Genomic DNA, 55,358 nt, shown 5'->3' with positions numbered 1-55,358 from the left:
GATATCTTCGGTGCCGAGGTGAGCGACGAAGACCAGCTGCAGTTCCTCACCGGCATCGCCAATCGCATCAGCCGCCAGGAGGATGTAATGGCCCAGGTGAACAACCACTCGGTGGAGCAAGTGATGCACGGCCTGTTCCCCAAGCGGGTGCTGGACACCGTGCTGGACGCCATGACCGACCACGAGAAGCTATCGCTGGAAGTGCTGGATAACGAGACCAAGAGCCGGGCGTTTGCGTTGGTGATTTTGAAGATGCTGACGGCGGCGGGAGGCTTGGGGCAAAGTAACAGCGGTGGTGATTTCAGTCCTTCTTGAGGGGCGATGTCGATCAGGTGGGTTGCAGCTCTGACATCTGAGGTAGAAGACAGGTCGGGTCGCAGGCGAGTTCGGCTGCGATCCGATAGAGCTTCTCGACGGTGATGTTTACTTCACCACGCTCGATCCGCCCCATGTAGCTACGGTCGATACTGCAGGCCAGCGCCAGTGCATCCTGAGAAAGCCGGCAGGTCTTCCTCTGTGTTCGGATGCGTTCCCCTAACGCTTTCGCCAACTTCTCCATGACCGTCTCAATTCCACTTGAGGCGGCACTATCCTGCGTTTGCGGACGCACGGGCCACGGATTATAATCCGCATTTTTCGCGATGACTCTTCTGGTGCCTCAATGAAATCGGCCTCGTTTATCTTCGACAGGCGTCTGTATGAGCTGCTTCAGGAGGAAGGGCACACAAGGTTCACGACCGGTGAGCTGCGCGATGCCTATGCCAAGCGCCTGGAAGGCATAACTTTTCGCATCGGTGATGTGCGCCGCTACGTGTATGAGCAGATCCGCCGAATGGTTCGCAAGGGCTGGCTTGTACATGATGAAGAGCGCCGTGCGCGGGGACAGGTCTACCACCTGCAGCCCATCCCGGCGCATCTGCAGCTGGAGCTGATCGACAACGGGTTCGAGAACAGCCTCAAGACTGCTTTTGAGCCAGAGCAGGAGCCGTCAGTAATTGATACTGCGGCTGTACCGCTGAAACCTTCACCCGATGCAGATGAACACTTGGAAGCGCTCCACAAAGAGATCCGGTTGGACTTCCTGTCTTCGATGGGCGAGGCGGAGCGATACAAGCTGCTCCTGGATGATATGCCGCATCTCCGGGACAAGGTCGAAGGCGAGTATCTGGAAGCTAGAGACCGCAGCTCGCGCCTGCTGGGTCATCTCCGCGCCATCGAGAAGACACTCAAGACGCTTGCCGCCGCACGATGACTCTATCGCTGCGAGACTGGCAACTCAGCTGCATCAACACGGCGTTGGAGCACTTTACCGCCACGCCGCACTTCTTCTGCCAGGCAACGCCGGGGGCCGGCAAGACGCGCATGGCGGCAGAGCTGGCCAGCAGACTGCTTGAGCAGGACAGAATCGATCTGGTGCTCTGCTTCGCGCCATCCTGCCAGGTTGTCGAGGGCTTTCGCTCGACCTTTGCTACGGTGCTTGGCAGGCGTCTGGACGGTCAGATCGGCGCAGTGGGGGCGGCGTTCACCTACCAGGCCATGGAATACCGAGATGAGGGGTTCTGGCAGCTTCTTGATGACTACCGCGTATTCGTGGTCTTCGATGAAATCCATCACTGCGCTGGTCATGATCCAGTGCTAAGCAACGCTTGGGGGCAGCAGATACTGCACCGGATACAAGACCGCGCCGCCTTCACCTTGGCACTTTCCGGTACGCCCTGGCGTTCGGACGACAGGGCCATTGCCCTGGCGCGCTACTCGACACCCGAGGGACGCCTGATCTGCGACTACCGCTACGGCCTGAAAGAGGCCATTGCCGACGGCGTGTGCCGCTCCCCTCGTATTGTCCTGCTCGACAACCAGAAGGTAAAACTTACCGAGGAGCTAGACACTGAGAGCACTGTCAGGCTGTTTCCCAGCATCGCCAAACTATTGGGGGAATCCCCTGTCACCTACGAAGAGCTGCTGCGCCATGACGAGGTGATCGATCAACTGCTCGGTCTTGGGTGCGCTAAGCTGGATGAGCTTCGCCTGATCAAGCCTGATGCGGCTGGCTTGGTGGTTGCCACCGACATCGAGCACGCCCAGCAAGTTGCCCTGGCCCTGGAAGCCAGGGGTGAAGGTTGCCGCATCGTGACTAACAAAACCCCGGATGCGCAGCAGGTGATCAACGCGTTCAGGCACAGCGCCTGCCGTTGGATTATCGCCGTTGGAATGATTAGCGAAGGCACGGACATCCCCCGCCTCCAGGTGTGCTGCTACCTCAGCCGCATCCGCACCGAGCTGCATTACCGGCAAGTGCTGGGGCGAGTGCTTCGGCGCACAGGCGAGCCCGATGATCAGGCTTGGCTGTTCATGATGGCAGAGTCGACGTTGCAGCGCTTGGCAGAGCGAATTGCAGATGATCTGCCAGATGACCTGGCTGTGCTGAACGAGGTAGAGATGCCAGCCTCAACCTCAGGTTCAGTATCTGGCTGGATTGGGGCTGCCGGCAATATCGATAGCGTGGATGACAGTATTGGGAGTGGCATCGAGCAGGTTATTGGGGCAGGCGCAACATCCACCTTATCCTTGGGGGGCTCTGCCGCTGAGCCAAGCCATCAGGTCAGCTTTTCCAAGCACTACCGGCAACAGTTGCTAGCTTGCTTTTGATGCTTGTATGGAGGTCAAAATTCAAGCGTCGGCAGACGTGGTTGACTGAATCAGGAGATAACCGCATTGACCCTTCCCTGCGAAAGAACCCGCAGCGTCATCAAGACCGAAGAATTCCTGCGAGAGCTCTCTCGCGACACTGAACTGCCCCAGGATATCCGCAGCTATGCGAAAAGCCTGCTTAGGCACTATCCGTCGGCCGACCAAATCCTCTCGTTGGGGCGCCTTGAAGAGTGCCTGGTGAGCGATGCACCAGATGATGAATATCGACGGCGGGTGATCGCTTTCCATCAGCCGCTGTTCAGCTCGTCATTGGACTTCACGCGATAGAAATGAGAGCCGCAATGTCCAGCACTGATTTTGCTCTGCCGGTATCCACCCGCATTGCGCAACGGGTCAAGCGCTTACCCAAAGGGCAACCCTTCTGCATCTGCCGCTTTGCGGAGCTTGGAGCGCGTGGCGCCATATCCAAGGCAGTAGCTCGGCTGGTCAGCCAAGGCGAACTTGAACGGGTGCATCGAGGAATTTACATGCGCCCGAAATCCAGTCGATACGTTGCACGGGTTCGCCCAAATGTATGGGAAGTAGTGAGCTTGATCGCTAGGCAGAACCGCCATGTTCTACAGATTCATGGCGCTCATGCGGTCAGGTTGTTTGGACTGAGCACCCAGATGCCGCTCATTCCGATCTATTACACCAGCGGACCCAGCCGATCATTTTTTATGGGGAAGGCTGAGGTCCGGTTGGTACATGCGGCACCAATGGTCATGCAGCGTGCCGGGACCGAGGTAGGGACGGCTATCAGCGCACTATTTTATCTCGGTAAAGACGGCTCGACCCCGGAGTGCATTGCCGCGATCAAAAAAGCGCTCAGAGCTGAAGATCTAAATATATTGATGGCCTGCAAAATGCCGAAATGGATGCGTATAGCGTTGGAGCTGACATGACCTGTTGCCGCCGGTGCATTTTCCACCCACATGCCGGAATTTCATTGACCCAGTTTCGAGCACCAAACGAGTTGTAGAATTTCGCTTTCAGACTGCTGGGTTGGGTCAGAATAGCGTCGGCACCTGGGTCAAAAATGCATTGGCGGTAACATTTGATGTTTGCGGCAGTACTGCCTCCCGTTCCGGATTGGCACAGCAAAAGACTTGATTCGAATTCGGAGGAAACATGGGTATTTCGTATTACCTTGCATGTTTGGAGACCCGGCAATATGTCTGGGTTGGCAGGCTTGACCCACAGGGGGAGGTGCCGGTGGCGGATGTCGAAGGCTCCATCGCCATGTTCGCGCTGGTGAATCGGAACAAACCGTTGATCGTCGTGAGCGAAAGCCATCCGATCCTCGAAGAGGGAATGGAGTGGTCGCCGCCGGCAACGCAAGAAACGTGCAGCGGACAACCATGACGAACCAACGCCAACCGCATCTCCGGACACTCGTCGCGTTACGAGTCATGGCACAGGTCGTCGTTGGACAGCTTTAAGTGTTGGCGCTGATGGAAAATTGTCCCAGTCGGATTGCGGATTTCTGCATCAGCAGCTGTTGATAAGCATATCAGCGCAGCTGCTTTTGAATCCTCCTTTGGATAGCCCAGTTCAGTTGTCGAAGGCCTGCCATATCCACCGCTGGCATGGCACACCAGGCCATGCTTGAGCTGACGCAGCGGCGCTGACAAATTGGCAAAAAGCGCTTCGTTGCACAGTGCCCCGGTTATTCTCGACGGCTGCGAAAACGAGGACTGCCCGATGACAGAGCCCCATAAAGACACCATTTGCGATGTATGCGCTACCACTACGAGGGTGCCGGGATACGGCGAGCAGTTCGGGACGCTCCAGGCGCTCTGGGCCTATGGCGCAGGGCATGATGGCGAACGCTATCGAGTCAATCTATGCGAAAGTTGCTTTTTCGCGGCACTAGCGTTTTTGAAGCAGGAGCGCCGCACGCAGAATCTGTTCAGCGATGAGCAGCCTTGCGAGGAACGCCCATTCGGACTAGTCGCCCGTTATGACTACTTTGGCGATTCGTAGCCATATCGCAGAGATGAGGTTATTGGCTCGCCAGCATCAAACTCAGGCCATGTCATCAAGACTCCTCGCTACAATGGCGTCACCGGCAATCGTCTAGGGATCTAGCTTGACTGACACAAAGCTCACTGAAGTCGAGATGCGGCGTGCACTCGGTCTTGATCTCGCTCCATCAGAATCGAAGCGGCCAAGACCCAAACAGCACTCCACCTTCACGCTCGTTGAATTGAGCGTGCGCAAGAACGGTGGCTCGCCATTCCGCTTCGAGCACCGCTCTCGCTCCATCAGTACACTCACTGCCCAACTTGAGGCCGAGAAAGCGGCTCGGGAGAAAGGGTATGAGGTCTGGGTCGTGTTGGATATCAGGCAGGTTTCATCATAGAGCCGCAACCGCCTCCAGTCAGTCCAGCCTCGCTGATTGTTCTGGGGCAATGAACGTCTGAATCAACTAGAGCGAATCAGTTCGCACTCAGGCTGCTCTTGGAGGACACCTGTCTCTTCCAGGGTAGGCCGCCTCAAGCGCTTAGGTTACCCGCCATAACTGATCAAGCCGCGTCGTATAGCTCGGGCTCATCATCTCCCGGCGCATGCCCCAGTCCGGCTGCGCCGGCACCCCTGCCGGGCGCATGGTTCCCCGTCCCCAGCGCGCATTGATCGCATCCATCACGCCCATCAGCCGCTCGGCCGTCACTGGCGGTGTGGCGACGAACAGGTCGTCGGTGAACTCGCCACGCTGACGCAGATCGATCAACAGGATCTCCGCCTTGCTGAAGGCAAAGCCGGCCCGGTAGATCAGTTCCAGCCCCGCGCTGGCAGCCTTGGTTATCAGCCGGGTATCGTCGGTCGGATAGGGCAACTCGCAGATAATGCCCTTGGCGAATTTCGGCTCGTCCGGGTTGAACATGCCGGTGCGGATGCTGACCCGCACCTTCTTGCACAGGGAGTGCTGCGCACGCAGCTTTTCACAGGCCCGCGCCGCGTAGGTGGCCAGCGCTTCGCGGATCGGCGGCAGCTCATGCAGGCGTTTGCCGAACATCCGGCTGCAGCAGATCTCTTGCTTCGGCGCTGCTTGCTCCTCGAGCGCCAGGCAGGATGTGCCACGCAGCTCACGGGCGGTCTTCTCCACCACCACCGAGAACTTGCTGCGCAGTGTCCAGGCGTCGGCCTGGGCAAGATCCCAGGCCGTACGAATGTTCATCTCGGCCAGGTGGGCGGTCAGCTGCCGGCCGATGCCCCAGACCTCGCTGACCTCCATCACCTTCAGCAGCTTGTCGCGCTTGGCGGGCTGGCGGATGTCCACGACCCCACCGGTCTGCCGCTGCCATTGCTTCGCCGCACGATTGGCCAGCTTGGCCAGGGTCTTGGTCTGGGCAATGCCCACCCCCACCGGGATACCCGTGCAGCGCAGCACCCGGGCACGCATTTCCCGGCCTAGCCTCTCCAGACTGCCGGGCATACCGCTCAGGTCGGCAAACGCCTCATCAACGTAAAGGAAAGAAGAACAGCCATGGACATGACTTCAGCTCAGACATTCCGCTACTCAATCTCTGATGTCGGATGTCCATAGAAAGAACCTCTTTTCCAGGAAATTGGGGCTTGAAGTCCATACCTGCGCAATTGCACCCATTTGACCAGTCAATTGCATTGGTACTGACCACCGCGTGCATCCGACTTGGCCAGTGGGCAGCAGAGACGCAACAGGCAGAAACCGGCCAGAAGCAGTCAGTCAATCATGCGTTACAGTGATTTTTTGCAGCTCTTTATAGAGCCGTTAGCTGCTGCCACCAATAATCCATAGGCCTGCCAGTCGTCAGACAGTCTTATTCTCGATCAGACGATTGCCCCGTCGATGACCAGTAGCTCACCGGTGATGGAGCCAGAGTCCGGTCTTCGGATGCAGGACTCCTGGCTTTGCTCACTCAGCGCCGATCCCGGCCATCGGTTCAGTTTGGCCCCAGCCACCGCCCAGAGACCTGAACAGGTCAACCAGCGCAATCTGCCGTTCCGTGCTGATTTGAATTAGTGTGGTCTGGTTGCTAAAGGTGCTGCGCTGGGCGTCAAGATAACGCAGGTAGTCGTCCACGCCGCCCTCGTAACGCGCCTTAGCCAGGGCCATCGCAGCCTCGCTGGAACCGGCCAGAGCCTGGCGGGCAGCCTCCTCGCGGCGCAGGGTGTCGGTGGCGGCCAGGGCATCGGCCACTTCGCGGAAGGCGGTCTGGATGGTGCCTTCGTAGTCGGCCACCGCCGCGTCCTGGCGCACTTCGGCGAGGTCCAGGTTGGCGCGGTTGCGGCCACCGGCGAAGATCGGCAGCGACAGCGTCGGGGCAAAGCTCCAGGCCCGCGAGCCGCCATCGAACAATCCGGACAACTCGGCACTGGAGCTGCCCACCGAACCGGTCAGGCTGATCCGGGGAAAGAACGCGGCGCGAGCTGCACCGATATCGGCATTGCGCGCCTTGAGGCGGTGCTCGCTGGCGAGAATGTCCGGGCGCCGTTCGATCAGTTCCGAGCTGGTGCCGGGGGCGATGTCCTGCAGCACCATCAGGTCGTCGCGGGGCGTCGCGGGCAGCAGGCGAGCGGCATCTGGCGTGCCGAGCAACAGGACCAGGGCGTTGTCCGCCTGGCGTAACTGGCGTTCGGTGCTCTCGCGCTCGGCCCTAGCCTGTTCGGCAAGGCCGACCGCTTCCTGGTAATCCAGGGCGGTGGCGGCCCCCGCTGCACGGCGCTGGCTGACCAGCTCCAGCGAGGCCATGCGGCTGTCCAGGGTTTGTTCGACCAGGGCCATGCGGCGTAGCGCACCATCGCGGGTCAGGTAGGCCTGGATGACCTCGGCAACCAGGCTGATCTGCGTGGCACGGGTCGCCTCCTCGGTCGCCAGGTAGGTCTCCAGCGCGGCCTCGGAGAGGTTGCGCACGCGGCCGAACAGGTCGACTTCGTACTCCGCGAGGCCGAGGCCGACCTGATAGTTGCTGGTCACTTCCGAGCGCCCGGTCTGCGACAGATCGGCAGGCAGGCGCTGGCGGTTGCCGCTGGCATTGGCGTTGATCGAAGGCAGGCGATCAGCACGCTGGATGCGGTACTGGGCACGCGCAGCTTCGATATCCAGCAGCGCCTGGCGCAGGCTGCGGTTGTTGCTCAGCGCCGTATCCACCGCGCGGCGCAAGTCGGCATCGACGATGAAGGTCTGCCAGTCCAGCGCCTGGGCACGGGCGCCCTCCGCGTCGGCGGCTTGCCAGTGCGACGCGACCGGTGCCTGCGGGCGCTCGTAGGTCGGGGCCAGCGAACACCCCGCCAGGGCGGCGATGGCCAGGGGCAGCAGAGCGCGACGGAGCATGAAGTGAGAGGTCATCGCATTACTCCGCTTTATGCAGGGGATGGTTGTCGGTTTGCTGAGGTTTGGTGCGCAGCAGCGACAGCACCCAGACGAAGAAGATCGGCACGAAGATCACCCCGAGCATGGTCGCGCTGAGCATCCCGCCCAGCACCCCGGTGCCCAGTGCGCGCTGGCTCGCAGCGCCGGCGCCAGTGGCGATGGCCAGCGGCACCACGCCGAGCATGAACGCCATGGAGGTCATGATGATCGGGCGGAAACGCAGGCGCGCGGCTTCGACAGCGGCATCGCGCAGCGAGTAGCCGTCTTCCCACAGGTCCTTGGCGAACTCGACGATGAGAATGGCGTTCTTCGCCGCCAGGCCGATCACGGTGATCAGGCCGACCTTGAAGTACACGTCGTTGGGCAGGCCGATGGCAGTCACCGCCAGTACCGCGCCGAGTGCGCCGACCGGCACGATCAGCATCACCGTCAGCGGGATCGCCCAGCTCTCGTAGAGCGCCACCAGCAGCAGGAACACCACGGTGATGGCCAGCGCGAACAGCATCGTCGCCTGGCCGCTGGCGACCCGCTCCTGATACGAAAGCCCGGTCCACTCGTAGCCGATACCTTCGGGCAGCTCGGCAGCGATGCGCTCCAGTTCGAGCATCGCCTCGCCAGTGCTCACGCCGGGCGCGGCGTCACCGGCAATGCGGATCGACGGGTAACCGTTGTAACGCGCGACCTGCACCGGGCCTTCCTCCCAGCTCGTGGTGACGAAAGCACTCAGCGGTACCAGGCTGCCGCTGTCGTTGGGCACATGCAGGCGCAGGACGCTTTCCGGCGTCATGCGCTCGGCCTGTTCGGCCTGTACCACCACGCGCTGCTGGCGGCCGGCGTTGGCGAAGTCGTTGATCACCGACGAGCCGAACGCAGTGGACAGCGCGCTGCTGATCGCTTCGAAGCTGACACCCAGCGTGCGGGCCTGCTCACGGTCGATCACCAGGCGCAGCTGCGGCGCCTCGGCCAGACCTTCCATCATGGCGTAGAGGAACTTCGGATTGCCGTTGACCTTGCCCAGCACTTCATCGCGCGCTGCCAACAGGGCATCGCGGCCAAGGCCGGCGCGGTCCTGCAGGCGCAGGGCGAAACCACCCGAGTTGCCCAGGCCTTCGACCGGCGGTGGCGGCACCGCCATGATCGCGCCGTCATCGAGGTTGGCGAAGTGCTGGTTGACCGCAGCCGACTCGGCTTCCGGCGACTGCGAAGAATCTCGCTCGGACCAGTCCTTGAGCAGCGGGAAGGCAATGGCCGCGTTCTCACCCATGCCGGAGAAGCTGAAGCCGAGGACCAGAAAGGACGTCTGCACGGCCTCGCGGGCCATCAGAAACTCTTCCAGCTCCTCACCCGTGGCCGAGGTGCGCTCACGGGTAGCGCCTGGCGGCAACTGGATGTCGACGATCATGTAGCCCTGGTCTTCCACCGGCACGAAGGATTCCGGCAGGCGCAGGTAGAAGAAACCCATCAGCACCACCACGCCCAGGTAGATGAACATCACCCGCCCGGCGCGCGGCACCAGCTTGCCGTTGAGTTTGGTGTAGCGGCCGGTCAGGGCGGTGAACTTGCGGTTGAACCAGCCGAAGAAACCGGTCTTCTCGTGATGGCCCTCGGGGATCGGTTTGAGCAGCGTGGCACACAGCGCCGGGGTGAAGGTCAGCGCAAGAAAGCCCGAGAACAGGATCGACACCGCCAGCGACAGCGAGAACTGCTGGTAGATCACCCCCACCGAGCCGGCCATGAAGGCCAGCGGCAGGAACACCGCCGACAGCACCAGGGTGATACCGATGATCGCCCCGGACACCTGCCCCATCGCCTTGATGGTCGCCGGCACCGGCGCCAGGCCTTCCTCGGCCATGATCCGCTCGACGTTCTCCACCACCACGATGGCGTCGTCCACCAAGATGCCGATGGCCAGCACCATGCCGAACATGGTCATCATGTTCACCGAGAAGCCCAGCAGGTACATGAAGGTCAGGGTACCAAGCAGACACACCGGCACGACGATGGACGGGATCAGGGTGTAGCGCACGTTCTGCAGGAACAGGAACATCACCAGGAACACCAGCACCATGGCCTCGATGAGGGTCATGATGACCTTGTCGATGGCCACGTCGACGAAGCGCGAGGTGTCGTACGGCACGGAGAACTCGACGTTGTCCGGGAAGTTGGCCGACAGCTCGGTCAGACGCTGCTTGACCGCCTCGGCGGTCTGGATCGCGTTGGCACCGGGCGACAGCTGCACGGCGGCGGCAACGGCGGGCTTGCCGTCCTGGCGCGAGCCGAAGTTGTAGTCCTGGCTGCCGACCTCGATGCGTGCCACGTCGCCCAGGGTCAGGCGCGAGCCGTCCTGGTTGGCACGCAGCACGATGGCGGCGAATTCCTGCGGGTTGTCCAGGGTGCCCTTGACCGCCAGGGTCGCCGTCAGCTCCTGCTCGCTGGAACCCGGCGTGCTGCCGAAGGCACCGGCCGGCACCTGCACGTTCTGCGCGCGGATCGCGTTGTTCACGTCATCGATGGACAGGCCGTAGCCGACCAGCTTCTGCGGATCGATCCACACGCGCATGGCCGCCTCGGAGGCGAAGAACTGCAGCTTGCCGACGCCGTTCACGCGACGGATTTCGTTGTTGATGTTGCGCGCGGCGTAATCGGCCAGCGCCGTGACGTTGGCGTCCTTGTCGCCATCGGTGTAGCTCAGCGCATAGATCAGCAGGAAGCCGGCGGTGGCCTGCTCGGTCTGGATGCCGAGGGTCAGCACGGCCTGCGGCATACGTGCCTCGGCCTTCTTCAGACGGTTCTGCACGTCAACCTGGGCCAGTTCGGGGTCGGTCCCTGGCTGGAAGGTGACGGTGATCTCGGCGATGCCGTTGGCGTTGCTGGTGGACTCGAAGTACAGCAGGTTCTTGGCGCCGTTGAGTTCTTCCTCGATGACGCTGGTCACCGAGTCGGTGAGCACCTGCGCCGAAGCGCCGGGATAGGTGGCGGTCACGGTGATCTGCGGCGGCGCCACGTTGGGGTACTGCGCCACCGGCAGGAACGGGATGGCCAGCAGGCCACCCAGCGAGATGAACAGGGCGACTACCCAGGCGAAATTGGGGCGCCGGATGAAAAACAGGGACATGAGAGGTTCTCCGGCTTACTGCGCCTGGGACTGTGGAGCGGCTTCGGCGGCATCTTGCTCGCGGGGGATGACCTTGGCGCCCGGACGGATAGCCGCCAGCGAGCTGGTGATCACCTTGTCGCCGACCTGCAGGCCCTCGCTGATCTGCCAGCGCGAGCCCTGCATGGCACCGGTGGTGACCTGGCGCGCCTCGACGGTATCGCCCTGCCCCAGCAGCATCACGCTGGCCTGACCGTCAGCCGAACGCTGCACGGCACGTTGCGGCACCAGGATGGCGTTCTGGTTGAGCCCCTGCGGCGTGCGCACACGCACGTACATACCCGGCAGCAACACGCCCTCGGGGTTGTCGAACTGCCCTCGCAGGGCGATTTGCCCGGTGCTGCGATCCACCGAGATATCAGTGAACAGCAGCGTGCCCTTGCTCTCGATATCGGTACCATCGACGCGCAGCGACAACGGCTGGTCGCTAGCGCCGGCAACCTTGCCCTCGGCGATGGCCGCGCGCAGGCGCAGGGCGTCGGCAGCCGGCTGGGTGAAGTCGGCGTACACCGGATCAAGTTGCTGGATACGCGCTAGCAGAGTCGCCTCACCCTGGCCTACCAGCGCCCCTTCGGTGACCTGGGCTCGGCCGATGCGTCCGGCAATGGGTGCGCGAACCTCGGCATAGCCCAGGTCCAGGCGGGCGGTTTCGACATTGGCCTGGGCCGATCGCTTGTCGGCCTGGGCACTCTGCAGAGCGGCCTTGGCGTTGTCGAAATCCTGCTGGCTGACGGCGTTGATCTTCACCAGCGGCTCGTATCGGCGAACCATCGCCTGGGCCTGGAACAACTGCGCCTCGGCGCGGGCCAGTTCACCCTGCGCCCGCGACAGGGCCGCTTTGAACGGCGCAGGGTCGATCTGGAACAGCACGTCGCCGGCCTTCACGTCGGCCCCTTCCTCAAAGGTGCGCTTGAGCACGATCCCCGCCACCCGCGCGCGCACCTCGGCGACACGCACCGGCTCGATGCGTCCTGGTAGCTCGGCAACCACGGTGAAGGGCTCGGTCTGCACGCTGAGCACATCGACTTCACGCGCCGGCGCCTCCTCCCCTTGCTCTTCGGGCTTGTCGCAGCCAACCAGGGTCACGGCGACCAAACAGGAGATCACGGAAAAAGTGATCCACTCGCGAAATTTGTTCATATCTCACCCAAGCACGAAGCCAGTACGTAGTCGAAGCCGCGCATGATCCACACCAAAATCAAATGAGTCAATATTGACTCATTTGATTTTGGTGTGAACAAAGCTAGTATCCTCTTTGAGAAAAATGAGTGTTCTAGGCAAAATACCCGCATCTGCCTGCGATAGATAAAGAGTGACCGATGGATTTAACTGCTGCCGATGAGAAATTGCTGAAGGCCCTGGCGATCGCCATCGTTGACCACCCGCGAGCCACGTTCAAAGAAATAGCCCAGGCAGCGGGAGTCAGCAAGGCGACGCTAAACAGGTTTTGCGGCACCCGCGACAACCTGATCGAGATGCTTCTGGATCATGGTTCGGTGGTTATTTATCGGGTCATTGCCGATACCGATCTTGAGTCGGCGCCCTTGGACGCATTGCATCGCCTGATCGAAGGCCATTTGACTCACAGGGAGTTGTTGGTTTTCCTCTCATTTCAGTGGCGCCCGGACACGTTTGATTTAGATGCAGGCGGCTGCCGATGGCTGCCTTACTCAGAAACGCTGGACGAGTTCTTTCTACGCGGGCAAAAACTGGGCGTATTCCGTATCGATATCGGTGCCCCGGCGCTTACCGAAATCTTCTCCTCCTTGATCTTCGGCCTGGTAGACGCCGAGCGCCGCGGCCGTATCGCACGCGCAGGTATGGCGGCGTTGATCGAGCAATTCTTCCTGAACGGGGCTTGCAACTACCAAACTTAACGGAAAGCAACGCTCAGTTTTTTTCCAACGGGTTGGCGGTGTCCGTTTTTGGCCGATTCTGTTGAAAAAGTAGCGACCTTCCCATGCCGTTGGCAAAATTGCTCTGTCAGCGAGCGTGGGGGCGAACAGCATGATGGGACAGTTACCGGGAGGACAACAGCGCCTGTTCTACTCGTTCAATCTTGAAGATCACGTCCCGGCCCAACACCTCCTGCGCAGCATCGATCACTGCTTGGATCTCAGTGACCTGCGCGCCTACCTGGCCGATTTCTATAGCCCCATCGGACGCCCCTCGATTGACCCGGAATTGATGGTGCGCATGCTGGTCGTCGGCTACTGCTATGGCATTCGTTCCGAGCGGCAATTGTGCGAAGAGGTGCACCTGAACCTGGCCTATCGCTGGTTCTGCCGGCTGGGTCTGGAAGACGAAGTACCCAACCACTCAACCTTCTCGAAGAATCGCCATGGACGTTTTCGTGACAGCGATCTGTTCCGCTGGTTGTTCAATGAGGTGCTGCGGCGTTGCATGGCGGCCGGCCTGGTAAAGGGTGAAGGTTTCGCCGTCGACGCCAGCATCATCAAAGCGGATGCCAGCCGGCAACGTGGGGTGGCGGGAGATGAAGTCGATTGGCGCGATCCAGCCCTGAGCAGCCGTGCCGTGCGCGAGTACCTCGAAGCTCTTGATGAAGAGGCGCTGGCTGAAGCTCTCCCCAAGAAAATTTCGCTCACCGATCCTCAGTCCCGTTGGACAGCAGCGCCAGGTGGCCCCGCATTCTTTGCCTACTCCACGAACTACCTGATCGACACTGAGCACGGCGTGATCATGGATGTGGAGGCGACCCCGGCGCACCGTACCGCCGAAGTCGATTCGACCAGGACGATGGTCGAGCGTGTCGAAGCGCAGTTCGACCTCACACCGGAACGCCTCATTGGCGATACAGCCTATGGCACGGCTCCGATGCTGGCCTGGATGGTCGAAGAGAAGGATATCGAGCCGCATGTGCCCGTGTGGGACAAGACCGAGCGCAAGGACAACAGCCTCTCAAGTAACGACTTCCACTGGAATCAGGAAGCCAATGAATATCGATGCCCAGCCGGCAAACCACTACGCAGTGAATGGCGCGTTTTCACCCAGAAAAGATCGCGGGTGACCAAAGCCAACACCATCATCTACCGCTCCAGCCAAACCGACTGCGCTACCTGCTCGTTGAAAGCGAAGTGCTGCCCCAACACGCCGAATCGGAAGATCGTCCGTAGCATCCATGAGGCTGCCCGCGACGTGGCCCGACGCATCGCCAAGACACCGGAATACCTCGTTTCTCGTTGCGAACGGAAGAAGGTGGAGATGCTTTTCGCCCACCTCAAACGGATCATGAAACTCGACCGCTTGCGACTACGTGGCCTGACGGGTGCAACTGACGAATTCACCTTGGCTGCGATGGTGCAGAACCTGCGCCGCATGGCCAAGCTTTTGCCTCAAGGGCCACCACTCACGGGATAGGTACGCCTGCCGTGAGCAGAAACTCTCGAATTAACCCTCAAGCCTGAGCAAGGACGCTCAGTGAAGCGCCGAAAGGCAACTTGAAGTGGCTTGCAGCCACTTCGGCAGCAGGCACACCTGGCCGGCCGGCTGCCGCTGAACCTACTTTTTCAACAGAATCGGCCGATTCCGGCCTGCTACTACCTGGAACTTCCAGCCAAAAGTGGCATCGTGTGTCTCAAAAGCTGGGAAGATTCACTACCTGCAGCCATAAACCTATGACGTAGTGGCAGGTTCGGCTCTGGTCGAGGCTTGTTAAGGAGCCGACATCTGCTGTTAGCTGGGCAGCCAATGCCGATGAGCCCGTTGGCCCTAGGTCACGCCGCGGATGCGATTCATTTCTGTTAGACCCGGTATTTCTACCTCTCCCTGGTGATACCTTCACACATCGGTGTCTAGGGGTTGACTTAATGGATAAGGACAGGCTGCATCTATTGCTATGCGCGACCCAGCCACGCCTACTGGGACCTGTCGCCGGGGCTGGACTTCGAAACCCGCCTGATCGCCAAGACCAACGCAGCCGCCGTGCTGGAGCAGGAACTGAGCAAGCCCGGCTATGTCTGCGCACCGATCAACCTGGGCGCCAACACCGACCCCTACCAGCCGATCGAGCGCCAGCAGCGCCTGACCCGGCAGATTCTCGAAGTGCTGCTGCGCTTCCGCCACCCGGTGACCATCGTGACCAAGGGCTCGCTGATCCTGCGCGACCTAGATCTGCTGAGCGAAATGGCCCGGCACAACCTGGTGGGGGTGATGATCAGCCTCACCACCCTGGACGATGAGCTCAAGCGCATCCTCGAACCTCGCGCGGCGGCGCCATCGGCTCGCCTGCGCGCCATCCGGGTGATGCGCGAGCAGCATATTCCGGTAGGTGTGCTGTGCTCGCCGATGATCCCGATGATCAACGACCGCGAGCTGGAAACCTTGCTGGAAGCGGCGCACGAAGCGGGCGCGCAGAGCGCCAGCTATATGATGCTGCGCCTGCCGCGGGAAGTCGGGCCGCTGTTTGAGGAATGGCTGGCTGCCCACTATCCGCAAAGGGCCAACCATGTGATGAGCCTGATCCGCCAACTGCGCGGCGGGGAAATCCACGACAGCCGCTTCGGCCATCGTTTTCGCGGAGAAGGCCCGTTCGCCGACCTGCTGGCCAAGCGCTTCGAGGTCGCGATGCGCCGCCTGGGCCTGAACCGGCGCGGCAGCTTTGGCCTGGACTGCACGGCGTTCGCGCCGCCGCGCAGCCAGATGAGCCTGTTCTGAATTACTGCGCCGGCGCCACCAGGTCGGCCATCAGTTGGCTGAGTTCCGGCGGCGAGCTGAGCAGGCCGTCGATGACCTCCAGCACCTTCTTCTCGTCCTTGCTGATCTTGCTGCCGAAGCCGAAGAAGCCGCCGGAAGACTCCGCCACCGCCTTGCCGAAGGCCAGCAGGTCGGCCTTGAAGGCCGCGGCGTCGCCCTCGCTGGCGCGCTGCGCCAGCAGGCTGTTGATGCGGGCGAAGTACTGCACGCGGTTGAACTGGTCGGGCGTGATGAAACGCTGCAGGAAGTTCATCAGCACGTCGCGCCCCTGGGGCGTGTCCGGGCTCAGTTCGGCCATCACGCGCTGCATCAGCACGCTGGGGTACTTGCCGGATTCCTTGAACAGCTTGCCGAACGCCTCGGCTTCCTTCGCGTCGATCTTGCCGTCGGCGCTGGCGACCATGCAGAACACCGCCACCGGCGCCTCGCGCAGTTGCCGCCATTCGTCGCCGGGGAAACCGGCGAAACCGGTCATCCCGGTGATCTGGGCCTGCTGGCTGGCCTTCCATACAGCGCTGCCTTCGGCATGCTCGTCGCGGCCGGCGTAAAAGGCGTCGATCAGCGGCTGCAGTTCTTCCTGGGTAATGCCGGTCACGCCCGTAACCTTGGGCTTGAACACGGCAAAACCTTCCGCGCTGTGGGCGTGACGGTAGGGAATGGCCAGCTCCATGACGCGGCGCGGCTCGGCGTAGGAAATGATCCTGAGCAGCAGCGCGTCGACCTTGCCGACATCCTTGAGAGTCACGAAGCCATCCAGTATCAGGGCCGCACCCAGCGCCTGATGAGGGTTTTCCTCATACATCTGCTGCGCCGCCTGCATGGCTTCCTCGCCGGTATCGTGCGCCAGCCGGACCATGCGGATCTTGCCGTCTTCGCTCAGGTAGCCGTAGATGGGGATCAGCAGCTCGCCGTCGCAGACGCTGTACACCGCATGGGCAGCCGTGATTCCGGCCATCTTGTAGATGTCTTGCATGCTCACTTCCTTGTGCTTGGGTTGGGCCGGTATCGATGAGCCGCGCATGTCATCCTGACCAGGCGTGAGGGCCGACGATCCGATAGTTGGTTGGGCCGCTTCGGATGATGTCACATTGCCTAATATCTACACATTGCCGACTTCGCGCTAGCAGAATGCTGCCGGATCACCGCAGGCCGCTGCGCGAACAGGCTTCGATCCTCGGCCAAACATCCTGCAAAATCTCATCCCAGAGCAGTTTTTCGATTTTGCTTTACTCTTCGCCGCCTGCTGCCCGGGTGGAGATGACTACACGCTGCACCGGTTTTTTTTCCCGAGCCTGTGTCTTTTCTCCCCGGGGAGATCGTCGGCAAGCATGAGAAAATTCTTCGTCATTCTTCGAGGCTGATACATGAACGATAAAACTCACGGTGAAGATCAGACCCACGAAAGCGCGGACGAAGCGCTGCGTCGAATCGTCGACGGCTTCCAGCACTTCCGCCAGGAGGTCTTCCCGCAGCAGGAAGAGTTGTTCAAGAAGCTGGCCCACGCGCAGAACCCGCGTGCGATGTTCATCACCTGTGCCGATTCGCGCATCGTTCCCGAACTGATTACCCACAGTTCGCCAGGCGACCTGTTCGTGACCCGCAACGTCGGTAACGTGGTGCCGCCGTACGGCCAGATGAACGGCGGTGTCTCGACCGCCATCGAGTTCGCGGTCATGGCGCTGGGTGTGCAGCACATCATCGTCTGCGGCCACTCCGACTGCGGTGCGATGAAAGCCGTGCTGAACCCGCAGACCCTGGAAAGCATGCCGACCGTCAAGGCCTGGCTGCGCCATGCCGAGGTCGCCCGCACCGTGGTGGCGCAGACTTGCGGCTGCGCCACCCACGAGCACCTGGGCATCCTGACCGAGGAGAACGTGGTCGCCCAGCTCGACCACCTGAAGACCCACCCGTCCGTCGCCGCGCGCCTGGCCAGCGGCCAGTTGTTCATCCACGGCTGGGTCTATGACATCGAGACCAGCGAGATCAAGGCATACGACGCCGGCGAAGGCCGCTTCCGCCCGCTCGACGGCAAGGGCCCGATTCCGATGGCCACGCCGCGTCCGCGCTATTCGTCGAGCTGATCGGGCAACCGGGACCGGGGCGTGTGTGCTGGCCACGTCCCCGGCAACTCATACGCCACCGGCGCGCACTCTGGCGCCCTCGCGCCGCAATGGCGCAGGTCCGGCCGCTATGCTGAGTTGCCGACGGCTCCCGCCAGTTGATCAGCCCAGGCGCAATTCCACGCCGAACTGCTTCGACAGGCACGGCCACTGCTGCCACGCCATGATCACTTGCGGGTCGTTCAGGCGCGCGCGGTAGCTGACGGCGGATTCGGCGCTGAATGTGCTCTCGTCGAGCATGCCGTTGACGGCGTGATGCACCGCTTCGTCGAGCTGGTTGGCGAAGGGTTCGCCGATCAACTGATGCGCTACCAGGTTGGCCACCGTGGTATCCAGCGGGATCAGCGGCTGGCTGAAGTGGGCGATGTAGCGATCATTCACTTCCTCGACCAGGCGATGCGCAAGGTACGCCTCATCCAGCAGGGCATCCAGGCCGTCGTGCCCATCCAGCAGCGTCGGCGGGGTCAGGAAGAACTGCTCGGCCAGTTTGAGCACCGGCTTGATACGGTCTTCGATGCCGGCGGCGCGGGCCACTGAATTGGCAGCGTCGAGGAAGTCCGGCACCTGCTCGATATAGGCATGCACGAAGCGCGTCAGCGTTCCGCTGGCATCTTCCCCGGCCAGGCTGATGCTGGGGTGCAACCCTTCGAGCTGGGACTGGATCAACCGGGACAAGTGCCCGTGGCGGGATTCGAGGAGATGGGCGTTCTGGATCAGCTCACGCAGCGCAGCGGTGTTCATGACAACTCCAAGACTACGGGTTTTGGAAAGTGAAGAAAGACCTTAGCCGTCGTCCGGCAGCAGCTAAGACGCGATTGTCATAATCATGAAGTGTTTATGCCGACGAGGCATATCACACCGCCAGCATGGTACTCCAAAGCCGCGCCAGCCGCGGCTTTCAGATCACACTTCGGTATTGCAAAAGCGTTTTTTACTCTGCGTTGTTATGTCGCAACCCGTGTCTATACTCCGACTCGACACACGAAAAACCTGATGGACCCGGCCTGCCCTGCGTGCGCCGAGGCGATGACGGTCAAAGTAACGTTGTCTTGGCGGTCGCTCCCTTGGCCGTTGGCGAGTTCCGGCGTGCAGCCCTCTGGAATGGGGGTTAGCCGCAAGAGCACAAAGCCGGCGGGATAAAAACAAAGATAAGGGGAACCCGAATGCTGCGACATCCACGAGTCTGGATGGGCTTCCTTTTGCTCTTGGCTTTCAGCCAGGCAAACGCCGCCTGGACGGTCAACATGGCCCCCGGCGCGACGGAAGTGAGCCGTAACGTCTTCGACCTCCACATGACCATCTTCTGGATTTGCGTGGTCATCGGCATCATCGTGTTCGGCGCGATGTTCTGGTCGATGATCGTCCACCGCCGGTCCACCGGGCAGCAGCCCGCGCATTTCCACGAGAGCACCACGGTGGAAATCCTCTGGACGGTCATTCCTTTCCTGATCCTGGTAGTGATGGCCGTACCGGCCACCAAGACGCTGATCCACATGTACGACACCTCGGAGCCCGAGCTGGACGTGCAGATCACCGGCTACCAGTGGAAATGGCAGTACAAGTACCTGGGTCAGGACGTGGAGTTCTTCTCCAACCTCGCCACGCCACAGGACCAGATCCACAACAAGGCCGCCAAGGACGAGCACTACCTGCTCGAAGTGGACAACCCGCTGGTGCTGCCGGCCGGAGTCAAGGTGCGCTTCCTGGTCACTTCCAGCGATGTGATCCACTCCTGGTGGGTGCCGGCCTTCGCGGTCAAGCGCGACGCCATCCCCGGTTTCGTCAACGAAGCCTGGACCAGGGTTGACCAGCCCGGCGTCTACCGTGGCCAGTGCGCCGAGCTGTGCGGCAAGGATCACGGCTTCATGCCCATCGTGGTCGACGTGAAGTCCAAGCCCGACTTCGACAAGTGGCTGGCCGAGCGCAAGGAAGAGGCGGCCAAGCTCAAGGAGCTGACCAGCAAGGAATGGACGAAGGAAGAGCTGGTCGCGCGTGGCGACAAGGTCTACCACACCATCTGCGCCGCCTGTCACCAGCCCGAGGGCCAGGGCATGCCGCCGATGTTCCCGGCGCTCAAGGGCTCGAAGATCGTCACCGGGCCGAAGGAGCATCACCTGGAGACTGTATTCAACGGCGTCCAGGGCACGGCGATGGCGGCCTTCGGCAAGCAGCTCTCGGAGGTGGATCTCGCTGCGGTGATCACCTACGAGCGTAACGCCTGGGGCAACAACGACGGCGACATGGTGACCCCGCAAGAGGTCGTCGCCTTCAAGCAGAAACAACAATAAGGAGGCCGCGATGAGTGCTGTGATCGATCACCCCGACCATTCTCACGCCGGCGACCACCACCACGGCCCCGCCAAGGGCCTGATGCGCTGGGTTCTGACCACCAACCACAAGGATATCGGCACCCTCTACCTGTGGTTCAGCTTCTGCGCCTTCCTGCTCGGCGGCTCGTTCGCGATGGTGATCCGCGCCGAACTGTTCCAGCCCGGGCTGCAGATCGTCGACCCGGCGTTCTTCAATCAGATGACCACCATGCACGGGCTGGTGATGGTCTTCGGCGCGGTGATGCCGGCGTTCGTCGGCCTGGCCAACTGGATGGTGCCGCTGATGATCGGCGCCCCAGACATGGCCCTGCCGCGCATGAACAACTTCAGCTTCTGGCTGCTGCCGGCGGCGTTCGGGCTGCTGGTGAGCACCCTGTTCATGCCCGGCGGCGGCCCGAACTTCGGCTGGACCTTCTACGCGCCGCTCTCCACGACCTTCGCGCCGCACAGCGTGACGTTCTTCATCTTCGCCATCCACCTGATGGGCATGAGTTCGATCATGGGCGCGATCAACGTGATCGCCACCATCCTCAACCTGCGTGCCCCGGGCATGACACTGATGAAGATGCCGCTGTTCGTCTGGACCTGGCTGATCACCGCGTTCCTGCTGATCGCGGTGATGCCGGTGCTGGCGGGCTGCGTGACGATGATGCTGATGGACATCCACTTCGGCACCAGCTTCTTCAGCGCGGCCGGCGGCGGCGACCCGGTGCTGTTCCAGCATGTGTTCTGGTTCTTCGGCCACCCCGAGGTGTACATCATGATCCTGCCGGCGTTCGGCGCCGTCAGCTCGATCATCCCGGCCTTCAGCCGCAAACCGCTGTTCGGCTACACCTCGATGGTCTACGCCACCGCCTCGATCGCCTTCCTGTCCTTCGTGGTATGGGCGCACCACATGTTCGTGGTGGGCATCCCGCTGGTGGGCGAGCTGTTCTTCATGTACGCGACCATGCTGATCGCCGTGCCCACCGGGGTGAAGGTGTTCAACTGGGCGTCGACCATGTGGCAGGGCTCGCTGACCTTCGAGACGCCCATGCTGTTCGCCGTGGCCTTCGTCATCCTGTTCACCATCGGCGGATTCTCCGGCCTGATGCTGGCCATCGCCCCGGCGGACTTCCAGTACCAGGACACCTACTTCGTGGTGGCGCACTTCCACTACGTGCTGGTGCCCGGCGCGATCTTCGGCATCTTCGCCTCGGCCTATTACTGGCTGCCGAAATGGACCGGCCACATGTACGACGAGACTCTGGGCAAGCTGCACTTCTGGATGAGCTTCATCGGCATGAACCTGGCGTTCTTCCCGATGCACTTCGTGGGCCTCGCAGGCATGCCGCGGCGGATCCCGGACTACAACCTGCAGTTCGCCGACTTCAACATGGTCTCGTCCATCGGCGCTTTCATGTTCGGCACCACGCAACTGCTCTTCCTGTTCATCGTCATCAAGTGCATCCGCGGCGGCAAGCCGGCACCTGCGAAGCCGTGGGACGGCGCCGAAGGGCTGGAGTGGACCATTCCATCGCCAGCGCCGTACCACACCTTCAGCACACCGCCCGAGGTCAAGTGACCAGGCTCGCGCAGGAGCGGGCTCCCAGGTACGGAGCCCTCTGCTGCGAAAGGAGGACGACGAAATGAGCGACGGCAACATCGAAACACGCAGGCTGGTGACCCGGCTGGTGGTCGCCGTGGTCGCCATGTTCGCCTTCGGCTTTGCCCTGGTGCCGCTGTACGACGTGATGTGCAAGGCACTGGGCATCAACGGCAAGACTTCCGGCAGCGCCTACCAGGGCGACGGCCAGGTGGTCGACCAGTCGCGCCAGGTGAAGATTCAGTTCGTCGCCAACAACAACATCGACATGGTCTGGGAATTCCACCCAGAACAGGAAGAGCTGGTGGTGCATCCGGGCGCGGTGAACCAGATGCTGTTCGTCGCCCGCAACCCCACCGGCAAGCCGATGACCGCCCAGGCGATCCCGAGCATTGCGCCGTCGGTGGCTGCCACCTATTTCCACAAGACCGAATGCTTCTGCTTCACCCAGCAGGTGCTGCAGCCGGGCGAGCGCATCGAAATGCCGGTGCGTTTCATCGTCGACCGCGACCTGCCCAAGGATGTGCGTCACCTGACGCTTGCTTACACGCTGTTCGACATCACCGCCCGCAAGCCCCCCGTGGCCAGCAACGATCGCTGAAGGGAGAACAACAAAAATGGCAACCCACGAACCCTATTACGTCCCCGCGCAGAGCAAGTGGCCGATCATCGCCACCATCGGCATGCTGGTGACGATGTTCGGCGTCGGCACCTGGATGAACGACATGAGCGCCGGCAAGGAGCACTCCCACGGCCCGTGGATCTTCTTCGCCGGCGGGCTGATCCTCGCCTACATGCTGTTCGGCTGGTTCGGCAATGTCATCAAGGAAAGCCGCGGCGGGCTCTACAGCCCGCAGATGGACCGCTCGTTCCGCTGGGGCATGAGCTGGTTCATCTTCTCCGAGGTGATGTTCTTCGCGGCCTTCTTCGGCGCGCTGTTCTACGTGCGCCACTTCGTCAACCCGTGGCTGGGCGGCGAAGGCCATCACGGCATCTCGCACATGCTCTGGCCGCAGTTCGAAACCGGCTGGCCGCAGCTCAGCAACCCGGACAACAAACTTTTCCCGCCGCCAAGGGAAGTGATCGATCCGTGGAAGCTGCCGCTGATCAATACCCTGCTGCTGGTCACCTCCAGCTTCACCGTGACCTTTGCCCACCACGCGCTGAAGAAGAACCATCGCGGCCCGCTGAAGATGTGGCTGGCGGCGACCGTTGCGCTGGGCGCGTGCTTCCTGGTGCTGCAGGCCTACGAATACCACGAGGCCTACAGCGAGCTGGGCCTGACCCTGGGCTCGGGCATCTACGGCGCCACTTTCTTCATGCTCACCGGCTTCCACGGCGCCCACGTGACCATCGGCGCGATCATGCTGAGCATCATGCTGATCCGCATCATTCGCGGGCACTTCGACGCCGACAAACATTTCGGCTTCGAGGCTGCCAGTTGGTACTGGCACTTCGTCGATGTGGTGTGGATCGGCCTGTTCATCTTCGTTTACGTGCTGTGACGCAGGATGCCGCGGGCCGCCGGCCCGCGGCGCGATGAAACATCAGAAATGCCAGGGAGCGGGGCTGGTCAGTTGACCACTGAAGAAGCCCCAGGCGATGAGGGCGAGAGTCAGGGCGGCGAGAGCGACACGGACGGTCAGCGCATTGACCACCCGGGAACCATGCCCTTCGTCCTTGACCAGGAAGAACAGGCCGCTGAACAGACTGATGACGGTCGCCAGCAACAACAAGACGATCGCGGCTTTGAGCATTGCCGGGCTCCTGTCCGCAGGGGACTGGGTTAAGGGGGTAACTTGCAGTATAGCCAGCACGCCACCGAGCACCGTTCGCGCCACGCGGCTCGCACCTTCCGGCCCGGCCTTGCGCCGACGCTGGTGGTGCTCGCGCTGCTGCCGGTGCTGATCGCGCTGGGTTGCTGGCAGCTCTCCCGCGCCAGCGAAAAACGCACCCTGCTCGCCGCCGCCGAGGCCCAACGCCAGCTGGACCCGATTTCCGCCGCCGAACTCGCGCGCCTGCCGCCGCGCAGCTATGTGCGCGTGCGTCTGCAGGGCCGCCTCGACGCCGAGCACAGCGTGCTGCTGGACAACCGTACCCGCAACGGCCAGGCCGGTGTCGAGGTGCTGCAACCTTTCTTCGATCGCGTCGGCCACCAGTGGCTGCTGGTCAATCGCGGCTGGGTAGCCTGGCCGGACCGCCGCGTGCCGCCGCAGATCGAAACCCCCATCCACGACCTGCTGCTGGATGCCTGGACCTACGTTCCGCCGACCGCCGGGCCTACCGCGCCGGTCGCCGGCTGGCCGCGCCTGGTCACTCAGGTAGATGCCCCGTTCCTCTGGGATCAGCTCGGCCGCGAAGGCAGCCCGCTGGAAATCCGCCTGGAGCCGGGCGACGCCGCTTTCGACACCGACTGGCCGATAGTCGCCATGCCACCGGAGCGCCACATCGGCTACGCCGTGCAGTGGTTCGCCCTGGCCATCGCACTCTCCGGTCTTTACCTCTACCTCGGCATCCGTCGCGCACGGGAGACCCACGACCATGACCGCCATGACCCTGCCTGACCCCTCCTCCCGCCGCCGTGGGCGGGTACAACTGCTGCTCATCCTCGGCATGGTGCTGGGGCCGATGCTGCTCGCCACCGCCATGTACAAGCTGCAGTTCTGGGTGCCCGAAGGCCGCGTCTACCACGGCGACCTGATCGCCACCGGGCAGACTCCGGCCGACCTCGGCGTGCAGGACGAAAAGCCCGGCGAGCGCTGGCAACTGCTGGTCACCGCCCCGGACACCTGCGCCAGCGATTGCCAGCAACTGGTCTATCTGGCGCGGCAGATCAACATCGGCCTTGGCCGCGAGGCCAGCCGCGCCGAACATGTACTCGCCTTCGCCAAGCCGCTGCCGGCCGAATTCGCCGGCCTGCTCGACAAGGACTACCCGCGCCTGCAGCGCCTGGGCCTGGCGCCCACCCAGCACACCGGCGCCAAGCCGCAACTGTGGATCGTCGACCCGCACGGCAATCTGGTGCTGCGCTACGACGCCGACGCCAATGGCAAGTCGATCCTCAAGGACCTGCAGTTACTGCTGAAGCTTTCCAATATTGGCTGAGACGTAGCCGGTCGAGACGCAGCCGGTGAGGCATCGCCGGCTGAACCACCGCCAGCCCCCGCAGAATAAAAAGACAGGGAGCGACGCATGATCCAGGCAAGACGCAAACCCGCTTTCTACGTCGCCGTACTGGCGACGGCGCTGGCCTTCGTGGTGATCCTGCTGGGCGCCTACACCCGCCTGACCCACGCCGGACTCGGCTGCCCGGACTGGCCCGGCTGCTATGGCTTCGTCCACGTGCCGATCAGCGAGGCACAACTGGCCCATGCCGAAATGCACTTCCCCGACACCCCGGTGGAGGCTCAGAAAGGCTGGAACGAGATGATCCACCGCTACTTCGCCGGCAGCCTCGGCCTTCTGATCCTCGGCCTGGCCGTGCATGCCATCGTGCGCCGTGGCCGCGATGGCCAGCCGCTGCGGCTGCCGCTGGCGCTGCTCGCGGTAGTGATTGCCCAGGCCGCTTTCGGCATGTGGACGGTAACACTCAAGCTCTGGCCGCAAGTGGTCACCGCGCACTTGCTGGGCGGCTTCACTACGCTGTCGCTGCTGTTCCTGCTCAGCCTGCGCCTGTCCGGTGCCTTCGCCCCGCTGCAATTGCCGGCACGCCTGCGGGCGCTGGCCGCATTCGCCCTGTTGCTGGTGGTGGGGCAGATCGCCCTGGGCGGCTGGGTCAGCAGCAACTATGCGGCGGTAGCCTGCGTCGACCTGCCGATGTGCCACGGGCAATGGTGGCCGGACATGGACTTCGCCAACGGCTTCCACCTTACCCAGCACATCGGCCCGAACTACCTCGGCGGGCAGCTCGACAGCGATGCCCGCACGGCGATTCACATGACCCATCGCATGGGAGCGATCTGTGTGACGGCAGTGCTTCTGCTGCTGGCCTGGAACCTCCAGCGCCACGGTCTGATCGGCATCACCGCGCTGATGCTGCTGGGGTTGTCGCTGCAGGTCGGCCTTGGCATCAGCAACGTGCTGCTGCATCTGCCGCTACCGGTGGCCGTGGCCCACAACGGCGGCGGCGCGTTCCTGCTGCTGATGCTGGTCCTGGTGAACTACCGGGTACGCGCGCCCGCGACGCAACGCGTCGAGTTGCCCGCCAGCAGCCCGATCGTCCTGGAAGCCCTCGACCGGCCGGTGGCCTACCCCTCGCAAGGTTGAGCATGACGGCCGGCAATGCGCCGGCCCCAATTCACCCAGACAGCACGAAGACGGAGACATCGACATGGCCAGTGTCATCAGCACTACCAGCCAACCCGGCTGGCGCGACCTGCTCGAGCTGACCAAGCCCAAGGTCGTTCTGCTCATGCTGATCACCTCGCTGATCGGCATGCTGCTGGCGACCAAGGCCGGCGTTGCCTGGCAGGTACTGGTATTCGGCAACCTCGGCATCGGCCTGTGCGCGGGCGCAGCCGCGGCGGTGAACCACGTGGTGGATCGGCGCATCGACTCGATCATGGCGCGCACCCACAAGCGCCCCCTGGCCGAAGGACGCGTCTCGCCGCCAGTGGCGCTGGGCTTTGCGATGCTGCTGGCAGTCGCCGGAATGGCGGTGCTGCTGGTCTTCACCAACCCGCTTACCGCCTGGCTGACCCTCGCGTCGCTGCTCGGCTATGCGGCGCTCTACACAGGCTTCCTCAAGCGCGCCACGCCGCAGAACATCGTCATCGGAGGACTCGCCGGCGCTGCCCCGCCGCTGTTGGGCTGGGTCGCGGTGACCGGCCAGGTTTCCGCCGAGCCGCTGCTGCTGGTGCTGATCATCTTCGCCTGGACCCCGCCGCACTTCTGGGCGCTGTGCCTGCACCGCAAGGACGAATACGCCAAGGCCGACATCCCGATGCTGCCGGTCACCCACGGCGAGCACTACACCAAGCTGCACATCCTGCTCTACACCCTGGTGCTGTTCGCGGTCAGCCTGATGCCCTTCGCCATCCACATGAGCGGCATCGTCTACCTGCTCTGCGCCCTGCTCCTGGGCGCACGCTTCCTGGACTGGGCCTGGGCGCTCTACTGCGGCAGCCGACCCCATGCGGCGATCAGGACCTTCAAGTACTCTATCGCCTACCTGTTCCTGCTGTTCATCGCGCTGCTGGTGGACCACTACCTGCCGCTGCACCTGAACTACTGAGCCCGGATCGCCGGCCGACCCGCTCCCGCAAGGGCGGGTCAGTTCGCGAAACGTCGCTCGCTCCAGACGTCCCGACCCACGAGAGCCCCATGTCCCGAGTCAACAAGACCGTCTTCATCCTCGTCGCCATCGTCGCCCTGATCCTCGGCCTCACCGTGCACAAGGTGCTCACCCAGAAGCACCAGCTCGACCCGACCGCGCTGCTGGACGCCGGCATCGTGATCCTGCCGCAGACCCGCAGCGTTCCCGACCTGACCTTCACCGACCAGGACAGCCAGCCGTTCCAGACCGGCAGCCTGAAGGGCAAGTGGTCCTTGCTGTTCTTCGGCTACACCTTCTGCCCGGACGTCTGCCCCACCACCCTGGCGCAACTGCGCGAGCTACAGACCAAGCTGCCGCCGGAAATGGCGAAGAATCTGCAGGTGGTATTCGTCAGCGTCGACCCGCACCGCGATACCGCGCCGCGCATCAAGGAGTACCTCGGCTTCTTCAACGCCGGCTTCAAGGGCATCACCGGCGCCGAAGAGAACGTGCAGAAGCTCGCCAATGCCATGAGCATCCCCTACATCCCCGCCGATACCAGCAAGCCCAACTACACCGTCGACCACAGCGGCAACCTGGTCATCATCGGCCCGGACGGCACCCAGCACGGCTTCATCCGCGCGCCGCTGCGCAACGACAAGCTGGCTGCGCAATTACCCAGTGTGATCGGCACCACAAACTGACCCCCGCGACACTGCGTCTCACCCCCCAACGGCCACCCGCACACGGTGGCCGTTGTTTTTTCTGCGTCATTCGTCACTCAGTCAAGCAAGGCCAAACTTTCTGCTGAACCTCGCTCCCGAGCGCTGATGCTTTGTAACACGCGGCCTTGAAGCCTCTTGCGATTTTTCCTGACCCCGTAGTCAATGTAAAAAATCTGCTACAGGAAATCAGACATCAGTAATGACTCATACTCCATATTAGAAACATTAATTAACACCTATGCTTGAGCCTGTTGCAGGATTACCGGGCCTTTCGGTGGGTATGGGGAGCCTCTGATGGGTGGTCATTCACGGCGAGGATGACATTTCCATCCGGTCACAATAGGCAATTAGGCTAAAAGCCAGCGCCCAAGCGGTCTCGTCCGCAACCGGAAAACTATCGGTCCAAACATGACTTGTAGTTATCGCTTCGTACCACTCCAGAACTTCTTGATGCCCTCCAGGTTCGATTGCAAAATGCCGCGGCCACCGGGTCACCCGCCCGGCCACTAGAACAAGAAAAGACCGTTGCCAGTTCGATAACCCGGGTCGCCAACGTAGTAGCCCGGACAATCCCAGGATCACGCAGGAGATTTGCAAGTGCAGATCGGTGTACCCCTCGAGACCCAAGCCGGTGAGACGCGGGTCGCAGCAACGCCGGAGACGGTCAAGAAACTGATCGGGCAGGGCCATCAGGTCATCATCCAGAGCGGTGCCGGCGTCAGCGCCAGCCAGCCGGATGCAGCCTACGAAGCCGTTGGCGCGAAGATCGGCACTGCCGCCGATGCGTTCGGCGCGGAACTGGTCCTGAAAGTCGTCGCGCCCAGCGAAAGCGAACTGGCGCAGATGAAACCCGGTGCCGTGCTGATCGGCATGCTCAACCCCTTCAACAACGAGAACATCGCCCGCATGGCCGAACGCGGCATCACCGCCTTCGCCCTGGAAGCCGCGCCGCGTACTTCCCGCGCGCAAAGCCTGGACGTGCTCTCCTCCCAGGCCAACATCGCCGGCTACAAGGCCGTGATGCTCGCTGCCAACCACTATCCGCGCTTCATGCCCATGCTGATGACCGCCGCCGGCACCGTTAAGGCCGCCCGCGTGCTGATCCTCGGCGCCGGCGTTGCCGGCCTGCAGGCCATCGCAACGGCCAAGCGCCTGGGTGCGGTGATCGAGGCGTCGGACGTGCGCCCGGCAGTGAAGGAACAGATCGAGTCCCTCGGCGCCAAGTTCGTCGACGTGCCCTACGAGACCGACGAAGAGCGCGAGTGCGCCGAAGGCGTGGGCGGTTATGCCCGCCCGATGCCGGCCTCGTGGATGGAGCGCCAGGCAAAGGCCGTGCACGAGCGCGCCAAGCAGTCGGACATCGTCATCACCACCGCGCTGATCCCGGGCCGCAAGGCGCCGACCCTGCTGCATGAGGCGACCGTCGCCGAAATGAAGCCGGGCTCGGTGGTCATCGACCTTGCGGCATCGCAAGGCGGCAACTGCCCGCTGACCGAGGCCGACCAGGTGGTGGTCAAGCACGGCGTGACCATCGTCGGCCTGAGCAACCTGGCCGCGCTGGTACCGGCGGACGCCTCGGCGCTCTACGCACGCAACCTGCTCGACTTCCTCAAGCTCACCCTGACCGCCGAAGGCTTCACGGTGAACCTGGAAGACGACATCGTCGCCGCGTGCCTGATGTGCCGCGACGGCCAGATCGTGCGCAAGAACGGTTGACGACCTACGCCCTTCACGTAGCCGCCCTTCTTATATAAGAACGCGCCGGACCTCGGGTCCGGCCCTCAAGACCGGTGAGAAACTATGGAAGACATGCTGATCTCCCACGGCATCTACAACCTGATCATCTTCGTGCTGGCCATCTACGTTGGCTACCACGTGGTATGGAACGTAACCCCCGCCCTGCATACCCCACTGATGGCCGTGACCAACGCCATTTCGGCGATCGTGATCGTCGGCGCCATGCTGGCTGCCGCCCTGACCGTGACTCCGCTGGGCAAGGCAATGGGCACCCTGGCCGTGGCCCTGGCTGCGGTGAATGTGTTCGGTGGCTTCCTGGTCACCCGCCGCATGCTGGAAATGTTCAAGAAGAAAGCGCCGAAGGCGGAGAAGCACTGACATGAGCATGAACCTCGTCACCGTCCTCTACCTCGTCGCCTCGGTCTGCTTCATCCAGGCCCTGAAGGGCCTGTCGCACCCGACGACGTCACGCCGCGGCAACCTGTTCGGCATGGTCGGCATGGCCATCGCCGTGCTCACCACCGTTGCGCTGGTATTCAAGATCAGCACCGAGATCGCCACCACCGGCATCGTCTACGTCATCGTGGGCCTGCTGATCGGCGGCACCGCCGGCTCCATCATGGCCAAGCGCGTCGAGATGACCAAGATGCCGGAGCTGGTCGCCTTCATGCACAGCATGATCGGCCTGGCCGCTGTCTTCATCGCCATCGCCGCCGTGGTCGAGCCGCAGTCCCTGGGCATCGTGCAGAACCTGGGCGACACCATCCCCACCGGCAACCGCCTGGAGCTGTTCCTCGGCGCGGCCATCGGTGCCATCACCTTCTCCGGTTCGGTGATCGCCTTCGGCAAGCTGTCGGGCAAGTACAAGTTCCGCCTGTTCCAGGGCGCTCCGGTGCAGTTCGCCGGCCAGCATATGCTCAACCTGGTGCTGGGTCTGACCACCCTGGGCCTGGGCCTGCTGTTCATGTTCACCGGCAATCTGACCGCCTTCGTGGTGATGCTGGCCCTGGCCTTCATCCTCGGCGTGCTGATCATCATCCCGATCGGCGGTGCCGACATGCCGGTAGTGGTGTCGATGCTGAACTCCTACTCCGGCTGGGCCGCGGCAGGTATCGGCTTCTCGCTGAACAACTCGATGCTGATCATCGCCGGCTCGCTGGTAGGTTCCTCGGGCGCGATCCTCTCCTACATCATGTGCAAGGCGATGAACCGCTCGTTCTTCAACGTCATTCTCGGTGGCTTCGGTGCCGAAGCGGATGCCGGCGGTCCGGCTGGCGCCAAGGAAGCCCGCCCGGTGAAATCCGGCTCAGCCGACGACGCCTCGTTCCTGCTGACCAACGCCGACAGCGTGATCATCGTTCCAGGCTACGGCCTGGCGGTGGCCCGCGCCCAGCATGCGCTGATGGAGCTGGCGGAGAAGCTGACCCATCGCGGCGTCAACGTGAAGTTCGCCATCCATCCGGTCGCCGGCCGTATGCCGGGCCACATGAACGTCCTGCTGGCCGAGGCCGAGGTGCCTTACGAGCAGGTGTTCGAGATGGAAGACATCAACTCCGAGTTCGGCCAGACCGACGTGGTGCTGGTACTGGGCGCCAACGACGTGGTGAACCCGGCAGCGAAGAACGACCCGAAGTCGCCGATCGCCGGCATGCCGATCCTCGAGGCCTATAAAGCCAAGACCGTGATCGTCAACAAGCGCTCGATGGCCAGCGGCTACGCCGGCCTGGACAACGAACTGTTCTACCTGGACAAGACCATGATGGTCTTCGGCGACGCTAAGAAAGTCATCGAAGATATGGTCAAGGCCGTCGAATAACGGCGATCTCCGCTCTACAAGACACCGGCCTCGCGCCGGTGTCCTTGTTTTTGCCGGCGCAATAGCCTGTAGCCACGCAACGTGGTTAGATAACGCCGCCGGCTCCTCCGGGGGGAAGTGTCGGCCACGGACGACCGTAATGGCGCGTGCGCCGAACTACAACAAGAAAGCCAAAGAAGTCATGATGACAACTACCAGCATTTCGCAGCGGCAGTACACGCTGGGCAACGCCCTCGGCGTCTTCGCCGCCCTGGTCTATATCGCGTTCTACCTCCTGGGCTACTTCTTCATCGAGGAAGACAGCTACATCTATTTCCGGGTCGCCGAGAACATCGCCCACGGTTATGGCTACGTGTTCAACATTGGCGATATTCCGATCGAGTCGGGCAGCGGGCCGCTATGGCAGTTCCTGCTGGCGCTGGGTGTGCTGCTCGGCTGCAACGTGGTGGTGCTGGCGAAGTTCATGGGGCTGCTCTTCGGCCTGGCCACCCTGTATGTCTTCCATCGCACCGCCGGTCGGCTCGCCACGCCAGTCGTGGCGGGCTGGCTGACCCTCGCACTGGCGGCCAGCGTCCCCTTCATCTGGTGGACCGGCAGCGGCCTGGAAGTATCGCTCTATACCTTCCTGCTCAGCGTCTGCGTGGCGGTGGCCTGCGCGCCCGAGCCACAACGCGATGGCTGGCTGAGCGCGCTGCCGTTCGCCCTGCTGCTGTTCGCGCGCCCCGAAGCTTTCATCAGCGTCGGCGTGTTCGTCCTGTATATGCTCGCAAGCGGCCGGCGCGCCCTCGCGCTCCGCACGCTGCTGCTGGGCGCACTTAGCTACGGCGGCTATCTGGTGTTCCGCTATTTCTATTTCGATGAAGTGCAGATCAGCGCCTTCTACGCGAAGATCTCGGTCGACGGCGTGCTCTGGGACTACCTCTGGACGGCTCTGCGCCAGTACCGCCTGGTGTACCTGCTGGCGCTCGTACCGCCGGCCGCCCTGCTGTGGCGGCGCGACGCCGCCAATGGCCCCTTCGTCCTGCTGCTGCTCCTGAGCTGTGGTGGGCTCTACTTCGCCGCCGCCAACTACGACTTCAAGATCTACCATCGCTTCTTCGCCCACAGCCTGCCGGTGTTGTTGCTGCTGGTCGCCGTCGCGATAGCGCGCCTGCTGGCATTCGCGCCGAAGGCACTCAAGCCGGTTCTGCTCGGCTACCTCGCCGCGGCCTGCATCGCCGTGGCGTGGATGCCGCGCGTGCCGGGACTGTTCGAATACACCCGCAACCCGTTCTATGCCGTGCTGGACCTGCTACGCGAGCAGCCCGCCGCGACCCTGTCGGCGCTCGGCTCGAAACTGGCGGCTCCGCATACCACCACCACCCTTGACGACACGCTGCAAGCCCGCGTGCCCTACGTGATCAACGCGAACTACCAGGCGCTGGTCGGCCACTTCCTCCACGATAACTACCCGCAAGGTCTGACCATCGGCTACGACCAGATGGGGCAGACCCCGTACTTCGCCGGCGCGCAGCAACACTTCGTCGACTTCCTGGGCCTGGCGACGCGCCCGATCTCGCTGTACTACTTCAACCAGAACGCCCGCGACAGCAAGAGCAAGACCTTCTACAAGAAGCTGGTCGACCCGCTGCTGCAACACCAGCGGCCGGAAGACCGCGATATCGACCAGCAAGGCGCGCTCGCGTCGGTGGAGCAAGCCAACCCCGACGTCATCATCATTCACACCCTGGTTGCCAGCTCCGACAGGACGCTCACCTACCACGTGCGCAACAGCGACTGGTTCAAGCAGAACTACGTGCTGCGCTACAGCCTGGCCACCTGCCTGCTGGTCTACGAGCGCAAGGACCTGTCGTTCCCGCTCAAAGCAACGAACCTGCCGGCGGCCTTGCAGTTCCGCGAGATGCCGGGCAACGGCTGATCTGAGCCCCGCCAACCGCTCGCGCCGAGACTTCGCCGCGCAGCGCCCGAGCCGGTACGCGGCGGGCGCTGCGCTCCGACAGCACAGATGACAAGAACTTCCGCCATGTCCGCCCCTACGATATCCACCCGAGAAAACCTGACAGGCCGCGTGCTCGTACTGCTGGCGCTGCTGCTCTACTGCGTCCTCACGGCGCTCGCCTACTTCTATATCGAGGAAGACAGCTATATCTATTTCCGCGCCGCGGAAAACATCGCGCATGGCCACGGCTACGTCTTCAACATCGGCGATGTGCGGGTCGAGACTGGCAGCGGACCGCTCTGGCAGTACCTGCTGGCCCTGGGCATCTACCTCGGCGCCACGCCGGTCCTGATGGTCAAGCTGCTAGGCCTGGCCTGCGGCATGGGTACCGTGTACCTGGTGTACCTGGCCGGCCGCAACTTCGCCAGCCCGGCCTGGGGCGGAGCCGCAGCGCTGATGATCGCCGGCAGCACCCCATTCGTATGGTGGGCCAACAGCGGCCTGGAACTGGCGGGCTACACCCTGCTGCTATCGGGTTGCCTGCTGATCAGCTCACGCCCGGCCAAGGTCGGCTGGCTGCCTGCTCTGCCCTTCGCCCTGCTGCTGTTCGCCCGCCCGGAAGCCTTCCTTGTAGTACCGTTCTTCATCCTGTTCTTCGCCTTCACCCGGCAACGCGCGTTCGCCCTGCGCGTCTTCGCGCTCTGCACGGTGAGCTATTCGGCGTACCTGGCGTTCCGTTTCTTCTACTTCGGTGAAGTCCAGATCAGCGCGTTCTACGCCAAGATTACCGCGGAAGGCACCAACTGGCCCTACGTCTGGTTCGTCCTCCAGGAGCTGCGCATCCTCTACCCGATCGCTCTGGCGATCCCCGCTGTCCTGCTGCTACGGCGCATGCAGCAGCCCGCGCACTTCTCCCTGCTGGTGGCATTGTCGCTGATGGGAATCTTCTTCGCCGGCTCGAACTTCGACTTCAAACCCTACTTCCGCTTCTATGCGCTCGCCCTGCCCCAGTTCTACCTGCTGTTCGCCTGCGCGGGCCATGCGCTCACCCGGCTTTCCTGGCGTCCGGCCCGCATCGTTGTCGCGCTGTACGCGTTCTGCGCAGTGATCGCCGTGATCTGGATTCCGCGCATCGAGCTGTTCGCTGGCCGCAGCCCCAACGCCCTGCTGCTGATGGGCCGCCTCGTCGCGGAGGATCCGGCTGGCGCGCTGGCGTCCTATCGCTACAAGCTGCGCGACCCACAGAGCCATGTACCGCTCGACGACGCGCTGGCACAGCGCTCGCCGATGCTGGCGGCACAGAGCCTCGACGGCAACTACCAGGCCGCCATCGGCCACTTCCTGCGGGAGAACTACCCCGACGGCCTGCGCATCGTCTACGACCAGATGGGACAGACCGCCTACCTGGCCGGCATGCAGCAGCAGTTCGTCGACCTGCTCGGCCTCGCCTCGCCCCCGGTATCGCTGTACTACTTCAACCTCAACGCCGCCAACAACAGCGCCAAGCAGCTCTACAAGCACGTGGTCGACCCTCTGATCGGCCTGCGCTCCAACGCTGACCGCGACATCGGCCTGGAGGGCGCACTGCAGTATGTCTACGACAAGAGCCCGGACGTGGTGCTGATCCATGGCTTCGTCACGCGAAACCCGCTGACGCTCACCTACCACCTGTCCAACAGCCAGTGGCTGCGCGACAACTACGTGCCGCGCTATCGACTGGCGCACTGGGTCACTGTCTACGAGCGCAAGGATCGCCAATACCCGCTGAAGGCCGTCAGCTTCCCCCCGGTACTGGAGTTCGAATCTCTCCAGAATACCGTTCATCCACCCCTGGCCGCTGACTGAGCGGCCATTGCCTTCAGGCAATTCATACCCACATGAACTTTGGTAGTAAGGAGGCAACCGGCCGGGTGATTTTGCGACCTTGGTATAAGGGCGAAAAATCGCCGAACCCATAGACTGGCGGCCTCGCACTTCCTACTGCCCGAGGTTTTTCCATGTACCGTGATCGCGTGCGTATGTCCTCCCTGCTGGACAAGGTGATGACTGCCGACCAGGCCGCGGCCCTTATCAAGGACGGCATGACCGTCGGCATGAGCGGCTTCACCCGCGCCGGCGAAGCCAAGGCCGTACCCAAGGCCCTCGCCCAGCGCGCCAAGCAGGAACCGCTGCGCATCAGCCTGATGACCGGCGCGAGCCTCGGCAACGACCTCGACAAGCAGCTCACCGAAGCAGGCGTACTGGCCCGCCGCATGCCGTTTCAGGTCGACAGCACCCTGCGCAAGGCGATCAACGCCGGCGAAGTGATGTTCATCGACCAGCACCTCTCGGAAACCGTCGAGCAACTGCGCAACCACCAGCTCAAGCTGCCGGACATCGCCGTCATCGAGGCTGTCGCGATCACCGAAGAAGGGCACATCGTACCGACCACCTCCGTCGGCAACTCCGCCAGCTTCGCGATCTTCGCCAAGCAGGTGATCGTAGAGATCAACGTCGCGCACAACACCAACCTCGAAGGCCTGCACGACATCTATATCCCGACCTACCGTCCGACCCGCACGCCGATTCCGCTGACCAAGGTGGATGACCGCATCGGCAGCACCGCCATCCCGATCCCGGCGGAGAAGATCGTCGCCATCGTAGTCAACGACCAGCCGGACTCGCCCTCGACCGTACTGCCGCCGGACGATGAGACCCAGGGCATCGCCAACCACCTGATCGACTTCTTCAAGCGCGAAGTAGATGCAGGCCGCATGAGCAACAGCCTCGGCCCGCTGCAGGCCGGCATCGGCAGCATCGCCAATGCGGTGATGTGTGGCCTGATCGACTCGCCCTTCGAGAACCTGACCATGTACTCCGAAGTACTGCAGGACTCGACCTTCGACCTGATCGACGCCGGCAAGCTGCGCTTCGCCTCGGGCAGCTCAATCACCCTGTCGACGCGCCGCAATGCCGACGTGTTCGGCAATCTGGAGCGCTACAAGGACAAGCTGGTACTGCGCCCGCAGGAAATCTCCAACCATCCCGAAGTAGTGCGCCGCCTGGGCATCATCGGCATCAATACCGCACTGGAGTTCGACATCTACGGCAACGTCAACTCCACCCATGTTGGCGGTACCAAGATGATGAATGGCATCGGCGGGTCCGGCGACTTCGCGCGCAATGCGCACCTGGCGATTTTCGTCACCAAGTCCATTGCCAAGGGCGGCAACATCTCCAGTGTCGTGCCAATGGTCAGCCACGTTGACCACACCGAACACGATGTGGATATCCTCGTCACCGAAATCGGCCTCGCCGACCTCCGTGGCCTGGCTCCGCGCGAGCGCGCACGGGCAATCATCGACAACTGTGTGCATCCGTCCTATCGCGATGCCCTGAACAGTTACTTCGATGCAGCCTGCAAGCGCGGCGGCCACACCCCGCATATCCTGCGCGAAGCTCTGGAGTGGCATATCAACCTGGAAGAACGCGGCCACATGCTGGCAGCCAGCTGATTCCAGACGACTTGCGGGCCATTCAGCAATGAATGGCCCGCAAGGGTTTACAGCCGGAAAAAAACCACGTAAAAACACTACTGAACAGATTTTTATCCCGCTCCAACTGTTCAACTCTTCCTATCGCCGAGTTCATCGGCACCCTCGAAATGCCCCAGGCACCCGCCAATTGCGCACCACAATGGAGCGCAGCGATACAGTTCGCCCTCAAAAAGACCATTACAGTTCAAAATAACAATCGGCTGATCACGCGCAATACTGTGCAACTGTACCTGTCCGTCCTGACCAAATAGTCAGATCATATGCTCAATCAATTCAGCAACTGACTACTCGCCACAAGCGAGAAGGATGACCACCATGGAACGTACCCTCGGTTCCGCAGCTCTGAGCACTACCCGCACTACTTCCAGCGCCCATCGTGGCCTCGTCGGCACCGTTCGCCTGTGGCAGCGCCGGATCGAGAGCCGCCGCCAGCTGGCTCGCCTGGATTCCCGCCTGCTGGCCGATGCCGGCATCAGCGAAGCCCAGCGTTACGCCGAACTGAACAAGCCGTTCTGGCGCTGATAGACCGGTACAACCGAGCCACTCTCCAGGTTCGACATATCTGTACTGGTAGATTGCCTGAGGCCGCTCAATTGCAGCGGCCCGCGGCAATACCGACCCCCTTCCCTCTCCCACCGCTATACCGGCAGTTCCTGCTGCCTGCCAACACACCGGAACAGCCTCGTCGTTCCTGAGCGGAACAGTCGGCCTTGCCGCCGCGACTGTGCTTGCGCAATTTCACATCCCTGCGCCTGATGCCTGACTGCCCTTGGTGAGAGCCTGTACCGACCGCATCCCCGGTCGCACGGAGGCCCATCATGGAGCGCCTTGTCCCCCTGCCCCTGCTGTCGAACCCCCGCCCCTCGAAGCTTCGCTGCCTGCTGCAAACCCTGTGTGAATGGCGCCGCAACAGCCGCACCCGGAAACAATTGGCAGCACTGGATTGTCGTCAACTGGCCGACATCGGCCTCAGCCCCAGCGACCGCCTGCATGAAATCTCGAAACCGTTCTGGCGCTGAACGCTGGTGACGCCAATCAGTCTTGGCTAGTCTGACGTCAGGTAGAGTGGCCGCCCCGGCCACCTTGTTCGTCTTATCCGGAGCCACTCCATATGAAGAAAAGCCTTCGACTGATCGCCGCCGCCGCCCTGCTCGGCTGCGCCACGGGCGCGTTCGCCACCAGCTTCGTCTACACCACCGACCTGTCGGTGCGCGCCACTGGCGCAACGAGCGACGCCACGTCCAACATCAGCAACTCCTTCAAGGACGACAAGATCGTGCTCGAAGCCAAGGACGATGCCGCCACCTTCGTCGCCAGCCGTGGCGAAATCCGTGGTGCCCATCTGGAAGCCGCACTGCGCCACATCCGTACCAAGATGCCGGCCCTTGCCGCCAACGACCAGCAGCTGGCCCAGGCCATCCTGACCATCTGAGCCCCGCCTGCGCCGGGCGCTCCGCCCGGCGCGCCGCGCTGGCCCTCGCCCGCGCATTCCGTTAGCCTTGGCGGCCGTGCTTTTCCGATCATTTCCGCCAATGCGTTTCCTGTCCTTACTGCTGCCGATCCTGCTCTGCTCCATGCCTGCGCTGGCGTTCGACCAGACCACCCAGTTCCCGGCAGGGACCAGCTATGTCACCAGCAAACTGACCAGCACGCCGTTCGAGAACAAGCTGCTGCGCAGCGCCCGTGACGACGCGGCGGGGTTCATCGCCACCGGTGGCGAACTGCGCGGCGTACGCCTGGAAGCCGCGCTGCACTGGCTCCGCCAGCGCCATCCGGAACTTGCGGCAAATGATCGGGAACTGGCCGAAGCGATTCTTGCCCAATAAGTCGTGAGCAGCGTCTGCTGCCCTTTCGGAGACATCCATGCGCCTCAGCTCGATTTCCAAGAGCCCCCTGATCGTCGGTCTGCTGCTCGCCGCCTGCGCTTCCAGCGTCCAGGCCCAGTCGGTGATTCGCGTATTCAACATCACCACCAACGCCTTCGCCCGCAGCATCGACTTCACCTCGGACACCACCACCTCCATCCGCGACATGAAAGTGGTGCAGGAAGCGCGTGACGACGCCGCCAGCTTCGTCGGCAGCGACGGTGCGATCCGTGGCGCCCAGCTCGAAGCCGCATTCAAGGTTCTGCGCGAAGACGTACCGCAAGCGCGCGACGCCTCCGACCAGGCGCTGGCCGAAGCCATCCTCGCACTGTGAGGCTCCGGGCTGGCCGCTGGCTGGCGGCCCTCGCACTGATCGTCGCCGCCAGCAGCCACGCCGCTCTCCGCCTGGAGCTCAACGACGAAGGACTTTCCAGCGCACAGCGCCAAGCCAGCCAGCAGTTGCTGGACGAAGCGCTGCGCACCTTGCCGGACAGCTTCGTCGAGCGTCTCGACCGCCGCGTCGAGGTGCAATGGCGCGATGACCTGCCCAGCAACGGCATGGGCCGTGCCCTGCGGCCCGGCGCCATTGCCCTGAACACCCGCTATCTCGCCGCGCTCACCGATGGTAGCGCCGCCACGCAGCAGACTGGCCGCGCCCACGGCACTCTCCGCCGCGAACTACTGGCCACCCTGCTCCACGAACTCACCCATCTCTATGACCGCGCCCGCCTGTGGGACGCCGACGAAGCGCGCGTCATCCGTCGCTGCACGATGCGCGACAAGAGTCTGGGCCGTGTTGGCGCGCCCGACGAATGCCGTGGCCAGACCGGTCGCCGCTTCACCCTGTCGGATGATCCACGCCTGCTCGACCTCGCCGGCTGGCCCCAGTACGCGGGCCGCCACGGCGAGCGCGAGCAGCACAACCGATTCATCCTGCGCAGCCCGGACAGCTACGAGCTGAGCAACCCGCGCGAGTATGCCGCGGTCAACATGGAGTACTTCCTCCTCGACCCGAGCTATGCCTGCCGCCGCCCCTCGCTGTACCGCTACTACGCCTCGCGCTTTGGCGAGCGCACTCAACGCGAGCAGTGCGCAAGCAGCTACGCCTACCTCAACGCCGGCCGCGATTTCGGTCGCCAGCCACTGGGCTACCTCGACCCGGAGCGGGTCTACGAGGTGGACTACCTGATCGCCGAAGCCAACAACGACATCGCCAGCCGCTGGGGCCACACCATGCTACGCCTGGTCGTCTGCGCGCCGGGCCGTCCGCGCGGGCCGGATTGCCGGCTCGACCTCGACCAGCACCTGGTGCTGTCGTTCCGCGCCTTCGTCGGCGACCTTCAGCTTTCCAGTTGGGACGGCCTCACCGGTGTCTACCCCTCGCGCCTGTTTGTGCTGCCGCTGTCGCAAGTGATCGAGGAATACACCAAGGTCGAACTGCGCAGCCTTGCATCGATTCCGCTCAAGCTCAGCCGCGAAGAGGTCAACAGCCTGGTGGAGCGCTCCGCGCAGACCCACTGGAGCTACGACGGCAACTACTACTTCCTGTCCAACAACTGCGCTGTCGAGACGCTGAAGCTGCTACGCGGCGGCATCCCCCGGCAGAGCCTGCAGAACATGGACAGCATCACCCCCTACGGCGTACTCGGCCTGCTGGAAAACCAGCGGATCGCCGACGCGAGCGTATTGGAGAACCCGAAGGAAGCCCTGCGCCTGGGTTACCGCTTCGACTCCTTCCGCGACCGCTACCAGGCCATGTTCGACGTGCTGAAGAAGCGCCTGGACATCCGCCAGGAGAAGGTCGAGGACTGGCTCGCGCTGCCCGCCGTGGAGCGCCGCCCGTGGTTCGACAAGGCCGATCTGCGCGCGAGCGCCGCGCTGCTGTTGCTCGAACAGGCATCCCTACGCCGCCAGTTGCTGCTGGCCCAGGACGAACTCAAGCAGCTCTACCTGAGCAACCGCGACGACCTGGGCAACAACTCCAGGCTCGCCACCGCCGGCAAGACCCTGCAGCAGATCCTCGACGACAGCGGCTTCCTCAGCCGCCCGGCAGAGCTTCTGGATGGTGGCTACGGCCTGCCCCAGGCAAAGGAAACCGTCACCCTCGAACAGCAGACCCAGCAGCGGCAGAAGCATCTGCGCCAGCTCAGCGACAACCTCGACCGCGAAGTGCGCGCACTGCTGACGCCCGAGCGCCGCGACGAATTGGCGGCGCTGGAAGCCAACACCCGGCAGATCAGCGCGCACCTGCGGGAACTGCACAAGGCGGCGGGCGGGTTCGAGCTGCCCTGACGGGAGGCGGGCGCTCTCGCAGCGCCGGATAGCTCACCTGCTCCTGAGCCGCCAGCGCTGGGTGTCACCCTGGCGCCCTCACCCAGCGCTGGCGCTAGAGCTTCTCTTCCCATTCATCTTCCAACTGCTCATCCAGATGGATCCACGGCAGCCGGCTCTTCACCCAGATATGCCGGCCCGGCACGACCTCGGCGACGTCGTCCAGCGTTGCCGTGGTGATATCCAGGGTATCCGGCGCAAGGTCGGTGAACAGCGCCAACTGAGCCCCGCAATGAGCGCAGAAGTAGCGCACGCAGGAGGCTGATGAGCGGTACTCGGCGGGCTTGCCGATAGTCCAGCGGAAGCTCGTCAGCGGCACCGTGGCCCAGGTAGTGACGATGCCGCCAGTGGTACGCCGGCAGATCGAACAGTGGCAATGGGCGACGTCCGTGAGCGGTGCGTTGCACTCGTAACGCAGCTGGCCGCAGTGGCAACCGCCGCCGTGTACTCTGTCCATGCTTGCTCCTCTTATCCCTGACTGATCCGATGCCAACCCAACCGATGCTTTTCCGAACCGCGAAGGGTCACCTGTCGCTGAACATGGAAGACGATCCTGCCAATCAGTGGCCGTCGCTGCTGGAGCATCTCCACGCGCTGGGCGCCGCAACAGTCCAGCACGATCACATCGGCGGAACCTTCGACGTTACCATCGGACCGCATTTTCGCCTCGGCGATGTGCTGCTCAAGAGCGGCTGGGACAACTGGTCCGGTTACTACCTGATAGCGGACTGCGCACAAGGCGATGCCATCCTTCAGCAACTACATGCCTGGCTGCTCGCGCCCCGCTGAGCGTCAGTCGTATTCGGCGGCCTCATGGTCGCCCAGCAAGCGCCGTTGTCGTGGCGTGCAGGCAGCCACGATCTCGGGATTGAAGGCCCATTCCAGATAGGGCGAGAACTTCTGCGCGACCATGCGCCGGCCATAGTGCACCTGCAACAGGTAGCGCGTGCGCTGGCTGCGATTGCGGCTACCGGCGTGCCACAGGTCACTGCGAAACAGCAAGCAATCGCCAGCCTGGCAGAGCACGGGCTCGGCCTTCCGGCCCTGCCATTCGCGCTCGTCAGGTGCCGGCGCGCGACCGGCGCGATGACTACCGGGAATCACCCACGTCGGACACAGCGCCTCATCGATATCGTCGAGATAGATCTGCGCGGTGCAGATGAACATCGGCAGCTCGAACCCCGGCGCCGGCAACGCAACAGGCAGATAGTCCTGGTGCATCTCCGCGCCGATGAAGCCGGGGTGGCAGCGCCAGGCCGTCTGGCCGATCACATGGCAGTCCGTACCCAGCGCTGCCTCCGCCAGCTCGATCAAGCCTGGCGGATCGAGATACGGCAGCCAGCGCGGCGAACGGTTGAACACGCACTTGTAATGATCCACCAGGCCCTCGTAGTCCCAGTGGAGCGGCCGCAGGCCGTCGATCAACCCGCGCACCTCGGCCACCTGCGCGGCATCCAGCAACCCGCGCAGCAGGACGAAGCCGTCCTCGTGCAGCGCCTGCAGACGGCTCACGGGGCCAGCTCTCCGCTCCCCAGCTCGGCCTGGGCGCGCGCCAGCGCATCGAGGAACGCTCCCAGCACCTCTCCCGGCTCCGCGCCCTGGCGCGTCACGCAATGGAATTCGGAGACATAGGCCAACTGCGCCGGACGGATCGCCCGCAGGCGCCCTTCGGCAACCCATTCGCCGGCGTAGTGGGTCGGCAGATAGCCGATGAAGGTGCCGCTGAACACCAGGTTGGCGATGGCCTCCATGCTGTACGCATTGGTGGAACGGCTGAATACCAGGCCGTGGGGGCGCCGGCTCTCAGCCATGTAGCCACGCCCGACATACTCGGCGGCGCAGATCTGCTCCAGCGACGGCTCGTCCTGCGCACGCTCGAAGAACGGATGCTCACGGGCGCAATAGAGGTTCTGTTCCTCGCGGAACAGCAGTTGGTAGCAGAGCCCGGACAAGCGATGGTGGAAGGCGCCGATGGCCAGTTGCAGGCGCTCCTCCAGCACGGCGTTCTCCAGCTCATCCGGGCGCTGGGTATGCAGGTTCAGACGCACTCGCGGATGAGCCTCGCGGAACAGCCGGATCGCCAGCGGCAACGGCCAGCATTGCTGGCCGAGCACGCCATCCACGCAGCCCAGGTGCAACACCTCGCGGTCGCGGCCACCCAGGCCCGTCACCTGCTCGCGGAAGCGCTCGATATCAACGAACAATCCCTGCGCTGCCTCATACAACTGCTGCCCTTCCTCGGTGAGCTGGAAGCCACTGCTGCCACGCCGACACAGCGAATAGCCCAGGCGCACTTCGAGGTCGCGCACCAACACGCTCAGCCGCGACAGACTGGTGTTCAGGCGAACCTGGGCGGCCGTGAAGCCGCCCGCTTCGACGATGGTGCAGAAGGTGCGCAGCAGGCGCAGGTCGATATCGGAAAGATTGCCCAGCATGGGGGTTCTCGCAACGGCGGGCGCAGGCCCTTCGTTATAGCGCCGACGATGCCGCCCCGTGAACCCCCGGGGCCGTCAGCGGCGCGATGCGATCGAGTCGGCCAGCACGCAGAGCAGCTCGAACATCATGGTGGCGCCCACCAGCGCGGTCGCCCCACCCTGGTCGAACGGCGGCGACACCTCCACGACATCGGCGCCGATCAGGTTCAGCCCCTGCAGGCCCCGAATCATGTGCTGCGCCTGCAAGGTGGTCATCCCACCGATTTCCGGCGTACCGGTACCGGGCGCGAATGCCGGGTCGAGCACGTCCACATCGAAGGTCACGTAGGTCGGCTCCTGTCCCACCACCCGATGTACCTCCGCGAGCGTGGCCTCCACGCCCAGGTCGGCGAACTCCTCCATGTGGATCACACGGATGCCACAGTCCTTGGCGAAGGCTTCGTCTTCGGCCGAGTAGATCGAGCCCCGAATGCCGATCTGCACGGTGCGCTTCGGGTCCAGCAGCCCCTCCTCGATAGCGCGGCGGAACGGCGTCCCGTGGGTGTAGGGGTTGTCGCCGAAGTAGCGGTCATTGGTGTCGGAGTGGGCATCGAAATGCACCATGCCGACCGGCCGCTCCGCGGCCAGCGCGCGAAAGATCGGCAGGGTCACCAGGTGGTCGCCGCCGACCGACAGCGGGATAGTCCCGGCGGCGTGAATGCGGCGGTAGAAGCCTTCGATGCGCTTGAGCGAATCGAGCAGATCGATGGGATTCACCGGCGCATCGCCAATATCGCCGACACGCACCAGATCGTAGGGTGCGATGCGGCTGACATGGTGCACCTTGCGCATCAGGCTCGACTGGTTGCGCACCTCGCGCGGGCCGTGGCGAGCGCCGGCGCGGTTGGTGGTGCCGCCGTCCCACGGCACGCCGAGCAGCGCGATGTCCACCTGGGCCGGATCCTCGAAGATCGGCAGGCGCATGAAGCTGGGAATGCCGGCGAAGCGGGGAATCTCGGCGGCGTCCATGGGTTGCGGGAAGTCATGGGGCATGGGTTGTCTCCTGATGGGTGAGAGGGGTCAGTCGACCTGCGCCTGCAGGCTGGCGGCCGGCGCGCCGGCGAGGCTGACCACCACGAAGGTGAGCAGGCTGGCGAGAAGGCCGTAGGCGATGGGGGTGTTGGCGAGAACGCCGTCGATGATCATGAACAGGACCACCACCAGGCTGCCGACGACGATGCTGGCGATGGCCCCGCGAGCCGAAGCGCGGCGCCACAGCAGCGCGCCGAGAATCGGCACCAGCAGGCCACCGACCAGCAGGTTATAGGCAATGCTCAGGGCGCCGATGACATCGTTCACCAGGCACGCCAGGGCCAGCATCACCACGCCCATCAATAGCGTGAACAGACGGCTTTCGCGCAGGCCGTTGGGTGCGCCGGGGCGCAGGAAGCGCGAATAGATGTCCTCCTGGAACACCGTGGCGGCAGCCAGCAGGCAGCCCGAGGCGGTGGACATGATGGCCGACAGCGCCGCCGCGACCACCAGGCCGCGCAAACCGGGCTGGAGCACCTGGCGGGTGACTTCGGCATAGGCGTTTTCCGGCACTGCCAGGTTGGGCAGCAGCACATGGGCGGCGGCGCCGATCAGCGCACAGGCCAGGCCATAGAGCATGCAGTAGACGCCCGCGCCGAGGCCGGCATAGCGCACCACCTTCTCGCTGCGCGCGGTGAACACACGCTGCCAGATGTCCTGGCCGATCAGTGCGCCGAAGAAATACAGCAGGAAGTAGGTGAGGATGGTATCCAGACCGATGTGGCCGAGATCGAAGAAGCCCGCCGGCAACACTTCCTGCATGCGCGACAGACCGCCCGCCTCGTGGATCGACAACGGCAGCAGCACGGCAAAGATGCCGAGGGTCTTGATGACAAACTGGATGATGTCGGTGAGGGTCAGCGACCACATGCCGCCGATCACCGAGTAGACGATGACGATGCCGCCCCCGCAGAGGATCGCCGGGATACGCGGGATCTCGAAGACCACCTCGGTCACCGAGCCGATGGCGATGGTAGCGGTGACCGCCACCATCAGGTCGTAAGCGACCATCACCACGCCGCCAATCAACCGCGAGGACGCCTGGTAGCGTTGCTCGAGGATCTGCGTGACGGTGTAGACCTTCAGCCGCGCGATCTGCCGCGAGAACACCAGGCTGAGCACGATGATGCCCAGGCCCAGCATGAACACCAGCCACAGGCCGGACAGCCCGTAGAGATAGCCGAGCTTCACCGTGCCGATGGTGGAGGCGCCGCCCAGAACCACAGCGGCCATGGTGCCCAGGTAGAGACCCGGGCCGAGACGGCGCCCTGCCACGAGGAAGTCGTTCTGGTTGCGCGCCTTGCGCATTCCGTACCAGCCCAGGGCAAGCATGCCCAAGGCGTAGACCAGCATGATCAGGTAGTCGAGCAGCATCGCGGGAGGCTCCTGTTGTTGTTGTGTGGGATTCAGGCCGTCGCCTCGCAAGCCTGCTGCACCGACCCCTCCGGGCAAATCCCCAAAGCCGGAAGCCAACTTTCGCTGCCGCGAAAGTGACGGCGCAGCCCGCACCACACGCTGAGCGCTCTAAAGCAACTCCTCCCGCAAAAACCCTCCCCCGCCAAGTGCTTGATTCGTATACGTATGTTATCGTTGTAAACACTGTATACAGCGTAAACGGAGCTGTACGAAAATTGACCACCGTTGTTTCCTTCCGCGCGGATGACGCCCTTGTCGAAGCGCTGGACCAGTTGGCCCGTGCCACCCATCGCGACCGCCCGTATCACCTGCGCCAGGCCCTGGCGCAGTACCTGGAGCGGCAGAGCTGGCACGTGGCGACGATCGATGAAGGCGTGGCGGATGCCGATGCCGGCCACCTGCTGGAGCACACCGTCATCGAAGCGAAATGGGGGCTGGCATGAGCCTGCAGTGGACGCACAAGGCGGCTGCCGACCTGGACGCCATCTACGACCACTACGTAGTGCTTATCGGCCCGGAGAAAGCGCTGCGAGCCATCCAGGACATCGTCGAGCAGGTGCGCCCGCTGATGAACCTGGAGCAAAGCAGCAGCGGCGCGCCCAGCGAGGTGCCAGGTGTGCGCGAACTATCTATCGAGCGCTGGCCGTACCAGGCCGCATTCCGGGTCAAGGGGCGTTCTGTACAGATTTTGCGCATCGACCGTGTGGATAACTCGGGGTAAAAGTGGTCACACGGTTACAAGATATTTCAAAGTATTGACTTTTCGATTCGGTCAAATATTGATCAAAAAATCAATCAATGATTACTGGGTCGTTACTAATCCACACCTATAAATAGGCGATCTTTATGTGACCGGAACTTAAAACGCGGTCAAAAACTATCGGCGACGCCTGGCTTGTTCCAGGCAATAAAAAACCCGGCCTTGGCCGGGTTTTTCGTTTTGGCGCTTTGCGTCCTGCGTTTTCAGGCGGCTTGCCAGTTCACCGGCAGTTGGCCTTCTTTCCAGGCGAAACGGTCGAGGTGGCTGACCACCACGTTCTGCAGGCGCTCCAGGCCCTCCACATCGGCGGCTTCGGCGTCCAGCAACAGCGCATCGGCCGTGGCATCGAGGCGGCAGGTGCCGAAATCGAAGCGCAGTACGCCGCGGCTATCGGTCTGCTCGACGGGAAGCTTGTGGGCGAAGTGGTTGCACAGCCGCTTGAGATAGCGAGCGGCATCGGGTGTAGCGACGGTTGCACGGCTTAACGGCATCGTTCTCTTCTCCTTTTTCGAGTCTTGCCATCCTAGGCGGCGGAAAACCAGGGAAAAAGCCGCTATTTTGGCTTTCACTCTTAAGCGGAGCTTCACAATGGACAACCTCAAGGGAATGGCGGTATTCGCCACGGTGGTCGCCCGCGGGTCGATGGCCGCCGCCGCCGAAAGCCTGGGAATGACGCCATCGGCTGTCAGCCAGCAGATCCGCAAGCTCGAAGCCCACGCGCAAGTCACGCTGCTGCACCGCACCACCCGCAAGCTCACGCTCACCGAAGCGGGCGAGGCCTTCTACCGGAGCTGCGCACAGATGCTGGCCATCGCCGAAGAAGCCGAGCAGCGCCTGGGCGAATGGCGCGAAGCGCCCGTGGGCGAACTGCGCCTGGCCGCACCGGTGGGCTTTTCCGGCAAGCTGATCACCGAAGCGCTGCGCCCTCTGCTGGAAAATCACCGGCAACTGCGTCTGCAACTGTTCTTCCATGACGAGCAGATCGACCTGATCGGGCAGCGCATCGACCTCGCCATCCGCGTCGGCAGCCTGTCCGATTCCAGCCTGGTGGCGCGCCATCTCGCCGAGTGGAACAACGTCATCTGCGCAGCTCCGGCCTACCTGCGGCGCATTCCGCCAATCGAACATCCGCAACAATTGCAAGGCGTCGACTGGCTCGCACTGAACACCGTGGCGCACCACGGATACCTGAACTTCAGCGGGCCGGACGGGGAGGGCTGCAAGCTGCGCCTGGAGCCGCGCGTGGCGGCCAACAGCATGATCGCCCTGCGCCAGTTCACTCTTGATGGTCTGGGCATTTCCGCGCAGCCCGAACCGGAGGTTCGCGAGGCGCTGGAGGAGGGCCGTCTGCTGCGCCTACTGCCGCAATGGACGTTGCCGCCGTTCGGCATCTACGCCGTCACGCCCCGCCGCGATGCGCAGCCGGCCAAGGTCAAGGTCGCCATCGAGGCGCTGCGCCGGCACCTCGGTGGCTCCGCGCTGCTGCGCTTCCAGGCGCCGGTCTGAACGGCGCGCTAACATGACGCCCCCATCGACAGGAGCACCCATCATGAGCCGGACCTGGACCTGCAAGCACCACAGCGAACTGAGCACGGAGGAGCTGTACGCGATTCTCAGCCTGCGCACCGAGGTCTTCGTGGTCGAGCAGAAGTGCCCCTATCAGGAAGTCGATGGCCTCGACCTCATAGGCGACACCTGCCACCTGATGGTTGAAGAGGGCGGACAACTGCTCGGCTACCTGCGCCTGCTCGACCCGCTTCAGCACGACGGTGAGGTGGTGATTGGCCGCGTGGTGATCGCGCCGAACGGGCGCGGCCAGGGCCTGGGCCATGAACTGATGGAACACGCCCTCGCCGACATCGCCCGGCGCTGGCCGGGCCTGCCGATCTACCTCTCGGCGCAGGCGCATCTGCAGGGCTACTACGGTCGCTACGGTTTCGCGCCGGTCACTGAGGTCTACCTGGAAGATGACATCCCGCACATCGGCATGCGCCGCAGCGCCTGAATCAGCCGGGCAGGGCGTCGCGCCAGGCGCCCGGGCTGGTGCCGTACCAGCGGCTGAAGGCGCGGGAGAAACTCTGCAGATCGCCGTAGCCGAGCTGGTCGGTGATCTGCGCCAAGCCCAGCCGCGCATCCTCCAGCAAGTCCACCGCCAGGTAGCGACGCTGCTCGTCGAGCAGTTCGCTGTAGCGCCAGCCGTGGCTGAGCAACCGCCGCGCGGCCGTGCGCTCAGTCAGGTGGCGGCCTTCGCAAAACGACTGGAAGCTCGCCCCGCCAGGCAGCTCCCGCGCGATGTAGTCAGCCGCGTCATCCAGCAAAGTGCGCTGGGTCTGCGCCCGCGCCTGGTCGAGCAAGCCGACCAGGGTGCCTTCCAGCATCGCGTTGTGCGGCGCCAGCACACGCCCGAACAGCGCGGCGTCCAGGTGCAGCACCAGGTCCGGCGCGCCCCATCGCAGTGGCGCGCGCAGCGCCTGCACATAGCGCTCGTCGTTGACTGGCGCGGCACCGGGCAGGTCGATGCTCAGCAACGGGTCCTGGGTGATCCCGCTGGCCAGCAGCTTGCGCCGCAGCAGGCTGCAGATGCCCACCACCGTGTACTCGCGGCTCTGGCGGCCGGAACGCAGCGCGCCGCGCTCGCGCAGCGACAGCATCACCCTGCCGTCGCGGCGGTGCAGCTCGACGCACAGCGAGCCGTTGAAGTAGGGAAAGTACTCGGCGAAATGCGCGCAGGCCGACTCCAGCGTCGGCGCCACATCGAACAGGTAGGTCAGCCCATTGGTGAGGCTGGACGCGAAGTGCCGCGCGGCCTGCAAGCCGATCGCCGGGTCACCGCTGGCCTCTTCCGCCAACGCCCAGAAGCGCCGCGAGAGGAACAGTGGAACCCGCACCAGCGGCGTGCGCAGCTCCAGCAGGCTGCGCCGGAAACACGCTTCCAGGGCCTGGGCGCCGACGCCTCGGGACAACAGTTCCTCGATGGCCGGCAGCAGGGTCGGCGCGTAGAAGGCGTTGGGCAATTCGACGTGGGATGCGCTCATGGGACTCGGCGGACGGCACAGTGGCGTCAGACCTTACCCATCGCAACCTGCGTCCACAAGCCGGCCTGGCTCAGGCGCCGTAATGGCGACCGAGGAAGTCCAGCAGCAGTGCGTTGACCCGCGCCGGCTGCTGGTTCTGAATCCAGTGCCCGCAGTTCTCCAGCGTGTGCTGTTCCAGATGCGGCACATGTTCGGGCATCCGCTGCAAGGTGTAGGACTCGAAGCGGCCAACCGGATCGCGGTCGCCGATCAGGAACAGCGTCGGCTGCTCGACCTTGCGCCCCGCCAGCGGCTCGGTGCGCTGCCAGGTGCGCTCGAAGTTGCGGTACCAGTTCAACGCACCGCGCAGGCCGCGTCCGGCGAAGGTGCGCACATACCACTGGAAGTCCTCGGCACTGCACCAGGCTGGGTGCTCCGGTGGCGGCGGGGAGTGCGCGAACAGCGGTGTGTCCGGCGTCTGGTCCGGCGCCAGGCGCACATTGTCGCCCAGGAAGTGCCGCAGGCTCAGAGCGATGTCCGCATCCAGCTCCGCCTCCGCGACGCCAGGCTGCTGGAAGTAGAGGATGTAGAAGAATCGCCCGGCGAACACCTCGCGCATGATTTCCACCGCCGGTCGCTTCGGCCTTCCGGCGAAAGGCACCGACAGCGTCACCAGAGCCTCGATCCGCTCAGGCTCCAGCAGCGCCAGGTGCCAGGCCACCGGGGCCCCCCAGTCGTGGCCGACCATCGCCACGCGCTCATGGCCCAGCACGTCCATCGCCGCCTGGATGTCCGCGCACAAGGTCAGCACATCGTAGGCGTCCACCGCCTCGGGCGCGCTGCTCTGGCCGTAGCCACGCATCTCCGGGGCGAACACGCGATAACCGGCAGCCGCCAGCGCGCGCATCTGGTGCTGCCAGGAATGCCAGCACTCGGGAAAGCCATGCAGCAGCCAGACCGGTCGACCATCCAGCGGGCCGCAACTGTAGAGGCTGAGCTGGATGCCGTTGACCGCCAGCATCCGGTGTTCGAACTCGTTCATCGCACGCCCTCCCGGTGAGCACTTCACTATGCCAAGCGCGCGGCGCAAGCCGAACCGCATTCACCAAGCGAATGCCGCGACCTCGTTCGTCGCCGCAGGCCGCACCTGATCTTTTTTTGTCCTGTGGGGATGACCGACAGGGGGAGGGCGGCCACTAGCATCCCGCCTCCGTTTCAACGCGCCGCGTGGACTGCACCGTGCTCGACCTTCGCCAGCTCGACCTCAACCTGCTGATGGCCTTCGATGCCATCTACCACCAGCGCAGCATCACCCGCGCGGCCGAAGTCATGGGCCTGACCCAGCCCGCGATGAGCAACGCGCTGCGCCGCCTGCGCCTGCTCTGCGACGATCCGCTGTTCATCAAGACCCACCTCGGCGTGGCGCCCACGCTCGTCGCGCACCGCCTTTCCGGGTCCATCCGCGAGGCCCTGGACAGCCTGCGCGAAGCGCTCCGCCATACGCCAGCGGCCCACGCTGCGCCGGCCCAGCGCAGCCTGCGCATCAGTTGCCCTGACGCCTTCCAGCCGCTGCTGCTGGAAACCCTGCTGGAAAACCCGGATTTCGACTGGCAGCCACGTTTCTACCAGAGCCGCCGTCGCGAGGCGCTGCAGGAACTGGCCACCGGCAAGCTCGACCTGCTGATCGACCTTGACCAGCCGCTCTCCCAGCAGAACGGCCTGCGCAAGCTGCCGCTGCTCAGCGACCAGTACGTGTTCGCCTACGGCGCCGCGCTCACGCAGCCGCCGCGCACGCGGGAGGAGTACCTGCGAACACCGCAGATCCAGGTGTCGCAGCGGCGCGATGGCCTCGCTCCGGTGGACCTCGAACTCGGCCTGCGCGGGCAGCGCCGCAACATTGCCGTCAGCGTGCAGAGCGCGCTGGCAGCACGGGTCATCGCCGACCGCCAGCCCCTCGGCCTGACACTGCCCGGCCGCGTCGCCCAGGTGCTGGGATTGCAGCACTGCCCATTGCCGCTGGAGCAACCGCTACGCCTGGAACTGTGCCTCTACGTGGAGAGCCGCTACCGCTTCGAACAGGCCGTGGAGCGCGCGATCCGCCAGGTCCAGCAGACGTTCGCCGGCCTGGTGCGCACCACCCGGCGCAGCGCCGGAGCGTAGTGCGCAGGCTAGGGCAACAGCTCGCGCGGCAGGCGCCGGTCGGCCGCGAAGATCGCATCGACCATCGCCTGTGCCGCGGGCGAAAGCCCGTAACCGGCGCGGCTGACGATGCCGTAGTGCAGGCGCAATTCAGGGCGATCCTGAGGGATGTCGGAAATCTGCAGCAACGCCACCTCGTCACGCTGCACCGGGTCGTGCAGCGCCTCCACAGCGGCCAGGCCGACCGCATCGGAGCGGGCGACGATGTGCAGGATCGCGGCGAACTGCGCGCACTCGACGTTCATGTGGAAATCACGCTCGCCAATCACCTCCGCCAGCACCTTGCGCAGCGGCGGCGGAATGCGCGTGCCAACGCGCGGATAGTCGAGCAGCGTGGCCAGGGGCAGCGGCCCGAGCTGCGCCAGCGGGTGGCCCGGGCGGCAGAAGAAGCGCCCCGGGCGCAGGTCCATCCAGCGCACCTGGTAATCGGGATCGCCGGCGAAATTGCGCGCATCGCCAATGAAGAATTCCACCTGTTCCTCCCGGAGCAACTGAGCCATCTGTTCCCAGTCGCCCATCAGGAAGCCGACGTCAATGGCCGGGTGCGCGCGAATGAAATCGGCCATCGCCTCGGGCACCAGCAACTGGGCGGGGTAGGGGCCGCAGCCGAAGCGCAGCTCACCGGCATTCAGGCCGTTGTACTGCGCCAGCTCGTTGCGCAGCGAGTGGGTGCCGGCGAGCAGACGGCGCGCGTGCTGGAGCACCAGCTCACCCTGGCCGGTGAGGCGGAATTCGCGGCTCTGGCGGTCCACCAGCGCGCAGTCCAGGTCGCGCTCCAGGGCCTGGATACTGCGACTCAGCGCCGACTGGCTGAGGCCAACGGCATCCGCGGCGCGCTGGAAGTTCTGGAAGTCGGCAAGGGCCATCAGGTGCTTGAGCTGTCTGAGCTCCATTATGCGTCTCGCGCATCAACTTATTGAGGCAAATGAATTTGATGGATAGCAGAGCGAGCTGATGTAGTAAACCGTTCCCTGAGTCGGTCTGCCGTCATGTCGCACCTGATGTTCACATCCAGCGCCTTTGCCAGCACCATCCTGCTGCACGCCCGCCAACTCGGCCTGGGCGCGACCGAATTGCGTCGCCGCGCCGGCATTGGCGAGGCGCTGCTGGCGGATCATCGTGGGCGCGTGCCGGTCGAGCAGGTGGAGCGCCTGTGGAACGAATGCGAACGGGCCAGCGGCAACCCGCACTTCGGCTGCGAGATGGTCAACGGCATGGCGACACATTGCCTGCAGGGCCTGAACATCCTGCTGGACTCCGCTCCGACCCTGGGCGACAGCCTCGCGGCGTTCTGCCAACACCTGCCCAGCGTCACCAACTGCGTCGAGGCACGCCTGGAGGACGATGGCCACCACGCTCGGCTGACGCTGCAACTGGTGTGGCCGGAGCTGCACCACTTCGGCCCCGATGCCGCCGTGCTGACCCTGGCGCGCAACATCGCCCGGCGCCTCGGCCTGCCGCCCGCCGCGCTGTTCGTCGAGGCCGGCATCGCGCCGCGCCAGCATTGCGGCGACCTGCTGCAGCAGTGGAGCGTGGCCTGGCGGCGCAGCGAAACGCCCTATCTGCTCCTGCCATCGGCGGCCCTGCAACGCCCGCTGTACGGCGCCAACGAGTTCCTCTACCAGAGCCTGCGCCACCAGTGGGGCAGCGCGGAGGCAGGAGTGGAGGGCGACGGCCTGAGCCTGGCGCGCATCTGGTTGCGCTCCTCCGACCAGCCAATCGAGCGCATTGCCGAACGTATCGGTTACCGCCAGGCCGGCAACTTCATCCGCGCCTTCCGCAAGCGCTTTGGCATCACGCCCAAGCAGTTCCGCCTGGGCCACTCCTGAGCCGCCGTTGCGGCGGATGATCGGTTTTTGTCGTTCCCGGCTTGCGAGGTTGAAGCGGACGCCCGTCATGGTTGGCCCGCTGCACAACCCATCCGGAGCCAATAATGACAAGAATCCATCCGGCCACTGTCCCCGCTCTGCCAGCGGGGCGTCGCCAATCGCGCATCGCCGCACCTCTCCTGCTGTCCCTCGCAACCGGTCTGGCCGGCCAGGCGCAGGGCACCACCTTCGACCTCAACGACGACTGGAGCCTGTCGACCAAGACCACCCTCAGCCTGGGTGCGAGCTGGGCCGCCCAGGACCCGGACCGCCACATGATGACCCACGCCAACGCGGTCCAGGCCCAGCACATCACCAATGCAGACGGCACCAGCGTGAGCGCCGACGACAACCGCCTGAACTTCAAGAAGGGCGACCCCATCTCGCAGATGTACAAGGGTCTCACCGACTTCAGCCTGGACGGCCAGGGGCAGGGCGCCTTCATCCGCTTCAAGTACTGGTACGACCACGCCTACGAGACTGGCGACGGCCGCTTCAAGGACTTCGATGACTCCGGCTGGCCGACGCTGTCGCGCTTCCACGGCTTCGACACGCTCGATGCCTACGTGTGGAAGGACTTCGATGTGAACGAGCATCCGCTCAACCTGAAGGTCGGCAAGCAGGTGCTGTCCTGGGGCGAGGCGATCCTGATCCAGAACGGCATCAACGTGATCAACCCGCTGGACTACAGCGCCTTCAACAAACCCGGCGTGGACATCAAGGAAGGCCAACTGCCGGTCGAGATGTTCTCGTTCAACCTCGGCCTGACCGACAAGGTGAACCTGGAGGGCTTCTACCAGTACAACTGGCGGCCCAGCGTGCTCGACGGCTGCGGCACCTTCTTCGCCACCAGCGACGCCATCCAGCCTGGCTGCGGGCCGCTGTACCTGAGCCAGGTACAGACCGACACGCAGATGCAGGCCAGCGGCCTGTATGCCTCCCACGGCGACGACCAGGACCCGTCCGACCAGGGCCAGTGGGGCCTGGCGCTGCGCACCCTGATCAGTTCGCTGAACGATGCCGAGGCGGCCTTCTACTACGTGAACTACCACGCGCGCCTGCCCTATCTCCAGCTCACCGCCCGTGACGTCAGCAAACCCGGCAGCTTCCCCATCGGCCGTGTACAGGGGCCGGTGTATGCCGCGGCCTTCCCGGAGAACATCCACCTCTACGGCATGAGCATCAACGGTGCGCTGCCCGGCTGGGGGACCGCGCTGGCGGCGGAACTGAGCTTCCGGCCGAACATGCCGGTGGCGCTGAACGGCCCGGACATGAACGTGGCAATGATCACCGGCCCTTCGGGCAGCTCTTCGATCACCGACGTTCCCGCCAACGCCTCCACCACCGGCAAGACGCTGGACGGCTGGGAGCGCAAGCAGGTCTGGCAGATGACCACCTCGGCCACGCAGATCATCGACAACGTGCTCGGCGCGACCCGCCTGA

General features: G+C 63.7%; 54 protein-coding genes and 3 pseudogenes (2 of these 57 cut by a window edge). 40 read left to right on the top strand and 17 right to left on the bottom strand.

The genetic code is table 11. The features are described 5' to 3' along the window. Window positions 1–315, top strand: a pseudogene (locus OU419_RS00550) (type I restriction enzyme subunit R domain-containing protein); its annotated part reaches 873 nt to the left of the window's first position; the annotation flags it as partial. 13 nt (window positions 316–328) lie between these two features. Here the strand turns inward: OU419_RS00550 and OU419_RS00545 are convergent. After that, complete coding sequence (locus OU419_RS00545) at window positions 329–559, bottom strand: helix-turn-helix domain-containing protein (RefSeq protein WP_034016988.1); 231 nt, start codon at window positions 557–559, stop codon at window positions 329–331. Window positions 560–661: 102 nt separating this feature from the next. Here OU419_RS00545 and OU419_RS00540 point away from each other — a divergent pair, with 102 nt between their 5' ends. The 6 genes from OU419_RS00540 to OU419_RS00515 all read left to right on the top strand — a co-directional run bounded on the left by OU419_RS00540 (window position 662) and on the right by OU419_RS00515 (window position 4,677). Beyond that, window positions 662–1,252, top strand: a complete 591-nt coding sequence (locus OU419_RS00540) for a hypothetical protein (protein ID WP_254469790.1) — start codon at window positions 662–664, stop codon at window positions 1,250–1,252. Further along, window positions 1,249–2,649 (top strand): DEAD/DEAH box helicase, encoded by a 1,401-nt coding sequence (locus OU419_RS00535; RefSeq protein WP_254469789.1) that lies wholly within the window; start codon window positions 1,249–1,251, stop codon window positions 2,647–2,649. The genes OU419_RS00540 and OU419_RS00535 overlap by 4 nt, the downstream gene beginning before the upstream one ends. Window positions 2,650–2,715: 66 nt before the next feature. Continuing rightward, window positions 2,716–2,979, top strand: coding sequence for a BPSL0761 family protein (locus OU419_RS00530; protein WP_254469788.1), 264 nt, complete (start codon window positions 2,716–2,718; stop codon window positions 2,977–2,979). Between the two features lie 14 nt (window positions 2,980–2,993). Then, complete coding sequence (locus tag OU419_RS00525) at window positions 2,994–3,596, top strand: DUF6088 family protein (protein ID WP_254469787.1); 603 nt, start codon at window positions 2,994–2,996, stop codon at window positions 3,594–3,596. A 226-nt stretch (window positions 3,597–3,822) separates the two neighbouring features. Further along, the gene (locus OU419_RS00520; protein ID WP_121369338.1) at window positions 3,823–4,056 is read left to right on the top strand and encodes a hypothetical protein; all 234 of its coding nucleotides are present in this window, start codon (window positions 3,823–3,825) and stop codon (window positions 4,054–4,056) included. 339 nt (window positions 4,057–4,395) lie between these two features. Beyond that, a complete protein-coding gene (locus OU419_RS00515; protein ID WP_121369340.1) occupies window positions 4,396–4,677 on the top strand; it encodes a hypothetical protein in 282 nt (93 codons plus the stop codon). Between the two features lie 520 nt (window positions 4,678–5,197). Here OU419_RS00515 and OU419_RS00510 read toward each other — a convergent pair. From OU419_RS00510 to tmexC, 4 genes and pseudogenes are all read right to left on the bottom strand, one after another. Beyond that, window positions 5,198–6,160 (bottom strand): annotated as a pseudogene (locus OU419_RS00510) (DUF4113 domain-containing protein); the annotation flags it as partial. A 429-nt stretch (window positions 6,161–6,589) separates the two neighbouring features. Then, window positions 6,590–8,023, bottom strand: a complete 1,434-nt coding sequence (locus tag OU419_RS00505) for a multidrug efflux transporter outer membrane subunit TOprJ1 (protein WP_003152694.1) — start codon at window positions 8,021–8,023, stop codon at window positions 6,590–6,592. Window positions 8,024–8,027: 4 nt separating this feature from the next. Then, a complete protein-coding gene (locus OU419_RS00500; RefSeq protein WP_027591160.1) occupies window positions 8,028–11,162 on the bottom strand; it encodes a multidrug efflux RND transporter permease subunit TMexD2 in 3,135 nt (1,044 codons plus the stop codon). A 15-nt stretch (window positions 11,163–11,177) separates the two neighbouring features. Further along, window positions 11,178–12,341 carry a multidrug efflux RND transporter periplasmic adaptor subunit TMexC gene (tmexC, locus tag OU419_RS00495; protein ID WP_037009368.1) on the bottom strand — a complete coding sequence of 388 codons (1,164 nt, stop codon included), beginning with the start codon at window positions 12,339–12,341 and terminating at the stop codon, window positions 11,178–11,180. Window positions 12,342–12,520: 179 nt separating this feature from the next. Between tmexC and OU419_RS00490 the strand changes: the two genes are divergently transcribed. The 3 genes and pseudogenes from OU419_RS00490 to OU419_RS00480 form a co-directional block, all read left to right on the top strand. Next, a complete protein-coding gene (locus tag OU419_RS00490) occupies window positions 12,521–13,078 on the top strand; it encodes a TetR/AcrR family transcriptional regulator (protein WP_125853905.1) in 558 nt (185 codons plus the stop codon). A gap of 130 nt (window positions 13,079–13,208) precedes the next feature. Beyond that, window positions 13,209–14,579 carry an IS1182 family transposase gene (locus OU419_RS00485; protein ID WP_045734341.1) on the top strand — a complete coding sequence of 457 codons (1,371 nt, stop codon included), beginning with the start codon at window positions 13,209–13,211 and terminating at the stop codon, window positions 14,577–14,579. Window positions 14,580–15,041: 462 nt separating this feature from the next. After that, a pseudogene (locus OU419_RS00480) lies at window positions 15,042–15,875 on the top strand (PA0069 family radical SAM protein); the annotation flags it as partial. Between the two features lies 1 nt (window position 15,876). Here OU419_RS00480 and OU419_RS00475 read toward each other — a convergent pair. Then, window positions 15,877–16,887: a hypothetical protein gene (locus OU419_RS00475; protein ID WP_254469786.1), complete on the bottom strand. Its 1,011-nt coding sequence runs from the start codon at window positions 16,885–16,887 to the stop codon at window positions 15,877–15,879. A gap of 391 nt (window positions 16,888–17,278) precedes the next feature. Here OU419_RS00475 and OU419_RS00470 point away from each other — a divergent pair, with 391 nt between their 5' ends. Further along, window positions 17,279–17,995, top strand: coding sequence for a carbonic anhydrase (locus OU419_RS00470; RefSeq protein WP_254469785.1), 717 nt, complete (start codon window positions 17,279–17,281; stop codon window positions 17,993–17,995). A gap of 141 nt (window positions 17,996–18,136) precedes the next feature. Here the strand turns inward: OU419_RS00470 and OU419_RS00465 are convergent, their stop codons facing one another. Then, window positions 18,137–18,775: a hypothetical protein gene (locus OU419_RS00465; protein ID WP_254469784.1), complete on the bottom strand. Its 639-nt coding sequence runs from the start codon at window positions 18,773–18,775 to the stop codon at window positions 18,137–18,139. 422 nt (window positions 18,776–19,197) lie between these two features. Here OU419_RS00465 and coxB point away from each other — a divergent pair, with 422 nt between their 5' ends. The 4 genes from coxB to OU419_RS00445 all read left to right on the top strand — a co-directional run bounded on the left by coxB (window position 19,198) and on the right by OU419_RS00445 (window position 23,454). Continuing rightward, entirely contained in the window at window positions 19,198–20,322 is a 1,125-nt protein-coding gene (gene coxB, locus OU419_RS00460; protein WP_254469783.1) for a cytochrome c oxidase subunit II, read from the top strand. Window positions 20,323–20,332: 10 nt separating this feature from the next. Beyond that, a complete protein-coding gene (gene ctaD / locus OU419_RS00455) occupies window positions 20,333–21,928 on the top strand; it encodes a cytochrome c oxidase subunit I (RefSeq protein WP_254469782.1) in 1,596 nt (531 codons plus the stop codon). A gap of 64 nt (window positions 21,929–21,992) precedes the next feature. Next, window positions 21,993–22,550 (top strand): cytochrome c oxidase assembly protein, encoded by a 558-nt coding sequence (locus OU419_RS00450; protein WP_254469781.1) that lies wholly within the window; start codon window positions 21,993–21,995, stop codon window positions 22,548–22,550. 16 nt (window positions 22,551–22,566) lie between these two features. Further along, a complete protein-coding gene (locus tag OU419_RS00445; protein ID WP_254469780.1) occupies window positions 22,567–23,454 on the top strand; it encodes a cytochrome c oxidase subunit 3 in 888 nt (295 codons plus the stop codon). Between the two features lie 42 nt (window positions 23,455–23,496). On the opposite strand, the gene OU419_RS00440 is transcribed toward OU419_RS00445, so the two are convergent. Further along, complete coding sequence (locus OU419_RS00440; RefSeq protein ID WP_254469779.1) at window positions 23,497–23,706, bottom strand: twin transmembrane helix small protein; 210 nt, start codon at window positions 23,704–23,706, stop codon at window positions 23,497–23,499. A gap of 42 nt (window positions 23,707–23,748) precedes the next feature. Here OU419_RS00440 and OU419_RS00435 point away from each other — a divergent pair, with 42 nt between their 5' ends. From OU419_RS00435 to OU419_RS00355, 17 genes are all read left to right on the top strand, one after another. Further along, window positions 23,749–24,513 (top strand): SURF1 family protein, encoded by a 765-nt coding sequence (locus tag OU419_RS00435; protein WP_254469778.1) that lies wholly within the window; start codon window positions 23,749–23,751, stop codon window positions 24,511–24,513. Beyond that, window positions 24,491–25,054: a hypothetical protein gene (locus OU419_RS00430; RefSeq protein ID WP_254469777.1), complete on the top strand. Its 564-nt coding sequence runs from the start codon at window positions 24,491–24,493 to the stop codon at window positions 25,052–25,054. Before OU419_RS00435 ends, OU419_RS00430 begins: the two co-directional genes overlap by 23 nt. A gap of 87 nt (window positions 25,055–25,141) precedes the next feature. After that, entirely contained in the window at window positions 25,142–26,215 is a 1,074-nt protein-coding gene (locus tag OU419_RS00425; protein ID WP_254469776.1) for a COX15/CtaA family protein, read from the top strand. A 64-nt stretch (window positions 26,216–26,279) separates the two neighbouring features. Beyond that, window positions 26,280–27,182, top strand: a complete 903-nt coding sequence (cyoE, locus tag OU419_RS00420) for a heme o synthase (RefSeq protein WP_254469775.1) — start codon at window positions 26,280–26,282, stop codon at window positions 27,180–27,182. 89 nt (window positions 27,183–27,271) lie between these two features. Further along, on the top strand, window positions 27,272–27,907 hold the full coding sequence (locus OU419_RS00415; protein WP_254469774.1) for an SCO family protein: 636 nt from the start codon (window positions 27,272–27,274) through the stop codon (window positions 27,905–27,907). A gap of 618 nt (window positions 27,908–28,525) precedes the next feature. Then, window positions 28,526–29,644, top strand: coding sequence for a Re/Si-specific NAD(P)(+) transhydrogenase subunit alpha (locus OU419_RS00410; RefSeq protein WP_254469773.1), 1,119 nt, complete (start codon window positions 28,526–28,528; stop codon window positions 29,642–29,644). Between the two features lie 84 nt (window positions 29,645–29,728). After that, window positions 29,729–30,043: an NAD(P) transhydrogenase subunit alpha gene (locus OU419_RS00405; protein ID WP_015474896.1), complete on the top strand. Its 315-nt coding sequence runs from the start codon at window positions 29,729–29,731 to the stop codon at window positions 30,041–30,043. A gap of 1 nt (window position 30,044) precedes the next feature. Continuing rightward, entirely contained in the window at window positions 30,045–31,481 is a 1,437-nt protein-coding gene (locus OU419_RS00400) for an NAD(P)(+) transhydrogenase (Re/Si-specific) subunit beta (protein WP_254469772.1), read from the top strand. Window positions 31,482–31,665: 184 nt separating this feature from the next. After that, on the top strand, window positions 31,666–33,399 hold the full coding sequence (locus tag OU419_RS00395; protein ID WP_254469771.1) for a hypothetical protein: 1,734 nt from the start codon (window positions 31,666–31,668) through the stop codon (window positions 33,397–33,399). Window positions 33,400–33,504: 105 nt separating this feature from the next. Then, on the top strand, window positions 33,505–35,265 hold the full coding sequence (locus tag OU419_RS00390; RefSeq protein ID WP_254469770.1) for a hypothetical protein: 1,761 nt from the start codon (window positions 33,505–33,507) through the stop codon (window positions 35,263–35,265). Between the two features lie 152 nt (window positions 35,266–35,417). Next, complete coding sequence (locus tag OU419_RS00385) at window positions 35,418–36,914, top strand: acetyl-CoA hydrolase/transferase family protein (RefSeq protein ID WP_254469769.1); 1,497 nt, start codon at window positions 35,418–35,420, stop codon at window positions 36,912–36,914. A 357-nt stretch (window positions 36,915–37,271) separates the two neighbouring features. Then, window positions 37,272–37,478 carry a DUF1127 domain-containing protein gene (locus tag OU419_RS00380; RefSeq protein ID WP_254469768.1) on the top strand — a complete coding sequence of 69 codons (207 nt, stop codon included), beginning with the start codon at window positions 37,272–37,274 and terminating at the stop codon, window positions 37,476–37,478. A gap of 296 nt (window positions 37,479–37,774) precedes the next feature. Next, complete coding sequence (locus tag OU419_RS00375) at window positions 37,775–37,975, top strand: DUF1127 domain-containing protein (RefSeq protein WP_254469767.1); 201 nt, start codon at window positions 37,775–37,777, stop codon at window positions 37,973–37,975. Between the two features lie 92 nt (window positions 37,976–38,067). After that, window positions 38,068–38,388 carry a DUF2388 domain-containing protein gene (locus OU419_RS00370; protein WP_254469766.1) on the top strand — a complete coding sequence of 107 codons (321 nt, stop codon included), beginning with the start codon at window positions 38,068–38,070 and terminating at the stop codon, window positions 38,386–38,388. 100 nt (window positions 38,389–38,488) lie between these two features. Then, complete coding sequence (locus OU419_RS00365) at window positions 38,489–38,782, top strand: DUF2388 domain-containing protein (RefSeq protein WP_254469765.1); 294 nt, start codon at window positions 38,489–38,491, stop codon at window positions 38,780–38,782. A gap of 37 nt (window positions 38,783–38,819) precedes the next feature. Further along, complete coding sequence (locus tag OU419_RS00360) at window positions 38,820–39,155, top strand: DUF2388 domain-containing protein (RefSeq protein WP_254469764.1); 336 nt, start codon at window positions 38,820–38,822, stop codon at window positions 39,153–39,155. Further along, window positions 39,152–41,113 carry a DUF7844 domain-containing protein gene (locus tag OU419_RS00355; protein ID WP_254469763.1) on the top strand — a complete coding sequence of 654 codons (1,962 nt, stop codon included), beginning with the start codon at window positions 39,152–39,154 and terminating at the stop codon, window positions 41,111–41,113. The genes OU419_RS00360 and OU419_RS00355 overlap by 4 nt, the downstream gene beginning before the upstream one ends. Before the next feature lie 94 nt (window positions 41,114–41,207). On the opposite strand, the gene OU419_RS00350 is transcribed toward OU419_RS00355, so the two are convergent. Next, entirely contained in the window at window positions 41,208–41,609 is a 402-nt protein-coding gene (locus tag OU419_RS00350; protein WP_254469762.1) for a GFA family protein, read from the bottom strand. Between the two features lie 44 nt (window positions 41,610–41,653). Here OU419_RS00350 and OU419_RS00345 point away from each other — a divergent pair, with 44 nt between their 5' ends. Continuing rightward, window positions 41,654–41,941 (top strand): hypothetical protein, encoded by a 288-nt coding sequence (locus tag OU419_RS00345; RefSeq protein ID WP_254469761.1) that lies wholly within the window; start codon window positions 41,654–41,656, stop codon window positions 41,939–41,941. Window positions 41,942–41,944: 3 nt separating this feature from the next. Here OU419_RS00345 and OU419_RS00340 read toward each other — a convergent pair whose 3' ends face one another. From OU419_RS00340 to OU419_RS00325, 4 genes are all read right to left on the bottom strand, one after another. Continuing rightward, window positions 41,945–42,664 (bottom strand): phytanoyl-CoA dioxygenase family protein, encoded by a 720-nt coding sequence (locus tag OU419_RS00340; RefSeq protein WP_254469760.1) that lies wholly within the window; start codon window positions 42,662–42,664, stop codon window positions 41,945–41,947. Then, on the bottom strand, window positions 42,661–43,587 hold the full coding sequence (locus tag OU419_RS00335; RefSeq protein ID WP_254469759.1) for a LysR family transcriptional regulator: 927 nt from the start codon (window positions 43,585–43,587) through the stop codon (window positions 42,661–42,663). Before OU419_RS00335 ends, OU419_RS00340 begins: the two co-directional genes overlap by 4 nt. 75 nt (window positions 43,588–43,662) lie before the next feature. Continuing rightward, window positions 43,663–44,619 (bottom strand): agmatinase, encoded by a 957-nt coding sequence (gene speB, locus OU419_RS00330; protein WP_254469758.1) that lies wholly within the window; start codon window positions 44,617–44,619, stop codon window positions 43,663–43,665. 27 nt (window positions 44,620–44,646) lie between these two features. Continuing rightward, the gene (locus OU419_RS00325) at window positions 44,647–46,032 is read right to left on the bottom strand and encodes a sodium:solute symporter (protein WP_254469757.1); all 1,386 of its coding nucleotides are present in this window, start codon (window positions 46,030–46,032) and stop codon (window positions 44,647–44,649) included. Window positions 46,033–46,289: 257 nt separating this feature from the next. Here OU419_RS00325 and OU419_RS00320 point away from each other — a divergent pair, with 257 nt between their 5' ends. Together OU419_RS00320 and OU419_RS00315 are read left to right on the top strand one after the other, a co-directional pair. Then, a complete protein-coding gene (locus tag OU419_RS00320; protein WP_254469756.1) occupies window positions 46,290–46,517 on the top strand; it encodes a CopG family ribbon-helix-helix protein in 228 nt (75 codons plus the stop codon). Continuing rightward, complete coding sequence (locus tag OU419_RS00315; protein ID WP_254469755.1) at window positions 46,514–46,795, top strand: type II toxin-antitoxin system RelE/ParE family toxin; 282 nt, start codon at window positions 46,514–46,516, stop codon at window positions 46,793–46,795. Before OU419_RS00320 ends, OU419_RS00315 begins: the two co-directional genes overlap by 4 nt. A 242-nt stretch (window positions 46,796–47,037) precedes the next feature. On the opposite strand, the gene OU419_RS00310 is transcribed toward OU419_RS00315, so the two are convergent. Then, a complete protein-coding gene (locus OU419_RS00310; protein WP_254469754.1) occupies window positions 47,038–47,325 on the bottom strand; it encodes a DUF2218 domain-containing protein in 288 nt (95 codons plus the stop codon). Between the two features lie 97 nt (window positions 47,326–47,422). Here OU419_RS00310 and OU419_RS00305 point away from each other — a divergent pair, with 97 nt between their 5' ends. Then, entirely contained in the window at window positions 47,423–48,340 is a 918-nt protein-coding gene (locus OU419_RS00305) for a LysR family transcriptional regulator (RefSeq protein WP_254469753.1), read from the top strand. Between the two features lie 43 nt (window positions 48,341–48,383). Then, a complete protein-coding gene (locus OU419_RS00300) occupies window positions 48,384–48,839 on the top strand; it encodes a GNAT family N-acetyltransferase (protein ID WP_254469752.1) in 456 nt (151 codons plus the stop codon). A gap of 1 nt (window position 48,840) precedes the next feature. Here the strand turns inward: OU419_RS00300 and OU419_RS00295 are convergent, their stop codons facing one another. After that, entirely contained in the window at window positions 48,841–49,869 is a 1,029-nt protein-coding gene (locus tag OU419_RS00295; RefSeq protein WP_254469751.1) for an AraC family transcriptional regulator, read from the bottom strand. A gap of 70 nt (window positions 49,870–49,939) precedes the next feature. Then, window positions 49,940–50,890: an alpha/beta fold hydrolase gene (locus OU419_RS00290; RefSeq protein WP_254469750.1), complete on the bottom strand. Its 951-nt coding sequence runs from the start codon at window positions 50,888–50,890 to the stop codon at window positions 49,940–49,942. A gap of 197 nt (window positions 50,891–51,087) precedes the next feature. Here OU419_RS00290 and OU419_RS00285 point away from each other — a divergent pair, with 197 nt between their 5' ends. Next, window positions 51,088–52,008, top strand: a complete 921-nt coding sequence (locus OU419_RS00285) for a LysR family transcriptional regulator (protein ID WP_326494065.1) — start codon at window positions 51,088–51,090, stop codon at window positions 52,006–52,008. An 8-nt stretch (window positions 52,009–52,016) separates the two neighbouring features. Here the strand turns inward: OU419_RS00285 and OU419_RS00280 are convergent, their stop codons facing one another. Further along, entirely contained in the window at window positions 52,017–52,940 is a 924-nt protein-coding gene (locus OU419_RS00280) for a LysR family transcriptional regulator (RefSeq protein ID WP_254469749.1), read from the bottom strand. A 96-nt stretch (window positions 52,941–53,036) separates the two neighbouring features. Between OU419_RS00280 and OU419_RS00275 the strand changes: the two genes are divergently transcribed. Together OU419_RS00275 and OU419_RS00270 are read left to right on the top strand one after the other, a co-directional pair. Then, a complete protein-coding gene (locus OU419_RS00275) occupies window positions 53,037–53,876 on the top strand; it encodes an AraC family transcriptional regulator ligand-binding domain-containing protein (protein ID WP_254469748.1) in 840 nt (279 codons plus the stop codon). Window positions 53,877–53,980: 104 nt separating this feature from the next. Further along, on the top strand, window positions 53,981–55,358 hold the 5' portion of the coding sequence (locus OU419_RS00270; RefSeq protein ID WP_254469747.1) for a DUF1302 domain-containing protein. 452 nt of this gene lie beyond the right edge of the window; the window shows 1,378 of its 1,830 coding nt (coding positions 1–1,378); its start codon is at window positions 53,981–53,983; its stop codon lies beyond the right edge, outside the window.

Origin of the sequence: Pseudomonas triclosanedens (assembly GCF_026686735.1) — a bacterium.
In the GTDB taxonomy this organism is placed as follows: domain Bacteria; phylum Pseudomonadota; class Gammaproteobacteria; order Pseudomonadales; family Pseudomonadaceae; genus Pseudomonas; species Pseudomonas triclosanedens.
This window is presented reverse-complemented; position numbering and strand designations above follow the sequence as displayed.

What these genes read in the sequence shown, in the direction of transcription:
- OU419_RS00545 (WP_034016988.1), bottom strand. Translation starts at nt 559, where the DNA reads ATGGAGAAGTTGGCGAAAGCGTTAGGGGAACGCATCCGAACACAGAGG.
- OU419_RS00540 (WP_254469790.1), top strand. Translation starts at nt 662, where the DNA reads ATGAAATCGGCCTCGTTTATCTTCGACAGGCGTCTGTATGAGCTGCTT.
- OU419_RS00535 (WP_254469789.1), top strand. Translation starts at nt 1,249, where the DNA reads ATGACTCTATCGCTGCGAGACTGGCAACTCAGCTGCATCAACACGGCG.
- OU419_RS00525 (WP_254469787.1), top strand. Translation starts at nt 2,994, where the DNA reads ATGTCCAGCACTGATTTTGCTCTGCCGGTATCCACCCGCATTGCGCAA.
- OU419_RS00520 (WP_121369338.1), top strand. Translation starts at nt 3,823, where the DNA reads ATGGGTATTTCGTATTACCTTGCATGTTTGGAGACCCGGCAATATGTC.
- OU419_RS00515 (WP_121369340.1), top strand. Translation starts at nt 4,396, where the DNA reads ATGACAGAGCCCCATAAAGACACCATTTGCGATGTATGCGCTACCACT.
- OU419_RS00505 (WP_003152694.1), bottom strand. Translation starts at nt 8,023, where the DNA reads ATGACCTCTCACTTCATGCTCCGTCGCGCTCTGCTGCCCCTGGCCATC.
- OU419_RS00500 (WP_027591160.1), bottom strand. Translation starts at nt 11,162, where the DNA reads ATGTCCCTGTTTTTCATCCGGCGCCCCAATTTCGCCTGGGTAGTCGCC.
- tmexC (WP_037009368.1), bottom strand. Translation starts at nt 12,341, where the DNA reads ATGAACAAATTTCGCGAGTGGATCACTTTTTCCGTGATCTCCTGTTTG.
- OU419_RS00490 (WP_125853905.1), top strand. Translation starts at nt 12,521, where the DNA reads ATGGATTTAACTGCTGCCGATGAGAAATTGCTGAAGGCCCTGGCGATC.
- OU419_RS00485 (WP_045734341.1), top strand. Translation starts at nt 13,209, where the DNA reads ATGATGGGACAGTTACCGGGAGGACAACAGCGCCTGTTCTACTCGTTC.
- OU419_RS00475 (WP_254469786.1), bottom strand. Translation starts at nt 16,887, where the DNA reads ATGCAAGACATCTACAAGATGGCCGGAATCACGGCTGCCCATGCGGTG.
- OU419_RS00470 (WP_254469785.1), top strand. Translation starts at nt 17,279, where the DNA reads ATGAACGATAAAACTCACGGTGAAGATCAGACCCACGAAAGCGCGGAC.
- OU419_RS00465 (WP_254469784.1), bottom strand. Translation starts at nt 18,775, where the DNA reads ATGAACACCGCTGCGCTGCGTGAGCTGATCCAGAACGCCCATCTCCTC.
- coxB (WP_254469783.1), top strand. Translation starts at nt 19,198, where the DNA reads ATGCTGCGACATCCACGAGTCTGGATGGGCTTCCTTTTGCTCTTGGCT.
- ctaD (WP_254469782.1), top strand. Translation starts at nt 20,333, where the DNA reads ATGAGTGCTGTGATCGATCACCCCGACCATTCTCACGCCGGCGACCAC.
- OU419_RS00450 (WP_254469781.1), top strand. Translation starts at nt 21,993, where the DNA reads ATGAGCGACGGCAACATCGAAACACGCAGGCTGGTGACCCGGCTGGTG.
- OU419_RS00445 (WP_254469780.1), top strand. Translation starts at nt 22,567, where the DNA reads ATGGCAACCCACGAACCCTATTACGTCCCCGCGCAGAGCAAGTGGCCG.
- OU419_RS00440 (WP_254469779.1), bottom strand. Translation starts at nt 23,706, where the DNA reads ATGCTCAAAGCCGCGATCGTCTTGTTGTTGCTGGCGACCGTCATCAGT.
- OU419_RS00430 (WP_254469777.1), top strand. Translation starts at nt 24,491, where the DNA reads ATGACCGCCATGACCCTGCCTGACCCCTCCTCCCGCCGCCGTGGGCGG.
- OU419_RS00425 (WP_254469776.1), top strand. Translation starts at nt 25,142, where the DNA reads ATGATCCAGGCAAGACGCAAACCCGCTTTCTACGTCGCCGTACTGGCG.
- cyoE (WP_254469775.1), top strand. Translation starts at nt 26,280, where the DNA reads ATGGCCAGTGTCATCAGCACTACCAGCCAACCCGGCTGGCGCGACCTG.
- OU419_RS00415 (WP_254469774.1), top strand. Translation starts at nt 27,272, where the DNA reads ATGTCCCGAGTCAACAAGACCGTCTTCATCCTCGTCGCCATCGTCGCC.
- OU419_RS00405 (WP_015474896.1), top strand. Translation starts at nt 29,729, where the DNA reads ATGGAAGACATGCTGATCTCCCACGGCATCTACAACCTGATCATCTTC.
- OU419_RS00400 (WP_254469772.1), top strand. Translation starts at nt 30,045, where the DNA reads ATGAGCATGAACCTCGTCACCGTCCTCTACCTCGTCGCCTCGGTCTGC.
- OU419_RS00395 (WP_254469771.1), top strand. Translation starts at nt 31,666, where the DNA reads ATGACAACTACCAGCATTTCGCAGCGGCAGTACACGCTGGGCAACGCC.
- OU419_RS00390 (WP_254469770.1), top strand. Translation starts at nt 33,505, where the DNA reads ATGTCCGCCCCTACGATATCCACCCGAGAAAACCTGACAGGCCGCGTG.
- OU419_RS00385 (WP_254469769.1), top strand. Translation starts at nt 35,418, where the DNA reads ATGTACCGTGATCGCGTGCGTATGTCCTCCCTGCTGGACAAGGTGATG.
- OU419_RS00380 (WP_254469768.1), top strand. Translation starts at nt 37,272, where the DNA reads ATGGAACGTACCCTCGGTTCCGCAGCTCTGAGCACTACCCGCACTACT.
- OU419_RS00375 (WP_254469767.1), top strand. Translation starts at nt 37,775, where the DNA reads ATGGAGCGCCTTGTCCCCCTGCCCCTGCTGTCGAACCCCCGCCCCTCG.
- OU419_RS00370 (WP_254469766.1), top strand. Translation starts at nt 38,068, where the DNA reads ATGAAGAAAAGCCTTCGACTGATCGCCGCCGCCGCCCTGCTCGGCTGC.
- OU419_RS00365 (WP_254469765.1), top strand. Translation starts at nt 38,489, where the DNA reads ATGCGTTTCCTGTCCTTACTGCTGCCGATCCTGCTCTGCTCCATGCCT.
- OU419_RS00360 (WP_254469764.1), top strand. Translation starts at nt 38,820, where the DNA reads ATGCGCCTCAGCTCGATTTCCAAGAGCCCCCTGATCGTCGGTCTGCTG.
- OU419_RS00350 (WP_254469762.1), bottom strand. Translation starts at nt 41,609, where the DNA reads ATGGACAGAGTACACGGCGGCGGTTGCCACTGCGGCCAGCTGCGTTAC.
- OU419_RS00345 (WP_254469761.1), top strand. Translation starts at nt 41,654, where the DNA reads ATGCTTTTCCGAACCGCGAAGGGTCACCTGTCGCTGAACATGGAAGAC.
- OU419_RS00335 (WP_254469759.1), bottom strand. Translation starts at nt 43,587, where the DNA reads ATGCTGGGCAATCTTTCCGATATCGACCTGCGCCTGCTGCGCACCTTC.
- speB (WP_254469758.1), bottom strand. Translation starts at nt 44,619, where the DNA reads ATGCCCCATGACTTCCCGCAACCCATGGACGCCGCCGAGATTCCCCGC.
- OU419_RS00325 (WP_254469757.1), bottom strand. Translation starts at nt 46,032, where the DNA reads ATGCTGCTCGACTACCTGATCATGCTGGTCTACGCCTTGGGCATGCTT.
- OU419_RS00315 (WP_254469755.1), top strand. Translation starts at nt 46,514, where the DNA reads ATGAGCCTGCAGTGGACGCACAAGGCGGCTGCCGACCTGGACGCCATC.
- OU419_RS00310 (WP_254469754.1), bottom strand. Translation starts at nt 47,325, where the DNA reads ATGCCGTTAAGCCGTGCAACCGTCGCTACACCCGATGCCGCTCGCTAT.
- OU419_RS00305 (WP_254469753.1), top strand. Translation starts at nt 47,423, where the DNA reads ATGGACAACCTCAAGGGAATGGCGGTATTCGCCACGGTGGTCGCCCGC.
- OU419_RS00300 (WP_254469752.1), top strand. Translation starts at nt 48,384, where the DNA reads ATGAGCCGGACCTGGACCTGCAAGCACCACAGCGAACTGAGCACGGAG.
- OU419_RS00295 (WP_254469751.1), bottom strand. Translation starts at nt 49,869, where the DNA reads ATGAGCGCATCCCACGTCGAATTGCCCAACGCCTTCTACGCGCCGACC.
- OU419_RS00290 (WP_254469750.1), bottom strand. Translation starts at nt 50,890, where the DNA reads ATGAACGAGTTCGAACACCGGATGCTGGCGGTCAACGGCATCCAGCTC.
- OU419_RS00280 (WP_254469749.1), bottom strand. Translation starts at nt 52,940, where the DNA reads ATGGAGCTCAGACAGCTCAAGCACCTGATGGCCCTTGCCGACTTCCAG.
- OU419_RS00275 (WP_254469748.1), top strand. Translation starts at nt 53,037, where the DNA reads ATGTCGCACCTGATGTTCACATCCAGCGCCTTTGCCAGCACCATCCTG.